The sequence below is a fragment of the Paenarthrobacter sp. 10N417 genome, assembly GCF_056394745.1.
Window position 1 is genome coordinate 1 of record NZ_JBFTIL010000025.1, and the last position, 57671, is coordinate 57671.

The window sequence follows — 57671 nt, forward strand, 5'->3', positions numbered from 1 at the left end:
ACCTGACTTGGCTCACGGCTCGCGGCTTCGGGGTGGGTCGAGGCTCTGACCTGCGGTGATGTTGGCGGAATGCTGCTTTTTCACGCACTAAGGGGTTTTGTTCTAGTGTCACCGGTGTGGTGTTCATCAGGAGGGTGCGGACGGCCTCGGGAGCGACGGCAGTGCAGATCGCCGAGTATGTTCGCGGCCGTCAGCGGATCGTGGAGCACGTCGGCTCGGCGCATACGGAGGCAGAGCTTGGCATGCTGCTCGAGCGCGCCCGTGAGCTGCTGGATAATCCTGCCCAGGGCGTCCTGGATCTCGGTGTTGAGCCCACCCCTGCAGTGAAGGGCCTGGTTGTCCCTGCCGGGCAGGGCTTGTTCGAGGCGGCCGGCGTGGTGACGCCAGCCGGTCGTGATGGTCCGGGACGGGTGGTCGGCACGGACTCGCGGGTCCTGTTCGATGCGTTGGCCGGCGTGTTTACAGCGTTGGGGTTCGATGGCCTCGGCGACGAGGTGTTCCGGGACCTGGTGATCGCCCGGGTCGTGGAACCGACATCTCTGCTGGATGCCGGCAGAATCCTTCGGGACCTGGGCCAGTCCCCGGCCAGCTACGCGACCATGAAACGCACCCTGGGCCGGGCCGCAGCGGGCAAGTACCGCGACCGGATCGCGACCTGGTGCTTCCAGCACGCCAGCACCGACGGGGACATCTCCCTGGTGCTCTACGACGTCACTACGCTCTACTTCGAGGCCGAGAACGAAGACGAACTGCGCAAGGTCGGCTATTCCAAGGAGCGCAGGGTCGACCCCCAGATCGTCGTCGGCCTGCTCGTGGACCGGCGCGGTTTCCCGCTGGAGATCGGCTGCTTCGAAGGCAACAAGGCCGAGACCGCGACCATGATCCCGATCATCAAGCAGTTCCAGGCCCGCCACAGCCTGGCCGACATGGTCGTCGTCGCCGACGCCGGCATGCTCTCCGCCGGCAACCTTCGCGAACTGGACGAGGCGAACCTGCGCTTCATCGTCGGCTCCCGGATGACGAAGGCCCCGACCGACCTGGCCTCGCACTTCCGCTGGCACGGCGACGCGTTCAGCGACGGTCAGCTGATCGACACCATCACCCCCAGAACCGGCCACACCAAGGAGAACAACCCCGACCTGCGCGCCGAGCCCGTCTGGGACCCCGCCATCCACCCCGGCTCGTGGCGGGCCGTGTGGGCCTACTCCCGCAAGAGAGCGGTCCGCGACGCCACCACCCTCACGGCCCAGGAGAACCGGGCCCGCGAGGTCATCGAGGGACAGAAAGCTGCCCGCACCCCGCGGTTCGTGAAGACATCCGGCGGCAAACGCAGCCTCGACGAGGCATCACTGACACGCGCCCGGCAGCTGGCCGGCCTGAAGGGCTACGTCACGAACATCCCCGCAACGGCCATGGCCGCGACGGAAGTCATCGCCTCCTACCACGACCTGTGGCATGTCGAGCAGTCCTTCCGGATGAGCAAGACAGACCTGCGGGCCAGGCCCATGTTTCACCGCACCCGGGACGCGATCGAGGCACACCTGACGATCGTGTTCACCGCGCTGGCAGTATCCAGAACCGTCCAGAACAGGACCGGACTGGCGATCGCCAACGTCGTCAAACAACTCCGGCCCCTGCGCTCAGCGACCATCGCCATCAACGGCACCAAACAGAGATTCGCTCCCGACATTTCCACCGACGAGCAAGCCATCCTCGACGCGATCCACGGTCCAAAAATCACGCACTAAGGAAATGAGCCAAGTCAGGAGAACATCCTCGCACCAGGGCCACGAGCCCTTCAGCTTTAAGGCATCGGAACTTCGGGGCGGTGGCCGGACTACACGACTGCGACCAATTTCCAACCGCCCTCAGCTACCCGGTGGGCCTTGTGACGCGGCTGGCTGATGAAGCGCCAAAAAGGTACTCGAGGAGCTAGTCATGGCAGCCGCACGGCCGGAAACCAACAGGCTCTACCGCACCGTCTGCAGATGGTGGAAGGAGATTGAAGTACTCATCATTACCGGGGCCACGACAGGCAAGGTAGAGGCCAACAACACGGCGATCAAGAACATCAAACGCACTGCCCTGGCTATCGCAATCCTGCCAACTACAAATCGGTTATTCTCTTGAGAAGTGCCGCCCGGACGGCAGCATGACGCTCATCCCAGGGATCTATTTCCCCACGAACCGTGAAGAGCCCCTTTGAAGTGAGGTGTGGGGCCTGCTCTTGTCGTAATGCTCCATGAATTCCGGGTAACAGCTACAGCGTGCGGCTTCTGAAGCAAAGGGCCCGATGTAGGCCCTCCTCTTTGAGGACGATGTGGTTGAGGTGTTCAACTTTGCCGTTCGTTTGGGATCGGTAAGGGCTGGTGCGTTTTTGGCGGATACCGTTGTCCGTCAGGACCGGGGCAGAAGGCCTTTGCACGGGCAGCAAGAGCCGTAGTCGGGGAGCACTCGTTTGATCTTTACGCCCTGGGCGGCGAATGCGGCCATGGCGTTACGCACGAAAGTCGAGGCGATTTTCTTGGGCCTTGTCGGGCAGGATCTCGGAGTGGACGTGGCAGGAATGGTCATCGATGGCGTGGTGAATGGACCTGAAACCACGAAGCAGCCCCCCGCTGCTACCGCTGCCCAGCGCTCTGCTTTACGGACCGTGCAACTGGAACCAGGACGCCCACCGTTATGAGTCCGCGTGGCCCAGCGAAATGATCCACTTCCATGTGAAGAAGATCGGCAGTATCCACAATGGTGGAGGCCATCGAAGCCTAGGCCGGATAGCCGGAGAGGCCAATTCCCCAGCCCGGAATCTCGCCGAAGGAGCCGGCAAGAACGCTGATTGCTGTGGGGGATGGGGCGGTTGCCGAGTGCTTTGTCCGGGTCACGGAGGAGGCTTTGCGAACGTTGCGACGGGACGCCCTAATTCTGCGCGAGGGTGGTTGCGGTTAAATCCAACCGGAAACCACGTTTCAGAAAATTCGGCGTCACGATCTGGCTTACAAGCTCACTGTGTATCTGAACTACAAGTAGGCATGAGGGATCTGCGCCCAAGGGATCTTCCGTGCCATCGATTCCCTAGGACTCACATGCCCGACTCAATTCCCCTGGTCACCATCATCCTCGAGGCTCCCGGAGGTGTTGACCGGGAGTCCGTGATGTACCGGAGACTCATCGCCGCAAGGCTTCGGTATGAAGCGCAGTTCTCCATACTCCAGGTTGATGAACCGCTCACAACGGAGGAAATCACACGGCTTTGCGAAATGGTCGAAACCAAATACGTGGTGTTCATGAGGACGTCGCATCAGCTCGCACCTACCTACATGACCACGATGTTGGATTATCTACGTCCGCGGACGGTCTATCTCGCTGAACCAGTCATGTACATGGGGGTGATCTCCCAGAACGTGGCCGCGACCAAGATCGACGACGCGTATCGCTACGCCCGGGATACTGACGTATTCGGCGTTATTTTCAACACCCGCCGGCTGAGGGACGCGTTGGAAGCAATTGGCGACGTCGACCGCTCGGCCCTGTATCTCAGTTACCGTCTGTACTGGTCCATCGGAACGGTAAAGCCTCTCGCTACAGGCTTCTCAGTCGCATCTGACACCAAAGCGGCCATTGGCCTGCAAATAGTGCAGGACGTCATGCGGCTGGTCCCACTGATCCCAACGGCTTCCAAGGAAGTCCGTCTCCACCTGGTGCGGTATGTTGCGTTGTTCCTTCGGGGGATGCGGGCTGGGAAGGTGACACACGTTGCCTTGGCTAATCTCCGGGACGTGGTCCGGTCCTATCGTCTGGTCGAACTGCTCCGATTCGTTGAACCATTGCAGCCGGTGGAAGCGTCCTGGATTCGCTGGCTGTCTGACCCGGAGTCCGATACCCACCTCTATAAGCAGCTGAGCGACCGTGATTCATATTTGTCTTTCAGGGAGGGCCAGCCCACGGAAGGGTCTCAGCCACCCCTCTATGAATTGCACTTCGGCGGGGACACCGTCGTCATCGAGAAGTCGTATCGGCCGAGAGATCTACGGCCTGGCTATTCACGGGCTGCCAGCTACGACTTCTACAGCCGACCCATCAGTCCGTCGTCAACCTTGCTCTTCTTTGATAGGCCACTACAGGCAGACGACAATGCTGAGCACCTGTATGAATACTTCATGGTGAACCATGAGGAGTTCACGGAGGCGTACTTTGCGTTGAATCCGAAATCGCCGGACTGGGAACGGCTGCAAGCAAAGGGCTTCAAGCTGATCCCGATCTTCACCACCGAGTTCTACGAGAAGTTCCTCATCTCGGACCTGGTGGTTTCGTCCCAGATTTACAACATCAGATACCGCGGCAAGTCCTTCGCGAACTCCCGCTTCGTGTATCTGCAGCACGGCATCCAGCTGAACGACATGACCGACTGGATCCTCTCCAAATACTTCGATGTGTTCGTGGCCACGGGCCAACTCGAAGCCGACTATCTGGGCAAGCTTGCCCCTGTCGAAACCTTGAACTCAGGGCTGCCCCGCTTCGAGGCCCTGACCAGAACGCCACATGAGGCACAGCACCTGCTCTTCATGCCAACGTGGCGATTTAACCTGCACCAAGTGTCCACCGAACAGTTCGCCCAGTCGGAGTACTTCCGTGCGATCGACGCCATCCTCTCGGATCCAGAGCTACTGGCGTTCCTCGAAGAAACTGGTCGGACTCTCCACGTGAAACTCCATCCAAACGTGGAAAAGAGAGCCAGCCAATTTAGGTTCTCCAAGAATGTTGTCAGGACTGATTTGAGCTACCGCGAAGCCATTTCCTCAGCTGAGATGGTCTTCACCGACTACAGCTCGGCCGTGCTTGATGCTGCCTTTATTGGCGCGCCCATTGCCTATTATCACTGGGACTCGGCGGACTTCTTCCATGAGCAACCCTACGAAGGCCGAGTGGACTACCGCGATGATGGCTTGGGCCCGGTCTTTGAGGTGCACGCAGACCTTATCAACCACATCGTTCATGAGCACTATCTCAGGCCTCATGAACTATTCAGTGCCCGTCGCGAACGCTTCTTCCAGGGAGTGGATCCCCAAAGAATCAATGCCAAAATCGTTGAGAGGATGCTGAGTCTCTAAATGAGAAAGATCCGAGCCATCAAACGCACCATCACCGGCATCGCTGTAGATGCCGCCTACTCCGAGGCCGGCACCGGCTTCGCCCGCAAACTGATGGCATCCCCAGCCAACGCACCAGCACGGCGATTCATCAAGGCCAAGGGCATGGAAGGCAGCATTCGTAGGTTGGCGTCCGAAAATCTGCCGCAAGGAACCTACTTTGCAAAACTGACCATTGCAAAGTGGCAAGCGTATAAGGGCAGGGGATTCAAGCTGCTCCAGGACGGCGAAGTGGTCTATGGGAACAAGATAGAACCCCCGGCTCGCGGCTTCCCGCTTGAATATCGCAACATTATCGTCACCTCAAAGGACCCCAAGCGGTTTACCTTGGACATTGACGCACCTTATGAGCTGAAGATCGGTCGTGGTGCATTCACGACTCCGCAGCAGCTGAAATACGATCACCAGTACGGCGTGGAGCAGCACGGGGACACCTACTATTCGCTCCGGGGCAACACCACCAATCCCAAGAAGCTCTTCATAACTTTCCCAGGATTCGGGCCATCAACTTCACGGATCTCGTACGCCGTCAGTTATCTCAAGGCCATTACCGATGCCGACCTGAAGGACACCCTTATGGTGTGTTTTCAGGACCGCTACCTTGCCGCGGGCTCCTACATGATGGTGGACAACGCTGGTCGGCCTTTGTACCACCGGATTCGGCAGGCCATCGAGGACCTGCGGACCCGCTTCAGTATCGACCCAGCACAGATGCTGTTCTTCGGAGCTTCCAAAGGCGGCAGCATAGCCATCGACTATGCAAAAGACTTTCCGGCCGCCCAGCTCCTGCTGGCTGTGCCGCAAATGAATTTGCCGTACTACTTCAACAAGCCGTTCTTTCGAGACAACCTGTTCCGGAACCGCGCATTCCACGATGTACAGCAGCCTGAGGACAGCCTGCGCGAATACTTCGCTGAGGGACGGAGGATCGACTATTTTTACACGAACTCCGATGAACTCAGCAACCACTCACTCATTGAGCTTGTTCGAGACGTCCCCAACCTCACGAAATACCGCATAGACGGTGTCCACTCTGACGTGGCAAGGGCCGCGTTGCCCGCCATGCTGGGGCTTATCCGTGGGTTCCTGGGCGGCCAGCAGCATCGGGACTTTGCTGCCGACGAAGTACGTTCTTTCCCCCAAGAAAACGGCATTCAAGTGCAGGTTCGGGTAGATTCTGCCGGCTCTAAGATTGCCCGCGCCAACTGGTTCATTGAAGGTTGGCTGGGCAAGACCAGGTTCCTGCAGTCGATGTCCGAACATTCCTATGACTTCCTGAAGTTCACTTCGGAAAAGCAGCAGCTCTATCCTGCCTACGATCCGATTCAGCAACTTTCAGCGGTTGTAGCCATCGAGGCCAATGGAACTCAGTGGACTGGCACTCTGCCCGGGCCTTTGATGCAGGATTCGAAGCAGGAAGTCCTGCACTCAATGAGTGCGGCTGCTCTGAGTCTCCACGCGAAGCATCCACAGACGTATGTGGTCCTGGACGGTGACCATTTCGCCCGTTTTCGGTATCGCAGTTATGGAGCAGACATCGACGGCGACACGATGGAAGTCCACTTCGTGAGCGATGCCGAAATCGATGTTTCCGGCGAGACCTTTGACCGTGGCGAGCATAAGGCTTCGCATGTTGCCGTCGTGGAGCCTCTGGATGGCTGGGCCATGGCGGACCTACTTGCCTTGAGATTCGTCATCGCCGCTAAAGCCGAACATCTGTTGATCGTGATTCATGATGCCGACTCGGCTGACGAGGCGGGGGAGACATTTGGAGCAGTGGACTGGAAGCCCGCCACCGTTGTTGCCATTGTGGATGAGGCGCAGGCCTCGCATGATGTGCCCGTAAACGTCGGATAGCGACTCCGTGGCTGGCTCCGGAAGACTGGTTCAACCCCAAATTATTCGCTCCTACGCGGATGTCTCCACCATCACGGACAACGTTGTTCATTTGAATCAGACGCCCGAATCGGAGTTTCTCCGCTCCTCGGTGGAGTTTGCTGGGACGGGAAACGTGCTGTTCGTGGAGGACGGCGTCAAGTTGCGAAATTCAAGGCTTCGGTTTCTAGGCGACGGGGCAGTCATCCACTTACGCCGCTCAGAACGATACTTGCGGCTGATTGCCACTGTTTTTGAAGAATCTGTGTTCTATCTCGGCCCGGATGCATCATTCACGGCGGAGGCCCATTTTCTGCCAACGGAACGCAAACACGTCATCATTGGAAGCGATGGCATGTTTGCATCCCGTGTTGCCCTCCGCACGGCCGATCCACATCTCGTCTTTTCCACGCTGACCCACCAGCGAATCAATCCCAGCGCTTCCATATGGGTTGGTGACCACGTGTGGCTCGGCGAGGACACCTTGCTGCTCAAAGGCGCAAGGGTAGGTTCGGGCAGTATCCTCGCAGCCCGGGCGCTGGTCACCAAAAGCATCCCGTCCAACTCAACGGCAGCCGGGGTCCCGGCCCGCATCGTCGGCAAAGGCATCTTCTGGACGCGTCCTTCAGTGCATGCTTACACGGTTGCACAGACTGAGCGAAGCTCCGTCCATCCACGGGACGATTTCATATACAGGAGTGACCAGAATGTGTTGGACATTGCAGAATTGGAGGGCCAGTTGGACTTAGCGTCCTCTGGGCACGAACGGGCCGCGTGGTGCCACAAGCTGGATCAAATGACGTGGAAGAACAGGTTCTTCATCTGATCAGCACACCAACCCCGCGATTGCCCTCGGGATGGGACGCCTAGTTCCCCAAACCCTTGGCGGTGACATAAGCGGCCAGGTTGTCCTGTCCAATGGCCGTGGCAATCTCCGAAATGGCGGCATTGTCCGCCAACACGATCGACTGGCCGTCCGTCGAAGTGCCGACGCCAAGGTTAGGCAGGGTGAACATCACGGTGTCCTTCTCGCGAAGGTCCTTGAACTGCAATGCCAGCCCACCGATCGTGGCGGCATCAAAGTCCTTGTCAACACTGACATACGGGGAGATCGCATCCACCATGTTGTTAACCTTGACCGGGTTGGTGAGGGTATCCCGGGAGATCGTCTTGCTGATGACGGCCTTGAGGAAAAGCTGCTGGTTCTTGACGCGCGTGTAATCGGAATCAGGGAAGGACTTGCGCTCACGTACGAAGGCCAGCGCCTTCTCGCCGTCGAGCATGTTCTTGCCCGCCTGGAAGGTGACTTTGCCCTTCAGCACGCTGGGGGTGAATCCTTGCTTAATGTTGACTTCCACGCCACCCAAGGCGTCAGTAAGTCCCTTGAAGCCCTCGAAGTCCACCATCGCTACGTGGTCGATGCGCTGCTGAAAGAGCGACTCCACAGTCTGGACAGTCAAAGCAACCCCGCCTTGGGCCATTGCGGCGTTGATTTTCGCCTCGCCATGCCCAGGAATGTTCACCCAAGTGTCACGCATGATGGAAACTGCGAAGACGTTCTTGCGGTCCGCCGGGACGTGGACCCAGATAAGAGTGTCGGTCCGCTGGTCTGTCGGGGCGGAGTCATCCGTGTCCACTGACCTGTCCGCGTTCTTGTCCTTGCCCATGACAAGGATGTTCATGGCACCCGTGACGTTCTTAGTGGGTCGTGTGGCCTCGTCCGGGAAAGCATTCTCGATCTTGGTGGTGCCGTTGTTGAAAGTCTGGGCCAGGTTATAGACGTACAGACCACAGACCACGCCTATGATCACCACTGCTGCCGCGAAGCCGAGGAGGACGTTTCGAGCCGTCTTTTTGGAGCTCTTTTGACGTCGCGGACGCGAGTCTGTCGCAACGGCTTCGGTATCAATGGGGTGCGTCATGTATTCCTAGAGTTGGCAGCAGCAGAGTCGATTCTAACAAATGGACAAACACGCCATGTCCGGAGCTAGCCTTTGGTGCCCCGCGAAGCCTGCTCCGTGTAGACGCGTTGCGAATAGAAGTCGTCGTTTTCCTTGCCCCATTGATTGGTGACATTGACCGTGTAGTACCGACCGGCAGCCAGGGTTGTTTTGCCCACGTTCACGAGGACCATTTCCAGTTCCGGGTTCATGCCGGTCTGCACTCCGTAGGCTGTATTCGTACTTGTGGGCTTCACGGTTTTCACAAGGCGTTGTCCGCCTTTAGTGGTCCACTTCACCTGGGCGTTACCACCTGAAAGATTGAAGCCTGTTATCCGCACTTGGCCGGTGGATGCGTCAAAAGTCGCGTCGGTAATAATGGGCGTTGCAATTCCGGACTCCACTTGGGCCTTGAGGGGAACGCCCGTACCAACGCAGGTGTAATACGAATCCCACATGAAGGAAATGATCTTCTGCGCGTTGGCAAGCTGTTGCAGTTGCCTGTCTATCCTCGCTTTGGAGCTTTGGCCGCGGAGACTGTCACCGCACGGGTTGGAGGCTGTGGCCGGAGCCATGCCCTCCAAGTTTGCCCACAGGACGGCGCCCGTTCCGGAAATGCCCGCAGCAGCTGCCAGGAAGTAGTCCCGAATGGGTGCCACGTACTTGCTGCTCCACGAGCCCTTGCCCACGATGCTCTCGGCATAGCGGTCCACTGCCGAGTTCGCTTCGTTCGACTGAAACGCTCCACCCTTGCCGGTTCCCATGCCGTCTTGGATGGCGATGTTCAGAACCAGCCCGCTGGCCGTCTGGGCAATTCTTCGGATCCCGTTTCGAGCCTCCGTAAGGCTGATACTGAAAGCGCTGACCCGCGCGTCTAGGTACGGGCTTACGATTGCGCCGCGGGTGGGAAAGATCCGATGGATGGCTTGGTTCTGCATCCGGTACAGATCCAGGATGGGATCGAAAGTGTGGCCATCGGTGACGGGCATTTCTGTGCTGTGATAGAAGCCAGCCAGACCCTTAACGTTATTTGCCGCAGCCTGATACTGAAGGAAGCGCTCCGTGAATTGCGTCAAAGCCCCCTGATAGGAAACATCGGGGAGGTACGGCGTATCCGTTCTCTTCACCGGCAGGGGCAGGCCCGCATAGAACTTCATGCCAAGTTTCGTGGCCGCCAAGGCCAGGGAAGCTGCGGGATCCATGCCGCCCGCAGTGCCACCCCCCGCAACCACCACGTCGTACTTCCCGTTCGTAGACGTGCAGCCGCTGCCTTGGGCTGGGAGGACCAACACAACGAATGCCTTGCCTTGGCTGGTGATCCTGCGGTCCTTAGGGCACTTCAATGCTTGGCTGCTCCATACGCTTCCGTCGGAGTACGTGAAATAGCGATTGACCTCCAGGGTTCCTGCAGCAGCCTGGGCGCAGCTCACTCCATCGATGACACACTCCTTGGGAAGCGTTGCCAAGGTAGCCGGCGCGAGAGGCGTTCCAAAAGTGATGACGGTATCGGCGCCTGCTGCCTTCATTTCGCTGAGCTTCTGTAGGTTCCTCGACGTGCTCGGGGTGGCGAAAACGAAATAGCCACCAATCGGGTAGCTTGCCGGTTTCGGCGCCCGGGCAGCCGGAGTTTGCTTCGGGGCCGCTGGGGGCTGTGGATCCTGAGCCGGCCGCTCCGCCTCCATGCTGGGGCTGGGCGCAACCAAAGCCGTTCCTCCGACTCCGGCTACGAGCACAAGTGCCGCGAGGAGGACTTTGATGCGTGGACGGCTTCCGCGAATGAGCGTCATGAATTCCTTGGGGGTCGGCATCAGCAAACGATCCTACGGAATCAAATGACTGTTATCCATACGGTAGACTAAACCGGGCTGCTCTCCTGCTGTTGGYGGCCGCGCCTACCCTCATTCAGGTGGACGCGCTGGAACGGACGCTCATAGCGTTCTGTACGACATATCAACGGGGGGAAAGTTGGGCACCGGAATCAGACGTGTTCAAGCCGCACTTGTGGTCATCTTGCTGGCTATTCTGGGGTTTTTTGGTACCCAGCCGGCCATGGCCACCACGGTAACCAACCCTGGCACAGACACGGAACAGCCGGCGGACCCATCGCCCACGCCTGAGCCTACGTTCCCGGTCATCATCCCGCCCGTCATTCAGCCGTCCTCGCCTCCGGCCACTCTGGAACCTATTCCTACGGAACCTGCCCAGCCCTCCGAAGAGCCAGCTCCCGCACCCGTGGTGCCGCCCGTCGTCGAGCCCGTCGCTCCGCCCGCGGAAGTGCCTGCCGTGAGTCCTCCTGCTACGTCGCCCACTCCTGCTGTCCCCACTGAAGTTGCCATTGAGAACTACTTTGTGGAGCCTGAAGTCCCGGAAGAGACCACAACGGCCACGGCCGAAGCAACGCCCACGCCCACACCGACTCCTACCAAAACCGCCGCCCCGCCCGTTGTCAGCGCGGACATCACCGGCCCCTTGAAGGTGGCCCTGGCCCCTGTCGCGGAGAACAACCCCCTTGTCCAGGGCCTGACGGTCTTGGTGTTGCTGCTGCTGGGCCTTGCGTACTTCCGTGCCTTGCGCTCAAAGGGGATCCGCGGACCCCGCCTCAACGGCAAGTAGTCCATGGATACCTCCCTCCCCAGGGACGCGGCTGCCGTAAATACTGCATTGCCGTTGCGTCTAATGCTTCTCACCCACTCATATTGGCCGGAGCACAGCCCGCCGCAGCGCCGTTGGCTGTCTCTGACCCGGGAATTCCGGAAGGCAGGCTGGGACGTCGACGTCGTTGCTCCCGTCGCGCACTATCCCAATGGCAAGCGGGATCTGCCCCGGCGAAAGGCTGGATTCGCTTTTGCCCACCAGGAAGGCCCGCACGGCGAAAACATCAGGCGCGTGCCGTACCTTCGGCATCTTGGCACGTCGCCGCTGGCGCGTTTCGTTGATCAACTCTTCTCCGCGGTGATGTCCGTTCCCATAGGATTGGGCGGCAAGAAGCCCGACGCGATTCTTGCCACCGCTCCGAGCCTCCCGACGCTGGCTACTGGATACGTGCTTTCCAGGCTTCGCAAGGTGCCTTTCATCGTCGAGATGCGGGATGCGTGGCCGGACTTGGCCCGCGACGCGCGAATCGTGCAAGGCAGCGTCAAGAGCCTGGTGGAGCGCGTGGTCGAGTTTGTCCAGCAGCGGGCGGACCTGGTTGTCACCGTCACCGACGGCTTTGCCGAGACGCTGCGGGACCGCGGCATCAAGAACGTGGTCACCGTGAGCAACGGCCTTGATTTGAACGCCATGCCTTTCCTGGAGCCCCCGGCCTTGGAACGGGACGTCTTTCATGCCGTGTACCTCGGAAATCATGGCAAAAGCCAGCGCCTGGACATCCTCATCCGGGCAAGTGCGCTGCTGGGCGAGGGATTCCACCTCACACTGGTGGGTCACGGGACCAGTCGGCCGCAACTGGTGAAATTGGCCCACGAGCTCAACGCACCCGTGACTTTCTTCCCTTCACTGCAGGGTCAAGCCGTCATGGACAAATACCGTGAGGCCGATACATGCATCGTTTCCCTCCGCGATGATTGGAAGTCGTTCGAGACCACTGTCCCGTCCAAGACCTACGAGGTTCTGGCCATTGGCAGACACGTCACTGCGGTGGTTCGAGGCGAAGCGGAACGCATCATCATTGAAGCCGGCGGAGGCGATGTCGTCGCGGCCAACGCCGAAGCAGTGGCACAGCTGTGGCGCGAGCTTTCCAAGGACCGAAGCCGTCTTGCCTCAGGCAGCAGCGGACGCGAATGGGTCCGGGACAACGCTGACTATGCCCAGCTGGCCCTGCGATACATGGACTCGATAACCTCCTTGGTTAATCCGGAGTCAGCGATCAATCCGGAGTCAGCCGATGCCCGGGGGACTGCATGATCCAACTCCTTAAGAACCTTGCCCTGACTGCAGGAACCGTGTCAGAGCACCTCACTGAGTCGCCCTTTGTCTTGTTCCTCCAGGTTCTTCGCCGGCTGCCGTCCAGGATCGTCAGGCCGCTGGCTCGTTTCGTGGCCAAACTTGCGCCCGATTCCGCCCGTCCCCTCTTCCTGCTGGCCAGCCACGCCGCCGGGGATACCGCAGGGCTCACCCGTCGGTTTGAGCGCGCCATCGCTGCCGGCGTTGCTGGCGACCCTGCCCGCAAGGCTGCAGAAGTGGCCGTCGCTGCCGAGCAACCCGAATGGGCTGCTGTCTTCCTGGAGCTGGCTTCCGGCGCCAGCCAGACTCCAGCGACCGTCGCCAGACGCAAGTGGTACGACGGCGACATGAGTGGCGCCGTCGTCGTCCTCGCTGGCGAGCGGGGCGGCATGGCAAAACAGCGGCAGCGGCTTGAGTCCGAAGTCCGCGTCTTCCAGGGGTGGCGTCCATCGCTGACGGCATCCGCAGTAAAACCGCAACCCCGTAGGGTCCTGCACCTTCTGACGAACTCAGTGCCGCATACCGGCAGCGGCTACGCCCGGCGCAGCCATTCCATCCTGACCGCCCAACAGGACGCCGGTTGGGAAGCCCTCGCTCTAACCCGACTGGGTTACCCCGTGCAGATCGGCGCGTTGACAGCGCGGCAGCATGACGTTGTTGACGGGGTGCGCTACGAACGTCTCCTGCCGCCGCGTATGAAGCCGTCCATGAACGGTCGCTTACAGCAGCAGGCTGAAGGCATTTTGTCCCTCGCCCGCGATTTCAGGCCGGCGGTCCTGCATACCACCACGCACTTCGTCAACGGGCTGGTAGCCCGGGAAGTCGCAAACGCCTTGGATGTCCCGTGGGCCTATGAAGTCCGCGGGCAATTGGCCGACACGTGGGCGTCAACGCGTGGCGAGGAAGCTCGCCGGAGTGAACGGTACAAGCTCTTTACCGAACGGGAAGCCGACGTCATGCAGAGCGCGGACCTTGTGGTCACTCTCGGTGAATCCATGAAAAACAACATCGTGGCCATGGGCATCCCGGACAGCAAAATCCTGATCTGCCCCAATGCCGTGGGCGGCGCTTACCTGGAAGAACCGCTCGATCACCGCGAGGCGCGGCTGGCTCTGGGACTGGACCCGAACGGGCTTTACATCGGGACAGTAAGCAGCCTTGTCGACTACGAGGGCCTTGACGATCTGGTCACAGCATTTGCGCTGCTTGCGCCACGACTGCCACAGTTGAAGCTGGTTTTGGTCGGGGACGGCACCGCTGCGCCCGCGCTTCAGGACCAAGTCCGGCGCTTGGGACTATCTGAACGGACCATCTTCACAGGGCGTGTCCCTTCGGAGCAGGCTCGCCTGTACCACTTGGCGCTGGACATTTTTGTGGTTCCACGCAAGGACCTGGCTGTTACCCGGGCCGTGACGCCGCTCAAACCTGTGGAGGCCCTGGCCTCCGGCCGGCCTGTGGTGGCCAGCAAGCTGGAGGCCTTGCGGGAGATAGTGCACGACGGCGTAAACGGCAGAGTGGCGAACGCTGAAGATCCGGGGGGACTGGCTGAGGTGTTGTACGAATTGCTTGATGATGAAGGTTTACGGAAGCGGCTTGGCGCCGCTGGCAGGCAAGAAGTATTGGCCACGAGGACGTGGCAGGCAAATGCCCAGGCATACATCCGGGCTTATGAAAATTTGGGCGTCTAACAACGTAAGGAGGGTCAGCTGATGTCGGCGAAGAAAGCACTACTGCCCGAGCCAGCACTGGTACAACCACTGGCTGTGGACATGCGCCGCCTGACGCGCGTTGGTGCGCGCCCGGGTTTTCTGGACTACCTGGTTCAGCTGTGGGACTTCCGTGAGTTCATTTTCTACGACGCCCGCGCCAGGGTGCAGAGTGGTACACGACGGGACCGCTTAGGCAGTGCATGGTTGCTGCTCAACCCGATCTTCAATGGCCTGACGTACTACGTTATTTTCGGCATTCTGCTCCAGACCAGCGGCGGCATTGAGAATTACGTTGGCTATCTGGTGATTGGAATCTTCATATTCCAAGGCACATCGGGCGCCATTACAAGCGGTGCCCGATCCATCCACAGCAATAAGTCCGTGGTCCAGGCTTTCAACTTTCCGCGGGCGACTTTGCCGATCGGCATGAACATCCGGGAAATGATGTCCAACGTGCCGCTGATCATTGCGATGCTTTTGATCATCACCCTGATCCCGCCGGTCGAGAAGATCACGTGGCTATGGCTACTGATCATCCCGGCACTTTTGCTTCAGTCAGTCTTCAATCTTGGCGTCGGGCTAATTCTGGCGCGGATCATTTCGCGCGTCCACGATGCCACCCACCTGCTGCCGTTCTTCATGCGCGCGTGGATGTATGGCTCCGCCATCTTCTACTCCTACGAGAAGTTTGTGAAGCACCCGGACATTTTGGCCGTTCTGAAGATGAACCCGTTGTTCAACGTCATCGATATCCTTCGCAATTGCATCCTTTATGCCCAGGCACCCACTTGGCAGTCCTGGGCCACATTGGCCGTCTGGGCCCTGGGAGCACTTCTCGTGGGTATGGTCTTCTTCTGGCAAGGGGAGGAGTCCTATGGTCGGGGCTGAGCAAGTCCTGGATGTTGAAGGCCATCCGTGTGTGGTGGTTGACCGTGCAGCGATGGAATACCGTGTGGTCACAACCGACTCTGAAGCCGTCGCGCAAGAACGCCGGGACACCAGTTTCCTGAGCCGTCTGGGCCGTCGGCCGAACACCGTGACGGTACGTGCGCTTTACGAACTGTCCTTGGTGGTGGAACGCGGCGAGTCTGTGGGAATTATCGGCCGCAACGGCTCCGGCAAGAGCACACTGATGAAACTCATCAGCGGCCAAATGCGCCCCACATCCGGAGCGATTTTCGCTTCAAGCACACCGATCATGCTCGGCGTAAATGCTGCGCTGATGCCTGACTTGTCCGGCCACCAAAATGTAGTCCTTGGCTGCCTTGCCATGGGCATGAGCCGGCAGGAAGTCGAGGCCAAGTTCCACAGCATCGTTGAACTCTGTGGGCTGGAGGATTCCATTTACCTGCCCATGAAGTCATATTCATCGGGGATGGCCTCCAGGCTGCGTTTCGCAATCGCCGCGAGCATCGACCCCGAGATTCTTTTGGTGGACGAAGCCCTGAACACTGGTGACGCCCAGTTTGGTGACCGAAGCAAACGGCGCATGGACCAACTCCGCGAACAGGCTGGTTGTGTCTTCCTGGTCAGCCACTCCCTGGACACCATCACCAAGATGTGCAGCCGGGTCCTCTGGCTGGACAAGGGACACCTGATCATGGATGGCGATCCTGAAGAAACTGTTCGCGCCTACCAGGACTTCACCGGGAATTTGGCCAAGGGAAACAACATCACGGCTGCACGTGTCCGCGATGAAGCGCGCGCCAATCTACAAATGACGGAAGTTCTGACTCGTAGCAAGATGCGCAGGAGCAGGGCGTAATGCGGTACGTATCAGATGTGCGTACGGCAGCATGGCACTTTCGCCAAGGGGGCCTGCCCCAGCTGCGAAAGTGGTATCGGCGGCACAGGACCGCTACAGCGAGCTCTGTTCGCAGTGCTCGGGCCACCGTGCTCCGTGCCAAGGACGGACGCTCTTTGTCCTTCGGCGCCTTTGACTACCCGGCCGTCCCTCCCCGCCGCAGCGATCTCACAGTTGCTGTCATCCTCGACGATTTTTCTGCTCGTTCGTTTTCTTACGAGTGGAACGTACTTTTCCTCGAGAAGGACAACTGGCTCCAACAATTGCAAGAACAGCGCGTGGACTTCGTGTTTGTCGAGTCCGCATGGAACGGCAACTCCGGCTCGTGGCAATACCAGCTCACAGGCAGCAACGGGCCGCGACAAGACTTCCTGGATCTGATGCAGTGGTGCCGCACGCAAGGTATTCCTACCGTCTTCTGGAATAAGGAAGACCCTCCGCACTTTGAGGACTTCCTTCCCGCCGCGCGCGAATTCGACGTCGTCTTCACGTCGGATGAGAACAAGCTTCCGGACTATCGTGCGGCCCTTGGTCACGACCGGATCGGGGTCCTCCCCTTTGCAGCCCAGCCTGCTATCCACAACCCGGTCAGGCCAGCGACCGGCAGGCATTCCCGGGATGTGGCGTTTGCGGGAATGTACTTTGCGCATAAGTATCCGGAACGCCGGGAACAACTGCAGGTCCTTTTGGACGGCGCAATCACCGGTTCGTCCACTTTCAAGAACGGTCTTGAGATCTTCTCCCGTCAGTTGGGCGGAGATCCCGAATATCAGTTCCCTGCACCCTATGACGCTCATGTAGTAGGTTCGCTCAACTATGACCAGATGCTCACCGCGTACAAGGCGTACAAGGTCTTCCTGAACGTCAACTCCGTAGTGGACTCACCGAGCATGTGTGCGCGTCGGATCTTTGAGATTACGGCCTCCGGAACACCGGTAGTAACGACGCCCAGCCCTGCACTGCCACGTTTTTTCCCTGACAACGAAATCCACAGCGTTGCAAGTGCGGCACAGGCAGCGGACGTCATCAAGGCGCTAATACGCAGCCCCGAACTCAATGATCGCGCCGTGCACTTGGCCCAACGACGTATCTGGGCTGAGCATACGTACGCGCACAGGGCTGAGGAAGTTGTACGGCTGGTGCTGCCCGCACGTCAAAAGCCCGTTCAGCCGGAAACCGTAACTGCCCTGGTTTCCACCATTCGGCCACACCAACTGGAGCACATCTTCAAGACAGTCGGCTCCCAGCGGGGAGTGGACGTTGAGCTCGTGTTGCTGACACACGGATTCAAAGCCAGTGCTTCCACCATCCGGAGGCTTAGCAAGAAGTACAACGTGACTCAATTGACGTTGCTTGAAGAGCCGGAATCGCTGAGCCTGGGAGCCTGCCTGAACAGGTGCGTTGCCGAATCCAGTGGTGCGGTACTCACCAAGATGGATGACGACGACTACTACGGTCCTGACTACCTACGGGACCAAGTCAATGCACTGCGGTACTCGGGGGCGGACGTAGTGGGCAAGCTCGCGCACTTCATGTTCATTTCGAGCAGGAATGCTGCTGTGTACCGTTTTGGACACATGGAGCACAGGTTCAGCCACCTGGTCATGGGACCCACCATTATGGCGAAACGATCCGTCTTTGAAGAGCATCCATTCGAGGACAGAAGCCGTGGCGAAGACACTGCCTTCTTGAACGCAGTGACCCAAGCAGGCGGAAAGATCTATTCCTCTGACCGATACAACTACTACCAACTCAGGAGCGGATCGGGACACACCTGGAACGCCTCCGACGACGAGCTCCTCGCCTCAGGAGAAGTCCGGTTCTGGGGTAATCCCACCGAACACGTCACGCTTTAGCTCAGACTCAAGATTTGTAAATAAAAAAGGGGAACATTTTGAACACCATCAAACGGGTAGCAGTAATCGGCCTTGGATACATAGGCCTCCCAACCGCCGCCATCTTGGCCACCAACGGCCTCGAGGTCATCGGCGTAGACGTCAACCAGCGCACGGTTGACGCAGTGAACGCAGGCCAGGTTCCGTTCGTTGAACCGGACCTCGGAGTCCATGTGTCCGGTGCCGTAAGCCAGGGCCACTTGAGCGCGAGTACTTCCACTCCGCAGGCTGACGCCTACATCGTTGCCGTCCCCACACCGTTCAAGGAAGACCGCTCCGCAGACTTGAGCTACATCGAAGCCGCGGCCCGGGCCATTGCACCGCAGCTGCAGGGCGGTGAACTCCTGATCCTTGAGTCCACATCGCCTCCCGGCGCTACAGAGCACATGGCCCAGTACATCTTGAACCTCCGGCCGGACCTCAGCCTTGATGGTTCCGACTCGAAACCTGCCATCCTCGTGGCCCACTGCCCTGAGCGTGTCCTTCCGGGACGCGTCATGATCGAACTCGTCACCAATGACAGGATTGTTGGCGGTATCACTGCCGAGGCCGCGGAGAAGGCGAAAGACCTCTATGCCGTGTTCTGCCAGGGTGAAATCCTGACCACGGACGCCGTCACCGCCGAGATGGCCAAGCTGGTGGAGAATTCCTACCGCGACGTCAACATTGCTTTCGCGAACGAGCTTTCAGTCATCAGCGACAAGCTGGGAATTGACGTCTGGGAACTGATCCGCCTGGCCAACCACCACCCCCGCGTTAACATCCTGCAGCCGGGCCCCGGCGTCGGCGGCCACTGCATCGCTGTCGACCCGTGGTTCATTGTTGCAGCAGCCCCCGAGGAATCCCGCCTGATCCGCACTGCGCGTGAAGTCAACGATGCAAAGCCTGAGTGGGTTTTCCAGAAGGTCGTTTCCGCTTTAGAGACGCTGCCCGCCACGGCAGAGGTTTCAGTTCTCGGACTCGCCTTCAAGGCCAACATCGACGACCTCCGCGAATCACCCGCCATCGAGATCGCAGCACACCTCGCCGACGCTTTGCAGGATCGCCGTATCAACGTTGCTGAACCGCACGTGGAGGAACTCCCCAAGCAGCTGGTCGACCTCAGTAACGTGGAGCTCGTTTCGATCGAAGATTCCATCCAGCGCTCGGATGTAGTAGTCGTTCTGGTTGACCACGATGACGTCAAAGCGGTCGACCCTGAGCTGCTGTCCGGCAAGATTGTCATTGACACGCGCGGTGCGCTGAATCTTGAAACCACGCCAGCGGTTATCGCTGTCTAGGTTCCCAGACCTGTAGGTGCTTGCCGCCTCAGCGAGCAAAGACATGAGAGTTGAGAATGACCCGCGCAAGAAATATTGATCCCAAGGTTCATGCGATCACAGGCTATCCCTCGATTGGCGCATTCCTGAGCGCCCGGGAAATCAAGGGGGGATACCATGTGATCGATCATGGGGGGCTTCCTATTGACGTCCTGGTCCAAAATCGCGGGCACAAGACGACTGCCGTTTTTCTGCACGGCGCCGTACGTCCAGAGTATCGGCTACCCATGATTGCTGGTCTGGGCGTTTCCAGGGAAGTTGATGTCAACCGGATTTTTATTTCTGATCCCAGCTTGATCATCAGCCCTACAATGAACCTTGGCTGGTATGCGGGTAACTCCAAGCAAAGACTGCAGCAGATTCTCCAAGACATCATCGCCAAGATCGTTTCGTCCTTTGGCAGCGAAAAGCTCGTCTTTTTCGGCACATCGGGCGGGGGATTTGCTTCTCTTTACTATTCCTCGCAATTCCCGGGCTCACTTGCAATCGTTGCAAATCCACAGACGGACATTGCTAAATATGAGCCCATCCCCGTTGCTAACTACGCCGAGACCTGTTTTGAGGTCAGCGGAAGTGACGCCATGGAAAGACTTCCGCATAGTGTCACGACTGACCTCGTGAAGGTTTACAGCAAACCCGTAGAGAACACTGTTGCCTACATGCAGAACAGCACCGATAAATTCCATATCGAACGTCACAGGAACCCGTTTGTTGAGAATTTGCACTATAGCAATGCCGTCTTTGAACTCATGGGTGATGACTGGGGCGAAGGACACGCTGCTCCCCCCAAGGCACTCATAACAGATGTTCTAAACGTTGCTGCGAAAGATGACTGGGCGACAGGACTGAAGGGACTTGGCTTTGCCCCGCCGAGTTTCGATGGCCTGGATGCCGCAACACAGCGGGGGCGGCGAGTTCGCGAATAGCCCCTCCCAACTATGCCTGATGACGTCCGGTGTCCCGTTCGAATACCTCTGTGGTAGTCGAACGGGACAGCCCCAGCCGGACGGAGAACGGTGCAAAGAAAACTAAATAATTCCCAAAGAACTTCGATGCACGAAACGACTTCACGGAGCATTGTAGAATGTTAAGACTCAAAAATGACTCACCGCTGACCAGATTCCTTCGAACGCCCCGAGGGATTCTTGGATTGATAATCGGCGCCCTCATCTTCGCTGGTGGCCTTATCTCGTATTTGGAATCCGCGAACTTGGGGATTTTCCTTGTTGTCATCGGATTGGCAGCGGCTGTCCCGGTTCTCTTCGAGGGCACATACACCGTTCGCCGTTCCCTGGTAGCCGTGCGTCAGAACACGCAAAAGACTACTGAGCAAACTCGTGCTATATCCAATATTGCAAAGTCGGCGGATTCGATCGACAAGAGTGTTCGCCTAAATGAAACGGACGTAGCCAAGCTGGTATCCGTTGGCAACCATACTAAACACGTTGCCAACACCGAGTCGTTCACCCATTTGGAGCAGATTCGGGACTGGGTGGCAATGACCCGACATGTACAGAGCCGAAACATTTCGGTTGCCGCGGCGAGCGGAATATTTGAGTCAATCGGTCATCATTTGCCGGCAACGGTGGTGCATATCGGTTCCGGCATCTCAACTGCATGGGTCGCGAACTGCCTGACGCATCTCCAACCACGACCTTCCCTGGCAGCAGGATTGGTGGGGTCCGACGAGGAGATTGCTGCCTTCCGCGCGGTTTTGGGTGCAGCCCAAGAAGACGCGAGCGCAAGTTGTCATCTCTTGCCCGCAAGCCCCGTTCCGGCTGCTTCCCTCTCCGGAGTGACAGCGCACTCGGCTGACATGGTCGTTATCGACTTCGGGGCTATTGCCTCAGCCACGGTGCTAACGGACAACATCCCGGCGTTGTATTTCAATTGGCTCCGGCCTAAAACGCCTCTGGTTATCGTCGACTCGTCCGCGATCGATGTTCGGCCTGCGGTCCAGGCGTTCCTCGAGGCTCATCCTCGACTCTACGTAAAGAACATGTCGAAGTCGTACAACCGCGCAGAATTGATTGGAACGTGAAAGCGATGAACTCGAGCGACGTCCACCTTGGCTTGTTCAACCTGGTGAATAATTCGTTTGGGCTGGAGATTTCCTATGCCCTGCCTGACGCCACCCGGGACCTTCCTTCCGTTGGAGTGGTCCTGGACGAATTCTCGACCCAGTGTTTCGCCCCTGAAGCGCGACTGTGGCCGATCTCTACAAGGGACTATGCAGAGGCGCTGGAGCGACTTCGTCCGGATGTCCTGTTTGTTGAGTCTGCTTGGAGTGGAAATGATGGAGATTGGGCCTATCAGATTACCGGCCCGGGCGGTCCCAAGACGGCATTCTATTCACTGATCCAAGCATGCAGGCAACAAGGAATACCCACCGTCTTCTGGAACAAGGAGGACCCACCCCACTTCGAAGAATTTCTCCCTGCGGCCAAGGAATTCGACGTGATCCTCACGTCCGAAGAGTCCTTGATCAAGGACTACGCGGCAGCGGCTGGTCATGACAACGTGGCAACCCTTCCCTTTGCTGCACAACCGCGTATCCACAAGCCGCTACGTGACTCACAGTCCAATGTGGGAAACGTGGCCTTCGCAGGGCAGTATTTTGCGCACAAGTTCCCGGAACGCCGTGACCAAATGAATCTGTTGTTCCCCCCGTCGGCAGAGCTTGGCTTGTCGATCTACTCACGAGCCCTCGGCGGGGACGCAAACTACGCGTTTCCTGAACCTTACGCACAGTTCGTTGTCGGTTCCCTGCCGTATGCGGCAATGGTGAGGGCATACGGTCACCACAAGGTTTTCCTCAACGTAAATTCCGTGCCGCAGTCGAAGAGCATGTGTGCGCGGCGGATTTTCGAGCTGAGCAGCAGCAAGACAGCTGTTGTCAGCGTTGAATCAGAGGCTATTTCAGGTGCTTACGCGGCTGACGAAGTTTTCACTGTGCGGACGCAGTCCGAGGCAAAGGAAGTTCTTGGGCGTCTCGTCGGCGATCATGACTTCCGGGAACGCGCCACGCACAAGGCCTGGCGTCGTACCCTACAGCAGCACACGTATGCCCAACGGATGCAGCGGATCTATTCCATGGCCGGGCTTGAGTGGAAGATTCCCCACGATGGCGTTACGGCCGTGCTTGTGGCGTCCTCCGTGTCGTCCTTGGACCGCCTCATCGCCCAGGCAAAAGAACAGACGATCGAGTTGGAAAATGTTGTGGTTGTCTGCCGCGTCGGACCTGACGACAGTGAAATTCGTTCAGCATTGAAGCGCAGAGGCATGTCTGAAACCACCACCATCCTGCGAACCCTTCAGGACATCGAGAGTTTTCAGCTGGATTCCCCGTTCGTAACCGTGTTCTCTGAGGCCTTTGACTATGCGCCTAACTACGTCAGCGACCTGCGTCTCTATACACTTCACGACGCCGAGTCCCGAGTTACAGGTAAGGCCGTCACGGCCACTGCCAAGAAGCCAGACAGTGCATACATTGGCGATAGCTGGCTTGAAGATACGGAAGGCTTCCGCGTTCTCTCAGGCGCATGGATTTCGCCGATGTCAGCTGATTGGAAGCCCCTCCTCGTGCACGAATCTTTGACTCCTGGTGCGGTATTTGAGTCTTCAGAGCTGGTGACGATTTCTGATCGGTTCAATGTACGAGAGGCATCCGCCAGTTCAGATCCGTCCTGGACGGTTTAGGGAAACATCATGAAAATTGCTTTGTTTGATGGCATAGTCGAAACGCACGTAGCTAGCTCCCTTGAGCGCGCCCTTGTGGCTGCCGGCCATACGGTTCTGAACACAGGGAAGGTCGGCCACGGGTACAAGTTTGCGACCGGCCCTGCCCAGTTGCACGTCCTGAACTCAACGTTGGATAAGGTCATCGATTTTCGTCCTGACGTGATTTTCGTGTTCAGGCCGGCCAGCCTTCCGATGCCGCTGCTCGAGCGGGCTAAACGCACCGGCGCACGTCTGGTGGCTTGGCTTTCTGATGACCCGGTCCTTTGGGATCTCTCCTATGGGCCAGTTGTGGAAAGCTACGACGTAGTACTCCACTGTGGTACGGCCAGGGTCTTGGATTTCTACGAGTCCATGTTTGGGCGTCCCACGGGCATCAACTTCCCGTTCTGGACAGACCAAACTGCGTTCCCTTACGTGTTTGGCTCGCAGCCACGGGAATCAGATGCAATGTTCCTGGGCAACGTCCACGACGAAGTTCGCCGGACCAGGTATTTCGACTTAGGTTCACTTACCTCAAGTATCCGGATTCATGGCAACGTCGGACGCGACTACTACCGAATCGGCGGTGGGTTCCTGGACAGCGACGAGGAAGTGGTCGAAGCCGGTGCCAGAACTGGGCTCGCGATCAATATTCCGCAGTACTTCCGGGACCATCAAGGTCTCGAAACCTGGTTTGACGGTTTGGACAAGTTGGGTTTCTTCCAGTATCCGAGTCGCGTAATCCAATACGCTGCAATGGGAATTCCGATCGTCTCCGTTGTCCCGGACGCCGAGGACCTGGCCTCCTTCCCTGAGATCGTCTGCGTCGATTCGATCACGCAACTGGACAGCACCATTCAGTCTTTGCTTGCGTCTTCTTCACTGGAAGAACTGAGCCGTTCAACGCACGATCGCTTCCTCAGGAACTACTCCGCAGCGGCTCGCGTCATGGCGTTGGAATCGGTACTGTCTGATGATTCGTGGCAGGATCTGGATGCCACTGAACGCAGTCTCTGGTTCACCCAATTTGATGCTGTGGATGCCGGTCGCGAGCGAGCCGAACCAATTCGTTCCACCGAAGTTGCCGTTCCGCAGGAGCGCATTGAGGTGAAGGCCACGACGAACGCCCGCTCAATTGCCGTGCTCGGCGTGGGATTCCGAAGAGTTACTTCCACTTCATCGGTGGCCATGAGAGCGCTGCAAACGTTGGGACACAACGTAGTAGCCCTTGACCTTGCCCAATATAAGAGTGTCCTTGTACCCGACCCCAACAACGAGTTCAAATTTGTGGTCAACGCCGCTAAGTTCATTCAGTCCGTCAAGGAGCTTCCTGAACTGCTTGTTATTTCGGGGCTGGATTGCGGGATCACTCAGGCGGGTAGGGATGAGTTACTCGCGGCTGGCGTTCGGCTTGCGGTAATTGGTGCTGAACATGCCAAAGGCGGTGAGAAGGTTAAGCGCTTGGCTTCCAGGGTGGACTACTTTGGCGTCTTGAACGAAACTGTGGCCGCTGGACTCGTCAGTGACGGCTTCGAATCCGTGGAGCACCTGCCGTATCTGGTAGATCATTCGTTCCGGATTGCTACGGAACGGGTTCGCGAACGTCAGCAGCGCGTTGTAGTTGCCGGAAAGCGGAGACTTCATTTCAACAAACAAGCCGCAGCCTTCCGGGACTTGGCCGACTGGCCTTCGCTGGAGCTGTTCATTGAGGAATCACCTTCGGAATTCAACGACCTTGGGCTGCTGGCGGCTGCCTTGAAGTCCACCGTTGTTGTGGCCCCGTTCGATGCCAGCATTCCAGGTCCGCTGCCGTCTGAAGCCTTGCCGTTTGCCATGGCTTCAGGTTCTCTGGTGGTGGTGCCCCGCGGAGTCGGCACAATGAACATATGTCCAGCAGGGATCGCCTCAGTGTCCGTTCGGGAGAGGGGCGAACTGGCCATGAAGCTCGCCAGATTGGCCTCCTCGAATGCAAGTACAACGAGAATTCTGGCTGCAGCACGTACAGCGGTCCTGGGGCCGCTCAATGCTGAAATGAGATTTGAAGGATTGCTGGAGCGCATCTTTGCCAGCGAAGCAACCAGTTCCAGCGTTCAGCAAATTGTTAGCGACGTCGATATTGTCGAGCCAGAGGTCAGTTGGATGCTGGGACATGACCGGAGGTCCGTGCTGGTAACCCACGAACGGATCAAGGGCAAGGGCACAGATCTGATAGCAACGGTGGCGCACAGCGTTAGCGAAGAGTCAGCTGGGTTGTACAAACTGACGGTAAGTGTGGGCGGATCTGTCGCCTACACAGAGGTCTTGAAGACCTCGCCCGTTACACGCAATCTGCGGGTCCACGTCCCCAAGAACCAGAACACCCCGGAGGTGTCGTTCGCTATCCTTCCAGCTTCCAAGTCTCTGAAGGTCCGCCCCGCTTCATTCCCCTCCGCCGAGATCAGCAGCTTGGAGTGGGTTGGTTCTCTGGAAAACGTAAATTCCTTGGTGACTGTTTCCACGTCCCCATGGGGTGCTGGGAGCGGTATTTCCGCCCGATAGTAAGTCACTTGATGACAGAACGAGGCCTTCTGCCCACGGGCAGAAGGCCTCGTTTGTCTACAGCGGAACTCTAGCCGCGATCTGAATAGAAGGCGTCGTTCTTGGCGCCTGCGCCGTTTACGACATCGATCATGTAGTACTTGCCAACGCCCAGGGAGGTGCTGCCGAGCGTGGCTGTGACTGACTCGAGTCGTGGATTGATGCCAAGTTGCCTGCCGTAGTCGGGGTTGTAGGCGGAAGCGCTAACGGTCTTTTCGTAGGTCCGGCCTGACGTGTCAGTCCATTTCACGTAGACGATTCCTCCACTTAGATTCTGCCCGGTGACCAGGACGTCCCCATTGCCATAGAAGATCGAATCAGTGATTACTGGAGTCATGTTGCCGGCCTTCAACCGTTCAGCCAGAGGAGACCAAGCACCGGTGCACGTGTAATAGCCGTCCCACATGTAGGAGATAACTCTCGTGGGCGAGTTTCCCAACTGTTGAAGTTGCCTGTCTACTCTTGACTTGGTGGTTTGACCCCGCGAGTTGCTTTCGCAGGGATTCTGGGACGTTAAAGGCGCCATACCCTCGAGATTCGCCCACAGTTCAGCTCCTGTGCCATCAATGCCCTCCGCGGCGGCTGCAAAATAGTCGCGGACAGGGGCTTGATACTTACTTCCCCACGTCCCGGTGCCGACAATTGATGCATTGAACTGATCTACCGGGTTGTTCGCTTCGTTTCCGAAGAATGCACCCGATTTCCCCGTGCCCATCCCATCTTGAATAGCAATTGCAAGCTTATTGTTGCCGGCCGTCATACCGATCTTTTCGGCCCCATCGCGGACTTGAGTGAGCGTGAGGCCCCCGGTCTTCCTTCCATCCAGGTAAGGACTTACCACTCCACTGCGCCCGGGGTGTATCCGGGCAATGGCTTGGTTCTGGATCTTGTAGAGGTTCAGGATGGGATCAAACGTCGTGCCGCTGGTGACTGGCATCTCGTATGAAAGGTAGAAACCGGCCAGTCCGGCCACATTTGCGACCTTGGCCTGGTAGCGCAGAAAGCGATCAGTGAACTGGGTAAAAGCCGGAAGATATGTAACATCAGGAAGGTATCCGTAGTCTGTACGCGCCACCGGCATCGGCAGCCCTGCGTAGTACTTCATTCCCAAGGAGGTGGCCGTCTTTGCCAGCGAGACGTTGACGCCAACAGTTCCCGCTGCGGTTGCGCCACTAATGACGACGACATCATAGAGTCCATTAGGGGACGTGCAGCTACTGCCCTGGTTTGGCAGGACGAGTACTGTGAACGGCTTTCCATTGCCCGTGAGGGAGATATCGCGAGGACAGACGTGTGAGGGCGTACCCCATTGCGAGCTGTCTGAATATGTGAAGTATCGATTGACCTTTACACCGGCTGCTGCTGCCTCCGCGCAGTTTGTCCCGTTGACTTTGCAGTCGGCGGGGATATCCGTCAATGTGGCGGGCTTTATGCGCGATCCAAATGTTATGACAGTATCGCCGCCGACTGCTTTGATGTCTGAGAGTTTCTGCGAGTTGACCGAATCGCTGCTACTCCCAAAAATGAAGTAGCCACTAATGGGGTAAACAGGTGGTGCAGCCGCTTGGGCTGTCGATGCGTGCAGGAAACCTAGTACTAAGACAAATGCGGCCAGAAGGCTGGCCGTTATATGTCTGGCATTGGCCGTAGGTGGGACGGACGTCTCTGACCTGAACTTTGCCACAGCGGATCCTTGGGCTCGTRGGATGAGACCATGGACCTATGGCAAAAGGATGGCGTGCGGGCACGCCAAACTCAATGACTTGACGACAACTTTCAAGCACCAAAAAGAATTGTAAATTGTGCTAACAGTTCGTGACTGAACTGTTGCAGGTGCCGTCCGTACTAAACCGAAACTGTCACACCAAATTCGTCGATCCGCTGTCCGACTCCCAGAAGTTCTGCAATAGCAGCGACTGTGCGTTCTGACGCTCGACCGTCACCGTACGGGTTGACGGCGTTGGCCATGGCATCGAAATGATCGGAGTCGTTCAGAAGACGATCAACCTGGGCGACGATTCGTTCCTCGTCAGTACCAATGAGAGTGACAGTGCCAGCCTCAACGGCTTCAGGACGTTCCGTGTTTTCACGCATCACCAGAACGGGCTTGCCGAGGCTGGGGGCTTCTTCCTGGACTCCACCGGAGTCGGTGAGGACGATGTGTGCCAGGGACAGCATTCGAGTGAACTCCCCGTAGGCCAGCGGCTCCGTGACCACCACATTCGGCTTTCCCTCGAGGGCGGGCAGCACTGCTTCCCTGACAACCGGGTTCTTGTGGGCGGGCAGGACGATGACGAGGTCCGGCTCGGCGTCTGCAATACGGGCCAACGCGCGGCCCACGCCGCGCATAGCATCACCCTGGTTTTCGCGGCGGTGTGTGGTGACAAGGAGAATCTTGCGACCACTGGCTGCCAGTTCCTCAAGCTTCGGATCCGTGAACGGAATCTTCTTGTCCACTGTGGTGAAGAGTGCGTCGATCACCGAGTTGCCGGTGACGACGATATCGTCAGCAGATACGCCTTCGGCAAGGAGGTTCGCCCGGCTGGTGGTAGTGGGCGCAAGATGCAGCGTCGTGATTTGGCTGGTGATCTTGCGGTTGGCTTCCTCGGGGAACGGCGAAAGGAGATTGCCGCTGCGGAGGCCTGCCTCGACGTGGATTACGGGGATGCCATGGTAAAACGCCGCGATTGCGCCAGCAGTAGATGTGGTGGTGTCACCTTGAACGATGACGGCGTCCGGCTTGTTTGTCGCGAAAAGCTTGTCGAGCCCGGTCATGGTGCGCGTCATGATGTCAGTGAGCGACTGACCGGGCTGGAGGATATCGAGATCGTGGTCAGGAGTAATGCCGAAAAGGTCGTTGACCTGGTCGAGCATTTCGCGGTGCTGGCCCGTGACGGTAACGATGCAGTCGAACTCTTCGGATTCGTGCAAAGCGTGAACAATGGGCGCCATTTTGATGGCTTCCGGACGAGTACCGAAAATGGGCATGATACTGGGCACGTTTTTCCCCCAAGAGAGCGATCTTGCGACAGACAGAGACTTCAACATCCTATCGGAGCTCGCCCTTGAGCCAGAATCGACACTCTAGCGGGGTTGTGAAAGCTAGCCCGCTAGAAGCAGGACTGCCAGCAGTGTCGGCACGGCCAGAACAACCAGGACGACAAGAACCAGCGCCACCCGACGCTTGAACTGTTGCTGCTCGGAGCTCTTGGTGGGGACTATGGGGATTGGTGCTGATGAAGGCCGCGGATGGTCGGTTATGGGCGCAGGTTGCGTGCGGACAGGAGCCGACGGGAGCTGAAACCCAAAGCGACGGCGCCTGAAGTGACGGCCCGCTGGAAGCGGGCCTGCGGGTGTTGGACTCACCTTGTGCACCTTCCATGGACGGTCGCTCGGCGACGTGTTTTCTGACAGTTCTTCCCTCTACCTTAGTGAGAAGAACACTCCGGCTGCATCCACACGTCGATGAGTCCACCTGTTTCGACCACGAATCTATCCAGCCAGGCTCCGGCCGAAAGGTCTGGATGGGAGCCGACCATTTGGATCTCCACAGAGGTGCACTGCCGCATCAAAGTACCTGCCCGCAACAGGTGATAGTCGGACGTCACCACGGTGACGGACTTCCACCCGTTCTGCCTAATCAGCTCCGCAAGGCCTCTGGCTTCGCCCCGGGTATTCAGCGGTGAGGGACGGAAGCAAATCAAATCAGGGTCATCGTCTTCATGGCACAAAGCGTCACCCTCAACGTTGCCGGAAAGGCCCGTCGTCGAGACCACCAAAACGGGAATGTTCAAACTTTCCTGGAGTTCCTGAGCCACTGGAAGTCGTTCCTTGCTTAACCCTCCCAAAACGACGATTGCGTCGGTGTGGTGAGGGATGGCCCGTGGAGGGCTGTAAAAGAACTGAAAAGCGGCGATCAGCCACAGCAGGGCGATCACCAAAACCGAAACAGCAACCCGCACAGCGGCGCGCGTGAGCGAGGCAGTTTTGAGGGGCACGGGGACAGTCTATGGTCCCCGAATGTGCGTTCCATACGAGGTGCCTGCGGCCCGGGCAGTTACCGCGTATCAACGTCCTCAAACACAAGGAAAGTCTGCGTGTCCAGGATGCCGTCCATGGACTGCAATTGGTCGAAGATCACACGCCGGAGGTGGATGTTGTCCGTGGCGCGGACCAGCAGGATGACGTCAAAGTCGCCGCCCACCAGGGCGATGTGGTGGACCTCGGGAATCGCCCGCAAGCGCTCCTTCAGTTCTCGCCAGGAGTGTTGCTGAACCTTCAGCGTCACATAGGCAGATGACCGTAGGCCTGCCTTGATGGGGTCCACCAATGCCGTGAACTTGGTCAGAACCCCTTCGCCGGTCAGCCGGGCAATGCGTGAGTAGGCGTGCGCCCGGCTGATGTGCACGTTTTCGGCCACTTGTGTAATGGACATCCGGCCGTCAGTTGTGAGCTCGCGGATGATGTCCCGGTCAACATCATCCAGGGGCACGGCAGTCTGCTCTGCCTCGGTCTCGCTCACGTGGTCTCCAATTCGTCTACAGGACTGCTCGTTACCCAGCTCACATTTGCAATTCGTCTTTCAGAATAGCCACTTCCTGCATGCTCTTCCATGATTTGAACGAAAGCTGGATACGAAACAGCTCTCCGGAACATACTGGAAGCACATAGTGGCTAGAGAAGGACGGACCAATGACGATCCACGCAGACCACACTGCGCCGGAAACGGCAGTAGAGGACCAAGCTGCTGACGTCCAGAGAAAATTCGGCATCAGCGTAGAGGACTACATGCTGCCCGCCCGGCACCAGATTCAGATGGTGAATCCGGATGGCACCCTTCGCTCCCACGAAGAGCAAGGCACCGAACCCGGCCACGAGTACCCAACGCCGAACGACGCTGAACTGATGGCCGCGTACGAGCAGCTCGTCGTCGGACGTCGCGTTAACGATCAGAACTCCGCGCTCGTCCGGCAGGGCCGCATGGCTGTCTATCCCTCGAGCCACGGACAGGAAGCCTGCCAGGTGGCGGCTGCCATGTGCCTCAGGGAAGGTGACTGGCTCTTCCCGACCTACCGTGACGCCGTCGCGGTGATGACACGTGGTGTGGATCCTGTCGAAGCGATGACGATCTTCCGCGGTGACTGGCACGGTGGCTACGATCCCAAGAAGCATCACGTCGGGATCCAGTGCACCCCGCTGACCACGCAGCTGCTGCACGCCGTCGGCGTCGCGCATGCCGCCAAACTCCGCGCTGAGGACACCGTGGTGATGGCGATGTGCGGTGATGGCGCCACGAGTGAGGGTGACTTCCACGAGGCCTTGAACTTTGCGGCCGTCTTCCACCTGCCGGTCATCTTCTTCGTGCAGAACAACAAATACGCGATTTCCGTTCCGCTCAGCCACCAATCGGTGGCGCCGTCGCTGGCCCACAAGGCTGTTGGCTATGGCATGGCCGGTGAGCGAGTGGACGGCAACGACCTCGTCGCGCTTCTCGCTGTGATGGACCGCGCCGTTAAGCTGGCCCGCGAAGGCTCAGGGCCCCTCCTGATCGAGGCCCACACTTACCGCATGCAGGCGCACACGAACGCCGACGATGCCACGCGCTACCGCCCGGACAGCGAGGTGGCCGAATGGCAAGCGAAGGATCCGCTGACCCGCATGAAGTCCTATCTAACCGACAAGGGACTCCTGGACGACGCCGCTAACGACCGCATTGCCGAACATGCAGAAGCGGTCGCCACCCATTTGCGCGAAGGCCTCGGTGAAGACGTGCCAGTACAGCCGCTGGACCTCTTTAAGTACGTGTTCTCCAAGCCCACCCCGCAGCTGAAAGAGCAGTCTGAACTGCTCGCCAGCGAACTCGCCCGAGAGGAGAGCGCAAAATGACCGTCACCACCAATGTCAACGGCAACGTCAGCGCCGCCACCGCCAGCGCCGCCGCGTCCGCTGCCGCTACCGCTGAGGCGAGCGGCCCTCAGTCCATCACCATGGCCAAGGCCCTCAACACGGCAATGGCCGATGCCATGCGTGCCGATTCCTCGGTCCTGGTCTTCGGCGAAGATGTCGGCATCCTGGGCGGCGTCTTCCGCATCACCGACGGACTCATGGCCGAATTCGGCGAGCAGCGCTGCTTCGATACCCCGCTGGCAGAATCCGGCATCGTCGGCATGGCTGTGGGCATGGCTATCAATGGCATGCGGCCTGTCATCGAGATGCAGTTTGATGCCTTCGCCTATCCGGCGTTCGAACAGATCGTCAGCCACGTGGCCAAGATGCACAACCGAACCAAGGGCAAGCTGAAGATGCCACTGGTCATCCGTGTTCCATACGCCGGCGGCATCGGGGGAGTGGAGCACCACTGCGACTCGTCCGAGTCCTACTACGCACATACCGCTGGCCTGAAGGTCTACACCCCAGCCACGGTCGCAGACGGTTACCGGATGCTACGCGAAGCCATCGACTCCGATGACCCTGTCATGTTCATGGAGCCCAAGAAGCTCTACTGGTCCAAGGACCAGGTGGACCTGGACGCGCTACGAGCAGAGCACGACGCCGGCACTTCCACCGAGGGCCGCGCGGCTGTTGCTCGTCCCGGCACTGACGCAACGCTGATCGCGTATGGTCCCTCCGTTCCCACTGCGCTCGCAGCGGCGGCCGCTGCGGCCGAAGAAGGCCGCTCGCTGGAGGTCATCGATGTCCGTACCCTCGTCCCCTTCGACGACGAAACCGTCTGCGCCTCCGTGCGTAAGACGGGACGCGCCGTCGTGATCGCCGAAGCACATGGCTTCGCCTCCGTGTCGTCCGAGATTGTGGCGCGTGTCCAGGAGCGTGCGTTCCACTACCTCGCTGCACCGATCCGCCGCGTGACCGGCTTCGATGTCCCGTTCCCGTCTCCCAAGTTGGAGCACTACTACCTGCCAAGCGTCGACCGTATTCTCGACGCCGTCGACGACCTTCAATGGGAGGACTGACCATGAGCTCAGATATGCAGGTATTTCGACTGCCGGACCTGGGGGAGGGCCTTACTGAGGCTGAACTCGTGAACTGGCTCGTCGCTGTGGGTGACGAAATCAAGGTCGATCAGCCGATCGCTGAAGTCGAAACCGCCAAGTCCATGGTGGAGGTTCCCTCGCCTTATGCCGGCACTGTGGCCGAGCTTCACGGTGAGGCCGGCCAAACGCTCGACGTCGGCAAACCGCTGATCTCGATCGCCCGTTCAGGCGCTGCTCCCGTTGCGCCGGAAACTCCCTCCTCTGCCGAAGACGCGGTCTCGACCGGGATCGTGGCCTCGCCCGAGGTTGACGCGGCCGCCGAGACGTACCGCACCGAGGAGAAAGCTGGCTCCGGCAACGTACTCATCGGATACGGCACTCCAGGTGGCGTGACCGGAGGCCGCACCCGTCCGCGGAAGGCGAGCGTCGCCGTCGTCGATCGCGAAACGGACACGCGAGCCGAAGCCCCGGTTGCTTCCGAGCCGTCTGTTGCCGGAACCCGCATCCCCGGAAAGCTCAGCGCTGTCATCTCCCCGCTCGTAAGGAAGATGGCCAGGGACCACGGTGTTTCCCTTGAGAACATCGAGGGCTCGGGTGCCAGTGGGCTGATCATGCGCCGGGATGTTGAGGCTGCTATTTCAGCTCCGGAAGCTCCTGCCGTTCCTGTTCGTGAGATGGCTCCGGCCTCGGCTGCCGCCGTTGCTCAGGGCGACCTCGACTCCCGTACCGGCCTGGCTGTCTCGGCCCGGACTCCGGTCCGTGGAGTTCGCAAGGCGGTTGCCGCGAACATGACCAAGAGCCGCACGGAGATCCCTGAGGCGACGGTCTGGGTGGATGTGGATGCAACCGCTTTGCTTGAGATGCGGGCTGAACTGAAGAAGCGCGCTCTGCACGACACACCCGGTCTGCTGGCCTTTATTGCTCGTTTTGTCACTGCTGGGTTAAAAAAGTACCCGGCCCTGAACACCCGCTTTGAAGTCGGGGAAGACGGCTCCCAGGAGATCGTCGGTTTTGACGGAATCAACCTAGGTTTCGCAGCGCAGACGGATCGCGGACTCGTCGTCCCGTCCGTTAGGAATGCACACCAATTGAGCGCCCGCGAGCTGGATGCCGAGATCCGCCGTCTGACCGCCGTGGCGCGTGACGGCAAGGCAACCCCAACCGAGCTCGGCTCAGGCACCTTCACCCTGAACAACTATGGTGTGTTCGGCGTAGATGGCTCGGCCGCGATCATCAATTACCCAGAGGTTGCGATGCTCGGCGTGGGTCGCATCATCGACAGGCCGTGGGTAGTCAACGGCGAACTTGCCGTCCGCAAGGTTACCGAGTTGACCCTCGCCTTCGACCACCGCGTGTGCGACGGCGAGACTGCCGCCGGCTTCCTCAGGTACGTGGCTGACGCCATCGAGAACCCTGGCGGAGCGCTCGCGGATATGTAGATGGATGGGGCCGTTGCTCGGTAGCAACGGCCCCATCTGTGCGTGCAGTTACTTCACGGCCGCCGTGATCGCGTCTCGCATGTGGTGGTAGACCGTGTCTACGTAGTGATACGGCGCGAGGCCCCACTGATGTCCTGCCGCGGCCTTGACGACGTCCTGGCCGATCGACAGCACGTTGCACCCTCGGTCGCGGAGATGATCAAAGTAGCGCTGGTACAGCTTGTTCCATGTGGAGGAGAAGTAGCCTCGGTACTGAAGGGCGTCCTGACCGTTGTCGGCCGACTCAGACCATTCAGGTGACAAAACAATGAGCGGCTTCCCGGTTGCCTCGATCTTTTCCAGGACCGTATCTGCGGCTTTGACCCAAAGCTCAAAATGCTCGTCCGAAGCGAACGGGATAAGACGCGGTTTCGTGCTCTGCTGTTGCAGCAGTTTGCTCTCCTCGAGTTCCCAAGTCTGGGTTACATATGTCCCATTTCCTAGCTCATAGACGCCAAGTCTTTCATCGACCAGGTCGAGAACGAAGATGTCGGTCTTCTGTCCGTCCGCCTCAATGGCGCTGAAGAGGGAAGACCGGATGTCGTTGCGGACGCACTCATTCTGGAATTTGGATTTCAACGCGCTTTCGCCCCGAAGTACAGCTCTGGGCGACGCGGCGCTGATCATGCCCTGACGAGCGACATAGCCGACGATTGTCCAGTCATCGCCGAGGAAGGGCTTTGTGTCCCGAGAGACACAGCTCCCGTAGATGAAGATACCTGGCAAGACAAACCCCCGTGAGGTAGAGAAGAAACTCCACAAGCCTAACAAGTCTGGCCCGGCCCAAAAGAGCGCCAGATTAGCCTCTGGGAGCGTGCAGCGCAAGTCACACGGTTCGTGGACCCTCGTTATGTTCGGGTATCTTGTCCTGATGGGGAAAATGGAAAACCTTGACGAGAAGCGAGCCTACGCGTTCGATTTGGGCTTTGGATTCTGCGAGCTCTGTGGCGACGCGTACTTTCTTAACGGTCAAAATGAAGGGCCCGACCACCCCTGTCCTACCAGGCCCCGAATCATTGACCCCTCAAAGCACATGGTCACAAACTACAAGAGCGTCCAAGCGTTCCTTAATGTGACCAAGATCCCGCCTGGATACCAGATCATCGTGGAAAACGGTCTTCCCATCGATGTCAACTGCCAAAACCGTGGTTTCGATACCACCGTGGTCTTCTTCCAAGGCGCCATCGATCCGAAATGGACGCTTCCCGCTTTCGGCGGCATGGGCGTCTCGTCCGACGCTCACGTGAATCGAATCTTTATCTCGGACCCAAGCCTTGTCCTGACTGACCGGCTGAACCTCGGATGGTTCGTCGGCAATTCACGCATGAACATCCAGAAGAACCTGCTGGAAATCATCAAGCACATCGTGGGCACGTGGGGAGAGCAGCGACTGGTCTTCTACGGCGCATCAGGCGGCGGCTTTGCATCACTGTTCTTCTCTGCACATTTCCCCGGCTCGCTGGCACTTGTTTCGAATCCTCAGACAAACGTTGCCAAGTACGAGTTGCCGGCCGTTGAGCGTTTTGCGGAAGTTTGCTACGGCGTCAAGGGGGAGGACCCCATGTCTCAACTCCCCGACGACGTCACCACCAATCTTGTTGAGCTCTATCGAGAGCCACGAGGCAACGTTGTTGCCTACATGCAGAACAGCACGGATTTCTCTCACGTTGAGGATCACATGAATCCTTTTCTGGAGGCATCGCACCCAGGCAATGAAATCCATGTCCTTCTGGGGGAATGGGGAAACGGGCATGTCGCGCCGCCTAAGCCCATCCACGTCGAGGCGCTAACGGTCGCCGCAAGCCCCGATTGGCAATCCGGACTCGCAGCCATGGGGTTTGAGCGTGCCCAGCTAGCGGCTCAGGATTACTAGCAGCAAACCTGACGCATAGTCCTGCTCTTTGTAGGGCAAATCCTCGACAAATCCTCACAAAAGACTTGGCTAAAAAGACAGCCAACTCTGCGTACAATTTTCTGTGGGGGTCAGCTGGTGGTCTCCAGTTGCCCGCGACGGGCCTTACCGTGCTTAGTCGCCGTTCTAGGATGCCCAACCATGGTAAAAAACTCCCCAATGAGATCCTTGAGGACCATCGGGTTCGCGCTGGCCACACTCCTCATTACCGGGGGAATGGCCGTACAGCCGGCAGTAGCGGGAGATAACGACATCATCCCCAGCACCCCGCAATCACTCCCACCGGCACCTGACGTGGCAACGGACCAGTTCATCGTCGGGCTACGCGACAACTCCAAAGCGGCTGCGGCTACGGCTGCCGTGGAGCAGGCTGCAGGTCGCGCGGCAACGAAGCTCGGAGTCGCTGCCAAGAGCTCGCACCAGAACGCTGCCGGTGGGCAAGTCATCAAACTCGCTAAGGCACTTTCAGGGACAAAAGCCGAGCAATTCCTGCAATCCCTTCGTGCGGATCCCAACGTTGCCTACGCGGAGCCCGATGCGATTATGCAGGTCGCGGCTGATCCGAACGATGCCTACTACCCCATGCAGTGGGACCTTTCCGAAGATTTTGCGGGTATTCGGCCTTCCGGGGCGTGGCAATACAACCATGGAGAAGGCGTAGTCGTTGCAGTTGTCGACACCGGGATCACCAGCCATGTGGATCTCGATGCCAATGTACTGCCGGGCTACGACATGATGTCCGATGCCACCGATGCCCGGGATGGGAGTGGCAGGGACGCGGATCCTACAGACCCCGGAGATTGGTCCACAGCAAATCAATGCGGGGTGGGCAGCCCGCAGATAAATTCTTCCTGGCATGGAACCCACGTGGCAGGCACAATCGCTGCCATCGGCAACAATACTTCCGGCGTAACCGGTGTCGCCCCGAAGGCAAAAATCCTTCCGGTGCGGGCGTTAGGTGCCTGTGGTGGGTATTCATCGGATATCGCAGATGGAATCATTTGGGCCGCAGGCGGAGTTGTTACCGGGGCTCCCATCAATCCCAACCCCGCGCGCGTCATCAACCTCAGTCTCGGTGGCATCAGGGCGTGTTCTGCTACCTACCAAAACGCTATCAATTTCGCCTACAACGCTGGGGCGGCGGTCATCGTTGCTGCCGGAAATTCCAATCGCCCGGCGGCTGATTCCAGCCCGGCCAATTGCCAGAATGTCATCACCGTTGCCGCCAGCGACAGGACAGGCGCAAAGGCGCCGTACTCCAACTATGGGAGCGTCATTGATGTAACTGCTCCCGGTGGCGACATGACTTCCTCGGCCGCGAACGGCATCTTGTCCACCTACAACTCCGGGACGACCACGCAGGGAGCGCCCGGTTATGCGTACATGCAGGGAACGTCCATGGCGGCCCCGCACGTGGCAGGCCTCGCGGCGCTCCTTTTTTCGGCAGAGGGCATTCTTCTCACCCCGGAGCACGTGGAACAGCAACTGAAGGACTCGTCGCGGCCACTTCCTGCTGGCTGTCCGGCCGGATGTGGCGCCGGTTTGGTTGATGCCACGGCAGCGCTCGCTACATTTGGTGGGCACCTTCCGGTGATCCCTGCGCCAGTAGTCTTCACAGACCGGGACGGCACCTCGAACGATACCTACACGATTCCCATCTCGGCCGGCGTTGAATATTTGGTAGGTGGAAAGGTTCTTGCCCCTGGCACATACGCGGGCAGCGGAGCAGTGACTGTTACTGCCAGGGTTCTTGCAGATAATGCGTTGGCTCCGGCAGCAGTGGTTGAGTGGAAGTTCACCTTCAAGAACTCCGTTCAAAAAATCACCGATTTCGACGGGGACGGCAAGAGCGATGTCCTTGCGAGGGACAGCGGTGGAATTTTGTGGCTGTACCCAGGCAACGGTTCCGGGGGCTGGCTCACCGCCCGCAAGATCGGTTCAGGCTGGAATGCCATGACATCCCTTGAATCACCCGGTGACTTTAACGGGGACGGCAAGATGGACGTCATTGCGCGGGACGCGAACGGCGTTTTGTGGTTGTATCCGGGTAATGGTTCGGGTGGTTGGTTTGCTGCCCGCCAGATTGGTTCCGGCTGGAATGCGATGGCCGCGATCGAGGCACCTGGCGACTTCAATGGGGACGGCAAAGCCGATGTGATCGCCCGCGATGCCAATGGTGTTTTGTGGCTTTATCCGGGTAACGGTTCCGGTGGTTGGCTTGCCGCCCGCCAGATTGGTTCCGGCTGGAACGTCATGACCGCTATTGAGGGCCCTGGTGATTTCAACGGGGATGGAAATGCCGATGTGATTGCCCGTGATGCCAACGGGGTTTTGTGGCTGTACCCGGGCAACGGTTCAGGTGGGTGGCTTCCTGCCCGGCAGATTGGTTCCGGCTGGAACGTCATGACAGCTATTGAGGGTCCGGGCGATTTCAACGGGGACGGCACGATTGATGTCATCGCCCGCAACGGGTCCGGGGTTTTGTGGCTGTACCCCGGCGACGGTTCAGGTGGTTGGCTTGCTGCCCGCCAGATTGGTTCCGGCTGGAACGTCATGACGGCCATCCTGTAATCCGCCCGAGTTCACCTGGCACCGGGTCATTCCGGCTTCTCCCAGCTGTGCATGGGTAGAATCGAGGCCTGAACATCGCCGGATTGCACTGGATACGGAGAACTCATTGTCAGCTTGGCACGAACTTGGCACGGACAACTACGTCTTGGAGACCGAGGGGTCCTTACTCAACACCGGGCTCGTGGTGGGCAGTGAGCTCGCCATGGTCATCGACACCGGATGTGGCCCGCGCCGAGGCCGCGAGATCCTCGCTGCTGTCCGCGAAAAGACCCAGCTTCCCCTGGTGGTAGTGAACACCCACGCCCATTACGACCACTTCTTCGGTAACGCTGTTTTTGCCGACGACGGCGTGACAGAGTTCTGGGCGCACGGCAACTGTGCGGCAACCATTGAGCGGGACGCCGACAACCAGCGTCGCTTCGTCGCCACCAACGAACCGGAGATGGCCGCGGGGGAGGGTGACGCCGTCGACATCGTTGTTCCGAACGCGATCGTGGGCGACCAGCCTGTTTTGGTGGACCTTGGCGGAATTACGGCAACACTGTTCTATCTGGGCCGCGCCCACACCGACGGTGACCTTCTGGTGGGGACCAACTCAACGCTTTTCGTGGGCGACCTCGTGGAGCACGGCGCACATCCTTCCTTTGAGGACTCGTATCCCGAGGAATGGGCGGACGTCCTCCGGCACATCTCCGCTCTGCGTCACCGCTACGAATACCTGGTCCCAGGCCACGGAAAGCCTGCGAGCGACGAATTCGTCAAGACCATGGCCGACACCATGAGCACTGCAGTGCGGCAGGCAACCCAGTCCATCCGCGATATGCCCAACGATGCCACCAAGGCCATCCCGGTGCTGCCTTATGGACCGGAGCAATCGCGCTGGTTCATCAAACGGCTCCAGGAAACCAATGCCCAGCACGGAAGGGCTGCTGGCGGATCCCTGGCAACTCCCGACTTTGGACCCGAAAAGACCGGCTTCTACCCTTCTTCATAAATGAAGGTTGCTTATAAATTTGTCATCTTGATTACTGTCTCCCCATGGACTATTGGGCAACACCAGTCCTAGGATGAAGTCGACCATCGGTTTGCGGCTACCTGGGGGGTGTCGAGATGAAGGCCATTCGCGTAATTCCGCGCGCTACTCAGATTCTCCGCTCCGTCATGATCGCTGGCGCCGGTACCGCAATTTGGATGGCATTGTCCGCGACCGCCGCCAACGCCGATTCCGGGATCACTGATAACCACTCGCTGTTGGGCGGAGTGACGTCTTCGGTGTCGTCAACTGTTTCATCAGCCGACAGCGTCAGCAAGCAAGCCGACAAGACGCTCAATGCCGCAACGGGTGCGGTCAAGAAGGTGGCCGCGTCCGTTGCAACTGCCGGTACCCCAAAGCATTCCGCGCCCGCCGTCACTATCCCGGTGCCGAACGTACCTCTTCCGGCTCCCGCGAAAGCCGTTGTCCCGGCGAAACCGATAACCGTGCACGTTCCCGCTGTAACCCCAGCGGTTGAGCAGATCGCGGACTCCACGGACAAAGTCATAGCCGCAGTCCCAGTGGTTAATCGGGTAGTTCCCAGCGACACGGTCGGCAGCGTTGTGGACACGGTAGTCAAACCAGCCACGGGCACTATTGACGACACCGTCGAGGCGGTTGTTCCTCCGGTAAATAATGTCCTGAAACCCGTTGGCCTGGACCCTGTGACGGACGTGACCAACCCTGTTGTGGCCCCAATCGTTGAGGTTATTGACACGATCCTGCCGCCTGTAGGCAGCGTCTTGCCTCCGGTCGTTGGACCCGGAAGCCTGCTTCCCCCGCTCTTGGGCGGCGACGGCGCCATGCTGCCCGCGACGCCGGGTGCTGGAGCTGCGCTGCCACCCGCCGTCGGGACCTCAACAGTGACTCCCGCCGCAGACGGTTTGGCCACGGGATCCGCTGGCCTGCCCCTCGGGACACCCCCGCCCGCCCTCAATACCGACGTTTCATTGATCTTTGTTCTGGCGCGAGGTTTTGCCCCTGCTTCGCCAGGTGCCGTAACCGGCGCCTCTGTCATCGTCGAACCTGAGGCTCCAGCCGAGCTGCCTGCCGACCCGGATGCGGCACCCCTTGGTGTCATCGGCGCGGGCTCGGGTACCTCACAAAACGGGCCACCAAGCCCTGCCGCAGCCTTCCTGCAGGGTGCGCTAATCGTTCCTGCAGACTCACTTTCTGGTCCAGCAGCGGCCAGCAATGAAGATCATCCAAAGCCGGTTTCTTTCGATCCCGGCTCATCTCCTGACTAGTTCCCCAGCCCAGCCGCGCCTTTACATGCGGCCGATGGTTAGTCGGACGATCCGTCATCGGACGTCTTTGGGAACACGACCTTCAGGAGAAGATCACAATGAACTCGACAATTCGCAGGTGCCTGATCGGCACGTGCTTTGCCGGAGGCTTGATAGCCCTCGGCGCGACCGCGGCCAACGCGGCAGATACGACCAGTGGAAAGGACGGAACGCTTTCCGGTACACAGGTGGTGGCACCGGTGACAGCGCCAGTCAACACAGGCGCGACGTCACTAGCCCTCGTGGGAGATTCATCCTCCACCACAAAGGCACCCGCAGCCGCTCCGGCTACGAGGACGGCGCCAGCTGCCAGCACCAACGGTTCCAACGGCGTTGGCTCCGGGACACAGGTAGTCGCGCCCGTAACAGCGCCCATAAACCTGGGCTCGTCATCAGTGGGTCTGCTGGGGGGCTCCACTGCGACGGGCCCAGCCAAACCTGCCGCGCCAACTGCACCAAGCAGTTCGACGACGGCGGCTGGCACCAACGGTTCCGGTGGCACAGCCTCCGGTACCCAAGTAGTTGCACCGGTGACGGTCCCCGTAACTGTGGGATCGACGTCGACGGGTGTCCTGGGGGACTCATCGGCCACGACAACACCAGCAGCAACATCAGGTTCTGCGCCGGCCCAAGCGCCGGCGCAGGCAACAACGTCGGGGGGAGAAGGCATCGCATCCGGCGCTCAGGTAGTGGCTCCGATATTGGTCCCTGTTAACATCGGAGCCACTGCCGCGGGTGTGGCTGGAGATTCATCAGCTACTTCCGGCGCACCCTCGAATACAGGCAGCGCACCTGCTGTCGCTACTCCCGCTGCTACCACCAGCGGTTCGGATGGCGTAGCTTCCGGGACTCAGGTAGTTGCTCCGGTTACCGCTCCGGTGACCGTTGGTTCGACGTCGGCTAGTGTGCTGGGTGATTCTTCGGCCAGCTCAGCTGGTACTTCCGGCGGGACCGCTCCGGCGGGGACGTCGGCTGCTACGACCTCCGGATCAAAGGGCCTTGGCTCCGGGACTCAGGTGGTTGCTCCGATTACAGCTCCTGTGACTGTTGGTTCGACGTCGGCTGGTGTGCTGGGCGATTCGTCGGCCAACACTGCCGGTACTTCCGGCGGGACTGCACCGGCGGGGACCACGGGTGCTACGACGAACGGTTCGGATGGCGTTGCTTCCGGCACCCAGGTGGTTGCTCCGATTACCGCTCCGGTGACTGTTGGTTCGACATCGGCTGGTGTGCTGGGCGATTCTTCGGCCAGGAACACTGGTACCTCGTCCGGTAATTCCGGCGCCGGTACGACGTCAGGATCCAGCACGAACGGTTCTGATGGCGTTGCTTCCGGGACTCAGGTAGTTGCTCCGATTACAGCTCCTGTGACTATTGGTTCGACGTCGGCTGGTGTGCTGGGCGATTCGTCGGCTGGCACTGCCGGTACCTCCGGCGGGACTGCTCCGGCGGGAACGTCGGGCGCTACCACTAATGGATCGGGCGGCGTCGCTTCCGGGACCCAGGTTGTTGTTCCAATCACCGTTCCGGTCACGGTCGACTCGACATCGCTTGGCATCGGTGGCGCCGCTGTCGGAGCCATCACGCCTCCCGTTGTGAATCCTCCGGTGGTGAATCCTCCGGTAGTGAATCCTCCGGTTGTGAATCCGCCGGTCGTCAACCCTCCCGTTGTGAATCCTCCCGTTGTGAATCCTCCGGTAGTGAACCCTCCCGTCGTCAACCCGCCGGAGGTTAGCCAGCCTGCTGGTGGTGGAGGACTCGGCATTGACACCGGCACCAACAATCCGGGGACCGAAATTGGGGGTCCCGGATTTGGCAACGCTGGCGTCGGAACCACCGGCGTAGGGGCCGCTCAACTAGGTGGCAGCGTGATGACCGCAGGCGGCACTCAAGGTCTGCTGACAGCAGGCCTTGCGACCGGCGTCGGGAGTTCCAACTCTCTGGCCACTACGGGATTGGACGGCAGCTTCACCCTTTGGGCAGTCGGCCTTCTTCTCACGGGCTTGGCGCTTTCAGCAGCCGGACGTCGGAAGGCAACGGTTAACCGCATCTAGTCACCTGGACGAGGCCTAGTCTCGCGAGCAGTTGTTGCGGTTCCGGACTTCCGGAACTGCGACAACTGCGAGGCGGCTGGGTTGGAGTCCTAGGATGAAGGGGATGACAACCACCCAAGAAGACCAAAACTTCAGCCTTCGCAGCATTGCATTACCGGCCTTCGGGCCTGCGCTGTTGTTCTGTATCGGCGAGGGGGCGGTTCTTCCGGTGATCGCGCTCTCGGCGCGTGATCTTGGAGCATCGGTTGCAGTCTCGGCGTTGATCGTGACGCTAATCGGCTTGGGATCCTGGCTCTTCAATATCCCGGCATCGCTCATCACCATAAGGTTCGGGGAACGCTGGGCAATTGTTGGGGCGGGTGCCGTAGGAGCCCTTGCCCTCGGCGCGGCAGCTTTCGCTCCACAGATGGAGCACGGGATCTGGCTGCTGGCAGCAGCTATGACCTTGGTGGGTATGTCGGCGAGCGTTTTCAACCTGGCCCGCCAGAAGTACCTCACCGAGGCAGTCCCCGTGGTGTTCCGCGCCCGTGCGTTGTCCACATTGGGCGGCGTTACGAGGATCGGCATCTTCATCGGCCCGTTCATCGGTGCCGGCGTGATGCAGTTCGCCGGAATCAGCGGGGCGTACTGGGTTGGTTTTGTCGGGATGATGGCGGCCGCCGCTCTATCGCTCACCATCCCGGATCTCGTGGTTCCCAATACGTCCGACGGCGGACCAGTCATCCCAGCGTCAACGCTGCGCGAAGTAGCTGCTTCGCATGCTGGTGTGTTCCTGTCTGTGGGCTTCGGAATTCTGCTGCTCAGCGCGCTGCGTGCTTCGCGCCAAGTGGTCATCCCGCTATGGGCCGACCATTTGGGCATGGATGCCACGCAAGCATCGCTGATCTACGGCCTCTCCGGCGCGATCGACATGTTGGTCTTCTATCCGGCTGGGAAGCTGATGGATCGCAAGGGACGGCAGTGGGTAGCGGTTCCTTCCACGGTGATCATGGGGACGGCGTTGATCCTCATTCCGTTCACTGGTGGGTTCGTTCCCTTGCTGTTAGCTGCCCTGCTGATTGGCTTTGGCAACGGAATCAGTTCCGGGCTCATTATGACGTTGGGTGCCGACTTCTCACCTGACAACGGAAGGAGCCACTTCCTTGGCATCTGGCGCTTCATTGCTGATTCGGGTGCCACGGGTGGGCCGGTGCTGTTGTCCGCCCTGACTGCTGCCATTTCGCTCGCCGCTGGCGTCTGGGCCACCGGCGTCCTGGGGTTCGCAGCGGCAGCGGTGTTCGCCGTCGCCATCCCTCGACTGAAACATCGGCGGAACTACTAGCCACGCCCTCTTCAGTCGGACTTAGAAGCCATGTGCTCCACGGCGATGGGTGGTTAGTTACGGATGGCTCGAACCATGTTGTTGCGTTTCTCGTGCGTCAGTTCTACCAGCCCGAGTTTTTCGAGCAGCGGCGGGAGGTACATCCCAAAGCGGCCGCGGTATCCTTTGCGGAGCCCGTACCACCCGGATACAGGGTTGGCCGGGTCCCGTCCCCATGCCTCGACGCTCCCGTCCGGCGCTGGTTTGCTCTCATCGGCCGCACCGAGGGGCACCCAGTCCTGCTGTTCACGGAGCCAGCTGGACAGATCCTCGATGGCCCGCAGGTGATACTTCAGGGTCGTCGACCCTACTTGGCAGACAAGTGCTGGCGGGTCCGACTCCGGATCGCGGTACATGGAGTACTCCGACGAGCCCGGTGCCGTGAGCAGCACCCATGGGTCTTCTTTCGTTCCTTCAGCACTCATGACAGATCCTTTCCCGCATCTCCGGTTTCAGCGTAGCGCCGGAGCGAACGTCCCCGAAATATCTCTGCTGCGCCGTATCCCAGGCCAAGGACAATCATGCTGCCCAGCCACGCCGTCGACAGGAAGATCAGGACCATCCAGTTCCTGTCCTCGACAGGTTTAAGCGACTGCCCCGCGACGACTACCTGTTCCCCTGCGGAGCGTGCCACCACCGCCATCCGCAGACCGCGCTCCGGCTGCCAGGTCACAGCATCGGATCCGGTCCGTCTTGCCGCGTCGAGCACTCCGTCAGGAAGGACGGGAATGGACCCATGAAGGACGGCAGTGCCGGACATCGGTTTGTTGTTCGCCCCGTAGACAATGACGAAGACACCGCTGTCAGGATTCAATTCCAGCGGCAGCGTACTCGGCGCCGGGGAACCAATGGCTTCAACCCGTGCCGCAGCAGCAGCCGTCGGCGCATCATTCGCTGCCCGCCGGCCCAATTGCTGCAGCGTGACATAGGCACTTCCGAAGATCAGAGTGACGATGATGGCTGCGGCCAGCCAACCGATGACGCGTTGCATTCCTTCATCATGGGCTCAATCCGGCCGGGACACACTTCTTAACGAGTTCTTAATTGCCCTCGCGGAGGATTGGAAGAACGATACGTCCTGCCGAAGGGTCCCATGTTCCCGCAATCCACACCTGGCTCCGTACCAGTCCAGCGGCTGCCCGCGCCCAAACACTGGCTGGCCGTTGGGCTTATTTTGGTGGCAGTCGTCATCGCCGTCGGGCTGACGGTCCAAATCGTGCCAGGCTTCACGTCGGCTGAGCTGGCTGTGGATCAGAACTTCAGCCGCAACCATAACCCTGTCCTGACCGGTTTAGCCCTGGCCTTGAATCTGCTGTTCGAGCCTGTGGTGGGAGCGCTGGTGGTGCTCGCCACAAGTCTGTATCTCCTGCTGATTCGACGTTCCCCCCAAAAAGCTGTGATGTTTGCCCTCACGGTGGGTTCGGGATGGTTGAGCTGCCAGCTGTTCAAGGTGGTCATCGGCAGGATCCGGCCAGACCCGGCACTCTTGTTGGACCCGCTGGCGCCGGAGCCGGTATCCAACAGCTTTCCCAGCGGCCACACCTGTTTGGCCGTCGCCCTGGTCTTGGGAGCGTATTTCCTGGCCCGGGGTAGCCGCGCGGAGAAGCCGGTTCTCTGGACAGGAATGATCCTCGCAGCGATCGTCGCCTGGTCCCGTGTCTACATCGGCGCGCACTATCCACTGGATGTCATGGCATCGTTTCCGGCAACCATTGGCGTCGTCGTGTTGATGGCTGGTCTCTGGAACCGTCAAGCACCCTCGATCGTGGCCCGGCTCCAGTCCTCCTGGTCATCCCGTTCCGACGCGAGTCCCCATCGAAAGAAGCCTTAATGGAAGCCCTCGCTCTCGCATCGACACTGAGCCCCGCCGAACTGCTGCCAATCCTGGATCCTGCCAGTCTGCTGCAGGGTTTGGGCCCTGCAACGCTGGCAGTCGTGGCCCTGATCATCTTTATCGAGTCCGGGGTCCTGTTCCCCTTCCTGCCGGGCGACTCGCTGCTCTTCACGGCCGGGCTGCTGCACCAGCAACTGAATCTGACACTGCCCGTACTAATCACCGTCGTGAGCGTGGCGGCGATCGTAGGCGACCAAGTGGGCTACCTGCTTGGTCGCCGGTTCGGACGCCGATGGTTCTCGGATGATGCCCGCATACTGAAGACTGCGCACCTGAGAAAAACAGAAGAGTTCTTCCGGCGCCGTGGTGGCCCGGCACTGGTCCTGGCGCGCTTTCTACCCGTGGTGCGGACCTTCGCCCCGCTCAGCGCCGGAATTGCCCGCTACAACTACAAGTCCTTCGCCCTCTGGAACATCACCGGGGCAATCCTCTGGGCCGCCTCGGTGACGCTGCTCGGTTCCTGGCTGGGCCGGTTTGACTTCGTGGCCAAGAACATTGACGTCATAGCAATCGTCATGGTCCTCGTGTCCGTGCTGCCGTGGGGCATCGAATTCCTCAAGCACAAGCGGGCCCGTACGTCCGAAAAGGACCAGCACGCAACAATGGATTCGTGATCACTGCAACCAAGCCATCCCTGCTCCTGGTGGAAGACGACGTCGTCCTCGGGCCGCTCATCGCCGAGCTCCTCGAGCCGGACTACCAGGTTCACGTCGCCGTCGACGGCCATGAAGGCCTGCATTGGGGACTCTCCCGGATCTGGGACGTGATGGTGGTCGACCGGGGCCTGCCCGGCATGGACGGCGTCGCGCTGATTGCCGCGCTCAGGTCCAAGGGGATCGCCACCCCTATCCTCATACTCACCGCCCTCGGCGCAACGGAGGAGAAGGTCAGGGGACTCGACGCCGGCGCGAATGACTACATGACCAAGCCCTTCGACATCTCGGAACTGGGGGCCCGGCTAAGGGCGTTGACCCGCAGCTACCAACAAGAGTTCAAGACCTTAAGTATTGGAGACTGGGAACTGGACACTTCTTCCAGGTCCATCCGCTCCATTCACGGATTCCTCGCCTCATTGACCGCCAAGGAGAGTGAATTGTTGGCCACAATGGCCGCGCAACCGGACCACGTGTTCACACGGGAAGAGCTCATCAATGCCACCTTGAGCCAAGGTGAACTGCCCGGAGTGATCGACACCTACGTCCACCACCTGCGCAGGAAGATCTCCAGATCAGTCATCCGTACCGTCCACGGGGTGGGTTACCAGATCGGCGAAGCGAATGACTAAACATCCTGCTCCTTTGGACCAGGACCAGGCAGTCCTGCGTAGGGCCTCCATGAGAATCGCTCTTCGCATCAGTGCCGCCTGCGCCGTTCTGGTTCTCTGCCTCCTGGCGGCCTCTACGCTCTACCTGCTTAACCAGTCCGGCAGCCCGGAACCGACTGAACCCGGCGCCGTGTACGCCTATCTTGATACCAACGATCTGATCAAAGCCATGATCATCGCAGGGGTCGCCGGCATCCTTCTGGCCGGGGGCATTGGCTGGCTCAGTGCCCGAAGCGCGATCCGTCCGCTGGGCGAAGCGCTGGCAATGCAGCGGCGTTTCGTCCAAGACGCGAGCCATGAGATGCGCACACCCTTGGCCATCCTGGACGCCAGAATTCAACTGGCACAGCGTGGCACAACAGTGGATTCACCCTTTGGGCAGGCGTTGGCGCGGATCCGTGCTGATACATCCGCGCTGACCGCGATTGTCAATGAGCTGCTGGATTCCGCCACCGGAACAGGACAGGAACCGGACATTGCCCTGACCAACGTCGCCCGTGTTGCCCAGGATGTTGTGGACAGTATTCACCAGTTGGCCGTTGGCCGAGGCATCACCCTGGATTGTTCCAGCATGGGGCAACCGCAGGCGCTCATTGATCCTCAAAGATTGCACCGCGCAATCCTGGGTCTGGCCGAGAACGCACTCGTCCATACGCCAGCCGGAGGCCACATAATGGTCGCCACCAAGGTGGCCGGCGGCCAGGCCATGATCACCGTGAGCGATACGGGCCCAGGCATCACCGGCATTGACCGGGCCCGGATCTTTGACCGTTTTGCTCGAACAACCCATCTTGGCCTGGGCCAGCAGCAGCGCAGTTTCGGAATCGGGTTGTCCCTTGTCCGCGAGATCGCCGCCGCCGCAGGAGGCTCTGCGGACGTGGCCTCCACGGGCCCGGACGGTACCTCCATGAGGATCACACTGCCCTTGGCAACGACAAAGCCAGGACTCCCACGGGAAGGTACAGCCCAAAGCTCGGTCCGCCGTTGGCCTTCACGACGCCGGTAATCGAATCACCGGTCCAGCGGCGCCGGACGCACCCGAACAGCGGCACGGGAAGCGATGACTGAAACGGCGGTGAAGGCACCGGCCGCCATGATTCCGGCCAGGACCACAATCTGGAACCTCCCGGCTTCAAGGGGTGAAACGCCGCCGAAGATCGCCCCGACGAAAGCACCTGGAAGAGTTACCAGCCCCGTGGTCTTCGTTTGGTCAATGGAGGGAATCAACGCTGAATAGACGGCGCGACGGGCCAACTCCAACGTTGACCGGCGAGGTGTTGCACCCAGGGCCAACCACCCTTCCACTTCCTCCCAATGATCAGTGACGGCCTCCGAGAAACGGCGACCCGCCAGAGTCGCCGTGGTCATGGCGTTGCCGATGATGATGCCACCCATCGCCAATGCATAACGTGGAGTCAGCTCAACCGCGCCAGTCGCGAAGATGATGCCGAGCGTCACGGCGACGCCCAGACCCATGGATCCCCCAACGAGGCCAAGGGTTTTCCAACTCCACCCGATACGCCGGGCAGCAGTCGTCGCAGCCACAGCGAACATGACCAGCAGTGCCAGCGCCACGAAGCCGGGACTTGAGATGACACCGCTGAGGATGACGCTGATAGCCGCCAACTGAATCGTCCCCCGCACGATCGCCAACGCTGGCGCCCACCTGTAAGGCACTTTATAGGCGGTCAGCACTGCCGCGGTCAGGATCACGAGGAGGCCGACACCCAGCAAGGTCGGCCCCAAGGCCTCGATCGTCGTCATCCGGTCAGCCTATCGAGGACATGCAAAATGCTGCCCGGATTGCTCTGTCACGGCGTCGACCCGGGCTACACCGGACAGCTCAGGAATTTTCCATTGCCGGAGAGCTTCAAACGACGTAGCTCGCCCGTGGCTGTGGTCCCAGTGTTTTGCAACGCCGTCACCTGAACGTCGACTTCAGGGTTGTGGCCGTCAAGGATGGCGGCGGCGAAGATAGGACTACTAGGTGTCAAATTCAATGTCGCAGACGGAGGCAGCACCGGAATGGAGACGTAGACGCTGCTGGTGCTCATCTTGCCGCCGACGGTCATCACTGTGGGGGAACTCAGCCCGGCGGTGCTTATCCGGACAGTACTTGTGGTGATCTGCGTGCAGGTCAACGTCAATACGACAGGCGCGCTGGGAGTTGGGGTTGGTGTGGGGGTCGGCGTGGGCGTTGGCGTTGAAACGGCGGCTCGAACCGTCATGGTTGCGTTGGAGCTCTGCTCCCACAACCCGAATGCGGACGTTCCGCCGATGCCCACCAATACGGTCAGGCAGAAAAGGCCAACCGCCCAGGCTTTGGCCGAGGGGCCAGTTCCCTGCTTCACGCAGACTGCCTTTCCTTTCGCGAGCTCCGTGCTTCCCGGAGCATGGTGAACCCACCGTAACCGATCAAGCCCGCCGCGCCCACAGCCAGCCACAGTGAGCGGTCGCTGTTGCCCAAGGCGTTCGCGACGAACCCCACGAACGGCACCGCGTACAGCAACTTACCGCGCACCTGGATCTCACGAACGGGCTCGGGATCCGCGACGTCGTTGTTGTCGCCTTTGGTGGTAACTGTCTTCTCGCCCGTCTGCAGGAACCCGAAACCAATGATCCTGTGCGTGATCACACCAGGCTTGCCCGACTCGATCTGGTACGTAATCACGTCGGCGAGCTTCAGTTCGTCAAAGTCGGCTGCCTGCGAAACGAGGAACGTGCCCGGTGCGTACTTTGGTGCCATGGAGTTGGTCAGCACGGAATACGTTTGCGAGCCGGTCACCTTCGGCACCATGATCAGCACCGTGACGGCCAGGAGCGCAAGCGAAAGAAGTACGACGCCGAGTACCCGGCCGATGCGGCCAAGTAACCGGCCGCTGGAAGAACCTTCTGCGGAAAGCGGCCCGGTTTCCTTCAGTTCCCTGTTTTCGGGTTCGGCAAGGATAGGCGCGTCGGCGAGAGGTTCACCAAATGCACCGGTGCTGGACGATTCGGTGTCAACCGTTGTTTCCAGCACCAGCTCATCAAGGCTATTGCGATCAACGAGGCTACTAGGCGCAACCATTGGGAACCCCACATTTCTGACGAGCGAATAGCGGAAGAGTAATCGAGACGGAGTTTCCTTCGACGCTGGAAGGTGCGGCAGCGTCCAAGGTCACCTTGAAGCAGAGTGTGGCGGTGGCACCTTTGGCGATTGCCGGCGTCGTAAATCCTGCCCCGGTCAAAGGCTGATAGCCACTGGCCGATGAGCATGCGGTGCTCGATGCAGCGCTGGCGGCACTCACAGTGAGATAGCCGGCCAAGGCGCCGCCGGATACGTTGCTGATGGTAGGTGCCGTAGCGGTGACGGTGATGTCGAAGACTCCTCCGGCGTCACTGGCGTTTCCGATTCCTATGGACGTGTAAACGGAGCCGCCGCGGACCAAGTCCGCCAAAGGCGCCTGTGCCGTGGTCAGTGCCAACGTTGTCGCTTGGTCGTTGACGGTCATGGGCACCGAGGACGCGGAAGGGTTCCCTGTCAGGTTGACGGTAAAACTGGATGCTTTGACCGTGCCCGGCTGGGCAACAGCGGTAGCGGACCAGAGTGCGTACGTACCTTGAACGGCCATGAGCCCCAGGAGCACGGCAGCGACCATAAGGCCAGCCGTCTTGATGCTGCTGGGGATTCTCATCGACACTCCTGTGAAGTTGTTGCGGGGTAGGACTACTGGAGGCCGGACTGCTGGACCTGTGTCAGGGTGAAGGTTACGTTGCCCAGGTTCCTGCTTGCGTTGACGTCCGCGCGGGCTGAGGTGCTGGACTTGAATTCGAAGGTGATGCTCGCCGTTACATGCTGCGAAGTGGTGAGCGGGTTGGCGATGACGTCCCCGTCAGCGTCCGTCAGCTTGGGCGAGGTAACCGTGACGTTGGAGGGATCGAATCCTGCGCCTGCGCCGGTGTTGGCGGCAACGAGGTTGGCTGCCATCTTGTCGCCGGTGAGGGTGACGTCCAGATCCTGTGTGTAGGTCAGGAGATCGCCGGGAACTACCAGGTACGTGGCGAGGTTGACCGGGTTGCCTGCGCGGTCGGTCCAAACGCCGGTTGCGGCCTGGACGTTCAAGTTGCCAGCCACGATGGTGCCTGCTGCTGCGGAATCCGAAGCATTCCACCAAGCAAGTGTTCCTCCGCCACCCAGGAGCAGTGATCCACCGAGTGCGATTGCCGCTGCGCCTTTGAGCATTGTCTTGTTTTTCATAGTGAGACCTTCTTTCGTATCGTCATGGCTTTCTGCCCTGCGATTACTTTCGCGGTCTCAGATCAAGGGTCCATGCGGCGCTGGCTCAAGGTTGGATCAAGTTTTTCCGGGTTTGAAACCGAAGATGTTGCAGCCCCGAAATAATCCGTAAAGGTGTTTGTAATCTCGTAAAAATATGCTTGACGCACTGAGGGAATCTGCCCAGTGTGGGAATGTACTCAACCATTGAAGGGGCGGCGCTGATTACGATGCACATCAAGGAATTCTGGAATCAACTTTCACCGGAAACGCAGCAATGGCTTATCGATAATCCGGGAAGCATGATCATCCCGCGCACCCAAACGGCCATCCTGAACAATGAGACGGGAGAGAATAGCCCTGTCGACGGGCACGGAGGCACGCTGCTCACGGAAGAGGACCGGGACTTCATCCGCGCCCAGGCCAGGCGCATCGAGCCGAAGTAAGCTGCCGCCGTCGAGCCTTAACGCCCTGGTGCTTTAGCGCTTCCTGGCCGCCAGGCCGAACAGCCACGTCCCGCCCAGGGCGGAAAGGTATCCGGCAACCACAATGAATGCAGTCCCGGCCCAGAAGTAGTCAACGGTGCTGTCCGGGCTGAGTCCCGGCATTACCTGGAGCAGAGAGTAGCCGGCGACGATAGCTGCCACGAGCAAGGCAACGGCAGTCAACCATACCCATAGCCGTGATGCTGCCCAATGCTCGCCGTAGCCCTTCCAAACATTCCAGCCGCTGCCGCTGCGAAGGATCAGCCAGCCAGCCGGCAGCATGACGGCGCCCACCACCAAGAAGGCGGCTACGACGTCAGACGGCCGATGCCATTGGTTGATGAGCGTTGACACGCCGGTGGCCACGGCGAAGGTGCTGCCGAGGAAGCCTGCCAGGGGTCGCCAGCGGGGCGAGACCATGAGGAATACCGCCGCAGCAGCAGACGCCGCCAACGTTGTGTGGCCCGACGGCAGTGAGTTCAGTTCAAGTGTTTGGACGCCGCGATCGGGCCTGTCCGGGATAAACAACTTCAATACCTGCGTGGCCAGGTTGGCGGCAATGCAAGCGGCCACGGCAATTCCGGCGGCAGTCCAACGGCGACGCGCCACAGTCACGAAGAGCACCACGATGATAGCGATCGCCAGTGACAGGATGGGCAGCATATCCAGGAATTTGGTGGACGCCCTGCCCGCAGATCCGCTGAGTTCGGTGGCCTCAACCAATGCCGATTCGTCGATGAACTGACCCATAGTGGTCCGCACGAAGAAGTAGTACGTGAGGACCAAGCCCAGAATGCTGGCCATGGTAGCCAAGGCGAAAAGCAGCCCTGTACCGACGCCGGGCTTGCGACCTTGTGCTGACCGGCCAGAGGACATGGCTATGGGGCGGGACTGCTGGGAACTCATTGAATCAAGACTGCCACAGTTCGCTGGAAGGCTCATGTGAACGTGCTTCCCGCGAGGCGTCCATATCAAATAAGGTGCCTTATGGTCAAGGGTAGATGAGCCTATTCTTAACGTATGGAACCTACTACAGGCCTGATGCTGGCTTTGCTGGCTGTGATTGTCTGGCTGGGGATCACCATTGTGCCGCTGGTGCTGTTGGCTCCGTCGCATTCCCAAGAGGAAGATGGGGCCTCGACCCATCGGAAGGGTCGGCGTGACGGCCGCAGGAGGGCGTTTTCGGGAGCACGGCCGGTCTTCTCACACTCATCCGCGAGCACTCGATCGCTGCGGCATCCTCGCATCCAGCACTGAAACCTCGTCCAGCACTGAAACGCCAGCCGGCGGTGAGTCCTCAGCTGGCCGCGCGTCGCCGTCCGGCCGCGGGTCCCCAGCCGGCCACGGGCCGGAAGAAGTAAAGTGGCGCCGCCTTTGGCGGTCACGCAGCCACCGCTCTACGCTGCCCATGGCGCGCGTCGCCGTAGCCCAGTAGGCCACACCCACCAGCAATGACGCCGCGAGGGCCAACCCTTTGTGGGTCTGTTCAAAGAGCGGATACACCAGCCAGTGCGTGACGTAGATATACAGTGATGCGCTGGCCAGCAGAGCCGTGATGCGGTGTAGGCCGCGCGGCACGGGCAAGGTAGGAATCCAGAGAAGGATGAGGAAACCTACCAGGATGGTCGCGCTGCGGTGTTCGTTGCTGAAGGACCCGGGGATCGTGAGTAGGGCGAAAGCGGTCATCGCAGCGCGTTGCCACCACATCCGCGATACAGCCGCAGCCCATCCGAAGGCGAACAACCATAAGACAGGCCCTTGGCCGGGGTAGGGCAGCTCGATGATGTCGAAGCGCTGCAGGAGGTCGATGGCGGCCAAGGCGAGTGGAAATGCCCATGGCCATCTGCGTGCCGCGCGGTCCACGGCGGGGATAGCCAGCAGGAGAGCCAGTCCGATGAGGATGTGAACCAGCACTTCAACGAACCAGAAGCGGGACATATCCGTCCACCCTTGGGGACCAACGATCGAGTTCAACAAGAACACGTTGTGCCAGCCGTAGTCGTCAGTCACGGCAAAAGCGATGCCGATGACCAGGACGCTGGGTACGACGATCCGCACGACAGCACGCAACTGCCGCCGGAGCCGTTCCCGCCGCGATCCCGTTAGTTGGAAGCGGGCAAAGTTATAGCCTGCCACTGCCATCAGCACGTGGGCGGTGCCTTCCCAGGAGAAGAACTTGATGTGCGTGGCCACGATGAAAATGATGGCCACCGCCCGCAGCACGATCCCTGTCTCCATGCGCGCTGACAGTTTTCCCCGCCAGTTCCTTAGAAGACCAGTGGCCTGCGCATCTTCATGGGCTGGAGGGGCTGCGGCTTCCGGTGCCGGGACAAGCTCGCAAATGGGCATGAGGTGCCACCCTTGCGGGATGCGGCCAAGGGCCCGCTCAAGCCGGACCGACGCCGCCACGTAGGAGAGCGAATCTCCACCGAGGGAAACGAAGCTGTCAGTCTCCGTGATGTCGGGGCGTTCCAGGACTTCTGCAAAGATCTCGAGCACAGTCTCTGTCCCCGGTTTTTCTGTCCTGGCGTGGGTCTCCGGCTGCTCTGGCTCAGTCTGCGCAGACAAAGCGAGGATGGCCGGGTAGTCAGGCTTCCCATTACCGAGCCGTGGAATGTCGGGCACGGCATGCAGTTCAACGGCCGCACGAGGGACGCCCAGGTCCTGCGCAAGGCTCTTGGCCACCAAGGCTAGATCGTGGTGGCCTTCCACTGCTACAACCACTACGTCGTCTGAACCAGTGGCAGCGGCGGTCAGGGCCAGATCTGCAAGGAGTCGCTCAACACGTCCCAGGTCAACGCGGAGCCCAACGATCTTCACGAAGCGGCTGCGCCTGCCCACAATCTCATAGAGATCATTAGGTCCCAGCCGGGCAAGGTCACCGGTGCGGAGCTCGGTGATTTCCCGGCCAAGGGCCAGGTCTTCGGGCTTCTCGGCGTATCCCAGCATGACGTTTGGCCCGGTGTAGACGAGCTCCCAGTCATCCAGGCCCGGCACTGGTTCGAGCCGGAATTCTCCTCCGGGAATCGCGACGCCAATGGCATGCGGGTGCTCCCCCGCCAGATCCGGTGGCAAGTACGCCATGCGGGCTGTGGCCTCGGTCTGCCCGTACATGACGAAAAGGTCCCAACCGCGCTCGCGGCCCAACTCTGCATAGGATCGAACGCGTGCGGGAGCCAGGCGACCTCCAGCCTGGGTGATGTAGCGCAGGCTCGGAACATCCATGTGCTCGAATCCCACACGGTCCAGAAGCTCGAAAGTGTAGGGGACGGCAGCGAACGAGGTCACGCCCTCGGTACGGACCATGTCCCAAAAACATGGGTCAACTACGGAGAGGTCCGTCAACGCCAAAGATGCGCCCACCAGCAAATGGCTGTTCACCACGCTCATCCCGTAGCAGTAGGAGAGGGGAAGTGTTGTGGCGGCTGTATCGCTGGGGCGCAGGTGCAGGTATTGTGCGATGGCCTCTGCGTTCGCCTCGATGGAAGCCGCGGAAAGGCGAACGAGTTTCGGCGAGCCTGTGGAGCCTGACGTGCTCACCAAAAGTGCGAGATCCGGGTGCAGTTGGTGTGCTGTCTGGTGGCGGCGGACGTCCAGGACGGGCTCGCCGTTGGAGGACCGGGCAATGATGTCTGGATCGTAGGCGGCGATGAGTGTTTCGGCTGCTTTTCCGCCACCGGCGGGCAGGATCAGCAGCGGATGGCCCGATGCCAGGGCCGCGAGATACACCGTTAGAGAGGGCAAAGTGTTGTCAGCTTCAAGGGCAACCAGGCGGCGCTCAGGGCCGAGTTGGCGCGCCATGTCCTCTACACGCGCGGCAAGGTCGCGGTAGCTGATGGAGTGCTCGCCTGTGCTGATGGCGGTGTGGTCGCCGAACGACGCCAGGTTGGTGGCGAACGAGATTCGGGCAACATCCGGTTGGGTAGTCACGAAAGACTATGTAACAAGGTAAACCTAACCTAACTCAACTGGATAATGCCTTGGCGAAGAATCATGACGCTGCTCCGGGCCTCCGGTTAGGGCCGGGCGGTGGGGTGAGGTTGGTGCAACATTCCCGTGACGATTGACACGTGTTAGGTAGCAGGAATAGGCTACCTGACACGTGTTAGGGAAGGAAATCTACATGCCGGGAACCAACGGGGCTTTGCGACAATTCACACGCAGAACAGCCCTCACAGCCCTCGGTGCCGGGATAGTCGGAGCAACAGCGGCGTCGTGGCCGCGATTGACCGGGACAGATATTCCTGGCCGGGGAGACAACAGCCTCAGTATCGCCATCATGGGCACCGCCGCAGACGCCGCCGCCCGGCAGAAGGTCATCGACGCCTTCGCCAAGGTCCACCCCGAGATCAAGGTCAAGGTCCAAGCCATCCAGGCCGTGGACTGGAAGGACTTCTTCACCAAGATTCTCACGATGGTCGCTGCAGGCACACCGCCGGACGTTGTGTACGTGGCCACTGAAGGTGCCCAGCTCTTCGCCGAGAAACTGGCCCATCCGCTGGACGAGTACCTGCGCCGCGACGCCGACCACATGAAGGAGTACTTCGAAGACGTCCACCCCAGCCTGGTGGAAGCCTTCATGTACAAAGGCAGCCTGTTCCAGCTCCCCATCGACTGGAACGCCGCCAACATGTACTACAACACCGCGTCACTCCGTCAGGCCGGCTTGGAACGCCCCGCCGACGACTGGACGCACATGGACTTCCGCAGCACCCTCGCTGCGATGAAGAAGGCCAAGCCGCAGGACTTCACGCCGTACTACTGGACCAACCGCCTCTTCGGTGGAGTGGTGCCGTGGCTCTACGCCAACGAGACCAGCTTCCTCAAGGAAACCAAGTCCACCGGCGGCGAATGGCTCTGGGACGGTTTCTACGCCAACGATCCCTCGCGCAGCCTCCGCTCCGGCGGCTACCAGTGGCTCGAACCCAACGCGGACGACCCCCGCGTCTTCGAATCCTTCGACTACCTCCGCGGCCTGGTCAAGGACGGACTTGGTGTCCGGCCAGAGGAAGGTGGCGGTGGCGCACTGATCGGTCTCTTCGCCTCCAACAGGATCGGTACGACGCCGGCGGGCGGCTATTGGGTACAAGGCCTCC

General features: G+C 59.7%; 46 protein-coding genes and 1 pseudogene (1 of these 47 running past the window's edge). 31 read left to right on the top strand and 16 right to left on the bottom strand.

Going from position 1 to position 57671, the window contains the following annotated elements; translation table 11 throughout:
- The first annotated feature begins 116 nt into the window (after positions 1 to 116).
- From AC1DCM_RS22920 to AC1DCM_RS22940, 5 genes and pseudogenes are all read left to right on the top strand, one after another.
- Positions 117 to 1748, top strand: coding sequence for an IS1634 family transposase (locus AC1DCM_RS22920; protein WP_477519827.1), 1632 nt, complete (start codon positions 117 to 119; stop codon positions 1746 to 1748).
- Between the two features lie 160 nt (positions 1749 to 1908).
- Positions 1909 to 2156 (top strand): annotated as a pseudogene (locus AC1DCM_RS22925) (transposase); the annotation flags it as partial.
- Positions 2157 to 3083: 927 nt separating this feature from the next.
- Entirely contained in the window at positions 3084 to 5108 is a 2025-nt protein-coding gene (locus AC1DCM_RS22930) for a CDP-glycerol glycerophosphotransferase family protein (RefSeq protein WP_477519828.1), read from the top strand.
- Complete coding sequence (locus tag AC1DCM_RS22935; protein ID WP_477519829.1) at positions 5109 to 7004, top strand: hypothetical protein; 1896 nt, start codon at positions 5109 to 5111, stop codon at positions 7002 to 7004.
- A 7-nt stretch (positions 7005 to 7011) separates the two neighbouring features.
- Positions 7012 to 7848 carry an acyltransferase gene (locus AC1DCM_RS22940; protein WP_477519830.1) on the top strand — a complete coding sequence of 279 codons (837 nt, stop codon included), beginning with the start codon at positions 7012 to 7014 and terminating at the stop codon, positions 7846 to 7848.
- A 40-nt stretch (positions 7849 to 7888) separates the two neighbouring features.
- Here AC1DCM_RS22940 and AC1DCM_RS22945 read toward each other — a convergent pair whose 3' ends face one another.
- Together AC1DCM_RS22945 and AC1DCM_RS22950 are read right to left on the bottom strand one after the other, a co-directional pair.
- Positions 7889 to 8944, bottom strand: coding sequence for an LCP family protein (locus tag AC1DCM_RS22945; protein WP_477519831.1), 1056 nt, complete (start codon positions 8942 to 8944; stop codon positions 7889 to 7891).
- Between the two features lie 65 nt (positions 8945 to 9009).
- On the bottom strand, positions 9010 to 10770 hold the full coding sequence (locus AC1DCM_RS22950) for a DUF4434 domain-containing protein (protein ID WP_477519832.1): 1761 nt from the start codon (positions 10768 to 10770) through the stop codon (positions 9010 to 9012).
- A gap of 193 nt (positions 10771 to 10963) precedes the next feature.
- Here AC1DCM_RS22950 and AC1DCM_RS22955 point away from each other — a divergent pair, with 193 nt between their 5' ends.
- The 11 genes from AC1DCM_RS22955 to AC1DCM_RS23005 all read left to right on the top strand — a co-directional run bounded on the left by AC1DCM_RS22955 (position 10964) and on the right by AC1DCM_RS23005 (position 25892).
- Positions 10964 to 11575, top strand: a complete 612-nt coding sequence (locus tag AC1DCM_RS22955) for a hypothetical protein (RefSeq protein ID WP_477519833.1) — start codon at positions 10964 to 10966, stop codon at positions 11573 to 11575.
- A 3-nt stretch (positions 11576 to 11578) separates the two neighbouring features.
- Positions 11579 to 12868, top strand: coding sequence for a glycosyltransferase family 4 protein (locus AC1DCM_RS22960; protein WP_477519834.1), 1290 nt, complete (start codon positions 11579 to 11581; stop codon positions 12866 to 12868).
- A complete protein-coding gene (locus tag AC1DCM_RS22965) occupies positions 12865 to 14595 on the top strand; it encodes a glycosyltransferase family 4 protein (RefSeq protein ID WP_477519835.1) in 1731 nt (576 codons plus the stop codon). Before AC1DCM_RS22960 ends, AC1DCM_RS22965 begins: the two co-directional genes overlap by 4 nt.
- Before the next feature lie 21 nt (positions 14596 to 14616).
- The gene (locus tag AC1DCM_RS22970; protein WP_477519836.1) at positions 14617 to 15504 is read left to right on the top strand and encodes an ABC transporter permease; all 888 of its coding nucleotides are present in this window, start codon (positions 14617 to 14619) and stop codon (positions 15502 to 15504) included.
- Entirely contained in the window at positions 15491 to 16381 is an 891-nt protein-coding gene (locus tag AC1DCM_RS22975) for an ABC transporter ATP-binding protein (protein WP_477519837.1), read from the top strand. Before AC1DCM_RS22970 ends, AC1DCM_RS22975 begins: the two co-directional genes overlap by 14 nt.
- A complete protein-coding gene (locus tag AC1DCM_RS22980; protein ID WP_477519838.1) occupies positions 16381 to 18276 on the top strand; it encodes a glycosyltransferase family protein in 1896 nt (631 codons plus the stop codon). The genes AC1DCM_RS22975 and AC1DCM_RS22980 overlap by 1 nt, the downstream gene beginning before the upstream one ends.
- Before the next feature lie 38 nt (positions 18277 to 18314).
- Positions 18315 to 19595, top strand: a complete 1281-nt coding sequence (wecC, locus tag AC1DCM_RS22985; RefSeq protein ID WP_477519839.1) for a UDP-N-acetyl-D-mannosamine dehydrogenase — start codon at positions 18315 to 18317, stop codon at positions 19593 to 19595.
- 56 nt (positions 19596 to 19651) lie between these two features.
- Positions 19652 to 20560 carry a hypothetical protein gene (locus tag AC1DCM_RS22990; RefSeq protein ID WP_477519840.1) on the top strand — a complete coding sequence of 303 codons (909 nt, stop codon included), beginning with the start codon at positions 19652 to 19654 and terminating at the stop codon, positions 20558 to 20560.
- Between the two features lie 224 nt (positions 20561 to 20784).
- Positions 20785 to 21675 carry a hypothetical protein gene (locus tag AC1DCM_RS22995; protein WP_477519841.1) on the top strand — a complete coding sequence of 297 codons (891 nt, stop codon included), beginning with the start codon at positions 20785 to 20787 and terminating at the stop codon, positions 21673 to 21675.
- A 5-nt stretch (positions 21676 to 21680) separates the two neighbouring features.
- Complete coding sequence (locus AC1DCM_RS23000; RefSeq protein ID WP_477519876.1) at positions 21681 to 23333, top strand: CgeB family protein; 1653 nt, start codon at positions 21681 to 21683, stop codon at positions 23331 to 23333.
- Positions 23334 to 23342: 9 nt separating this feature from the next.
- A complete protein-coding gene (locus AC1DCM_RS23005) occupies positions 23343 to 25892 on the top strand; it encodes a CgeB family protein (protein WP_477519842.1) in 2550 nt (849 codons plus the stop codon).
- A 70-nt stretch (positions 25893 to 25962) separates the two neighbouring features.
- On the opposite strand, the gene AC1DCM_RS23010 is transcribed toward AC1DCM_RS23005, so the two are convergent.
- The 4 genes from AC1DCM_RS23010 to AC1DCM_RS23025 all read right to left on the bottom strand — a co-directional run bounded on the left by AC1DCM_RS23010 (position 25963) and on the right by AC1DCM_RS23025 (position 30453).
- Positions 25963 to 27615 carry a hypothetical protein gene (locus tag AC1DCM_RS23010; RefSeq protein ID WP_477519843.1) on the bottom strand — a complete coding sequence of 551 codons (1653 nt, stop codon included), beginning with the start codon at positions 27613 to 27615 and terminating at the stop codon, positions 25963 to 25965.
- A gap of 161 nt (positions 27616 to 27776) precedes the next feature.
- On the bottom strand, positions 27777 to 28931 hold the full coding sequence (gene wecB / locus AC1DCM_RS23015; protein WP_477519844.1) for a non-hydrolyzing UDP-N-acetylglucosamine 2-epimerase: 1155 nt from the start codon (positions 28929 to 28931) through the stop codon (positions 27777 to 27779).
- Between the two features lie 428 nt (positions 28932 to 29359).
- Positions 29360 to 29929: a YdcF family protein gene (locus AC1DCM_RS23020; RefSeq protein WP_477519845.1), complete on the bottom strand. Its 570-nt coding sequence runs from the start codon at positions 29927 to 29929 to the stop codon at positions 29360 to 29362.
- Between the two features lie 59 nt (positions 29930 to 29988).
- Positions 29989 to 30453 carry an Lrp/AsnC family transcriptional regulator gene (locus tag AC1DCM_RS23025; RefSeq protein ID WP_442016540.1) on the bottom strand — a complete coding sequence of 155 codons (465 nt, stop codon included), beginning with the start codon at positions 30451 to 30453 and terminating at the stop codon, positions 29989 to 29991.
- Positions 30454 to 30623: 170 nt separating this feature from the next.
- On the opposite strand from AC1DCM_RS23025, the gene pdhA reads away from it, so the two are divergent.
- Genes pdhA through AC1DCM_RS23040 form a run of 3 tightly spaced genes read left to right on the top strand, consistent with a single transcriptional unit; the run spans position 30624 to position 34362 of the window.
- Positions 30624 to 31817 carry a pyruvate dehydrogenase (acetyl-transferring) E1 component subunit alpha gene (gene pdhA, locus AC1DCM_RS23030; RefSeq protein ID WP_477519846.1) on the top strand — a complete coding sequence of 398 codons (1194 nt, stop codon included), beginning with the start codon at positions 30624 to 30626 and terminating at the stop codon, positions 31815 to 31817.
- Positions 31814 to 32902, top strand: a complete 1089-nt coding sequence (locus AC1DCM_RS23035) for an alpha-ketoacid dehydrogenase subunit beta (protein WP_442004587.1) — start codon at positions 31814 to 31816, stop codon at positions 32900 to 32902. The genes pdhA and AC1DCM_RS23035 overlap by 4 nt, the downstream gene beginning before the upstream one ends.
- Before the next feature lie 2 nt (positions 32903 to 32904).
- Positions 32905 to 34362, top strand: a complete 1458-nt coding sequence (locus tag AC1DCM_RS23040) for a dihydrolipoamide acetyltransferase family protein (protein ID WP_477519847.1) — start codon at positions 32905 to 32907, stop codon at positions 34360 to 34362.
- A gap of 48 nt (positions 34363 to 34410) precedes the next feature.
- On the opposite strand, the gene AC1DCM_RS23045 is transcribed toward AC1DCM_RS23040, so the two are convergent.
- Entirely contained in the window at positions 34411 to 35226 is an 816-nt protein-coding gene (locus AC1DCM_RS23045) for a DUF6270 domain-containing protein (protein ID WP_477519848.1), read from the bottom strand.
- 208 nt (positions 35227 to 35434) lie between these two features.
- Here AC1DCM_RS23045 and AC1DCM_RS23050 point away from each other — a divergent pair, with 208 nt between their 5' ends.
- The 6 genes from AC1DCM_RS23050 (at position 35435) to AC1DCM_RS23075 (ending at position 44578) form a co-directional block, all read left to right on the top strand.
- On the top strand, positions 35435 to 36274 hold the full coding sequence (locus AC1DCM_RS23050; protein ID WP_477519849.1) for a hypothetical protein: 840 nt from the start codon (positions 35435 to 35437) through the stop codon (positions 36272 to 36274).
- 180 nt (positions 36275 to 36454) lie between these two features.
- Positions 36455 to 38884, top strand: a complete 2430-nt coding sequence (locus tag AC1DCM_RS23055; protein ID WP_477519850.1) for a S8 family serine peptidase — start codon at positions 36455 to 36457, stop codon at positions 38882 to 38884.
- Between the two features lie 106 nt (positions 38885 to 38990).
- Positions 38991 to 39878, top strand: coding sequence for an MBL fold metallo-hydrolase (locus tag AC1DCM_RS23060; protein ID WP_477519851.1), 888 nt, complete (start codon positions 38991 to 38993; stop codon positions 39876 to 39878).
- A 116-nt stretch (positions 39879 to 39994) separates the two neighbouring features.
- Entirely contained in the window at positions 39995 to 41164 is a 1170-nt protein-coding gene (locus tag AC1DCM_RS23065) for a hypothetical protein (protein WP_477519852.1), read from the top strand.
- Positions 41165 to 41262: 98 nt separating this feature from the next.
- Positions 41263 to 43257 carry a beta strand repeat-containing protein gene (locus AC1DCM_RS23070; RefSeq protein WP_477519853.1) on the top strand — a complete coding sequence of 665 codons (1995 nt, stop codon included), beginning with the start codon at positions 41263 to 41265 and terminating at the stop codon, positions 43255 to 43257.
- Between the two features lie 103 nt (positions 43258 to 43360).
- Complete coding sequence (locus AC1DCM_RS23075) at positions 43361 to 44578, top strand: MFS transporter (protein WP_477519854.1); 1218 nt, start codon at positions 43361 to 43363, stop codon at positions 44576 to 44578.
- 53 nt (positions 44579 to 44631) lie between these two features.
- Here AC1DCM_RS23075 and AC1DCM_RS23080 read toward each other — a convergent pair whose 3' ends face one another.
- Positions 44632 to 45042, bottom strand: a complete 411-nt coding sequence (locus AC1DCM_RS23080) for a DUF6855 family protein (protein ID WP_477519855.1) — start codon at positions 45040 to 45042, stop codon at positions 44632 to 44634.
- Positions 45039 to 45608, bottom strand: coding sequence for a hypothetical protein (locus AC1DCM_RS23085; RefSeq protein ID WP_477519856.1), 570 nt, complete (start codon positions 45606 to 45608; stop codon positions 45039 to 45041). The genes AC1DCM_RS23080 and AC1DCM_RS23085 overlap by 4 nt, the downstream gene beginning before the upstream one ends.
- Positions 45609 to 45710: 102 nt before the next feature.
- Here AC1DCM_RS23085 and AC1DCM_RS23090 point away from each other — a divergent pair, with 102 nt between their 5' ends.
- Genes AC1DCM_RS23090 through AC1DCM_RS23105 form a run of 4 tightly spaced genes read left to right on the top strand, consistent with a single transcriptional unit; the run spans position 45711 to position 48841 of the window.
- Complete coding sequence (locus tag AC1DCM_RS23090) at positions 45711 to 46448, top strand: phosphatase PAP2 family protein (protein ID WP_477519857.1); 738 nt, start codon at positions 45711 to 45713, stop codon at positions 46446 to 46448.
- On the top strand, positions 46448 to 47125 hold the full coding sequence (locus AC1DCM_RS23095) for a DedA family protein (RefSeq protein ID WP_477519858.1): 678 nt from the start codon (positions 46448 to 46450) through the stop codon (positions 47123 to 47125). The genes AC1DCM_RS23090 and AC1DCM_RS23095 overlap by 1 nt, the downstream gene beginning before the upstream one ends.
- Positions 47122 to 47796, top strand: a complete 675-nt coding sequence (locus tag AC1DCM_RS23100) for a response regulator transcription factor (RefSeq protein WP_477519859.1) — start codon at positions 47122 to 47124, stop codon at positions 47794 to 47796. Before AC1DCM_RS23095 ends, AC1DCM_RS23100 begins: the two co-directional genes overlap by 4 nt.
- Positions 47789 to 48841 carry a sensor histidine kinase gene (locus AC1DCM_RS23105; RefSeq protein ID WP_477519860.1) on the top strand — a complete coding sequence of 351 codons (1053 nt, stop codon included), beginning with the start codon at positions 47789 to 47791 and terminating at the stop codon, positions 48839 to 48841. The genes AC1DCM_RS23100 and AC1DCM_RS23105 overlap by 8 nt, the downstream gene beginning before the upstream one ends.
- A gap of 5 nt (positions 48842 to 48846) precedes the next feature.
- Here the strand turns inward: AC1DCM_RS23105 and AC1DCM_RS23110 are convergent, their stop codons facing one another.
- The 5 genes from AC1DCM_RS23110 to AC1DCM_RS23130 form a co-directional block, all read right to left on the bottom strand.
- Positions 48847 to 49599, bottom strand: a complete 753-nt coding sequence (locus AC1DCM_RS23110) for an ABC transporter permease (protein WP_477519861.1) — start codon at positions 49597 to 49599, stop codon at positions 48847 to 48849.
- A gap of 65 nt (positions 49600 to 49664) precedes the next feature.
- A complete protein-coding gene (locus tag AC1DCM_RS23115; RefSeq protein ID WP_477519862.1) occupies positions 49665 to 50186 on the bottom strand; it encodes a hypothetical protein in 522 nt (173 codons plus the stop codon).
- On the bottom strand, positions 50183 to 50902 hold the full coding sequence (locus AC1DCM_RS23120; protein WP_477519863.1) for a signal peptidase I: 720 nt from the start codon (positions 50900 to 50902) through the stop codon (positions 50183 to 50185). Before AC1DCM_RS23120 ends, AC1DCM_RS23115 begins: the two co-directional genes overlap by 4 nt.
- The gene (locus AC1DCM_RS23125; protein ID WP_477519864.1) at positions 50889 to 51509 is read right to left on the bottom strand and encodes a SipW-dependent-type signal peptide-containing protein; all 621 of its coding nucleotides are present in this window, start codon (positions 51507 to 51509) and stop codon (positions 50889 to 50891) included. The genes AC1DCM_RS23120 and AC1DCM_RS23125 overlap by 14 nt, the downstream gene beginning before the upstream one ends.
- 32 nt (positions 51510 to 51541) lie before the next feature.
- Positions 51542 to 52072, bottom strand: coding sequence for an alternate-type signal peptide domain-containing protein (locus tag AC1DCM_RS23130; RefSeq protein WP_477519865.1), 531 nt, complete (start codon positions 52070 to 52072; stop codon positions 51542 to 51544).
- Between the two features lie 212 nt (positions 52073 to 52284).
- On the opposite strand from AC1DCM_RS23130, the gene AC1DCM_RS23135 reads away from it, so the two are divergent.
- Entirely contained in the window at positions 52285 to 52536 is a 252-nt protein-coding gene (locus tag AC1DCM_RS23135; protein ID WP_477519877.1) for a hypothetical protein, read from the top strand.
- Positions 52537 to 52569: 33 nt separating this feature from the next.
- On the opposite strand, the gene AC1DCM_RS23140 is transcribed toward AC1DCM_RS23135, so the two are convergent.
- Positions 52570 to 53481 (bottom strand): phosphatase PAP2 family protein, encoded by a 912-nt coding sequence (locus tag AC1DCM_RS23140; RefSeq protein WP_477519866.1) that lies wholly within the window; start codon positions 53479 to 53481, stop codon positions 52570 to 52572.
- A 303-nt stretch (positions 53482 to 53784) separates the two neighbouring features.
- Positions 53785 to 56505 (bottom strand): AMP-binding protein, encoded by a 2721-nt coding sequence (locus AC1DCM_RS23145; protein ID WP_477519867.1) that lies wholly within the window; start codon positions 56503 to 56505, stop codon positions 53785 to 53787.
- Positions 56506 to 56698: 193 nt separating this feature from the next.
- Between AC1DCM_RS23145 and AC1DCM_RS23150 the strand changes: the two genes are divergently transcribed.
- Positions 56699 to 57671 carry the 5' portion of an extracellular solute-binding protein gene (locus AC1DCM_RS23150; RefSeq protein ID WP_442016517.1) on the top strand. 446 nt of this gene lie beyond the right edge of the window, so the window shows 973 of its 1419 coding nt (coding positions 1-973); it begins with the start codon at positions 56699 to 56701; its stop codon lies off the right edge, out of view.

Coding starts and splice junctions, on each gene's coding strand:
- AC1DCM_RS22960 (WP_477519834.1), top strand. CDS start 11,579: ATGGATACCTCCCTCCCCAGGGACGCGGCTGCCGTAAATACTGCATTG.
- AC1DCM_RS23035 (WP_442004587.1), top strand. CDS start 31,814: ATGACCGTCACCACCAATGTCAACGGCAACGTCAGCGCCGCCACCGCC.
- AC1DCM_RS23080 (WP_477519855.1), bottom strand. CDS start 45,042: ATGAGTGCTGAAGGAACGAAAGAAGACCCATGGGTGCTGCTCACGGCA.
- AC1DCM_RS23065 (WP_477519852.1), top strand. CDS start 39,995: ATGAAGGCCATTCGCGTAATTCCGCGCGCTACTCAGATTCTCCGCTCC.
- AC1DCM_RS23110 (WP_477519861.1), bottom strand. CDS start 49,599: ATGACGACGATCGAGGCCTTGGGGCCGACCTTGCTGGGTGTCGGCCTC.
- AC1DCM_RS23055 (WP_477519850.1), top strand. CDS start 36,455: ATGGTAAAAAACTCCCCAATGAGATCCTTGAGGACCATCGGGTTCGCG.
- AC1DCM_RS23125 (WP_477519864.1), bottom strand. CDS start 51,509: ATGAGAATCCCCAGCAGCATCAAGACGGCTGGCCTTATGGTCGCTGCC.
- AC1DCM_RS22950 (WP_477519832.1), bottom strand. CDS start 10,770: ATGCCGACCCCCAAGGAATTCATGACGCTCATTCGCGGAAGCCGTCCA.
- AC1DCM_RS23085 (WP_477519856.1), bottom strand. CDS start 45,608: ATGCAACGCGTCATCGGTTGGCTGGCCGCAGCCATCATCGTCACTCTG.
- pdhA (WP_477519846.1), top strand. CDS start 30,624: ATGACGATCCACGCAGACCACACTGCGCCGGAAACGGCAGTAGAGGAC.
- AC1DCM_RS23120 (WP_477519863.1), bottom strand. CDS start 50,902: ATGGTTGCGCCTAGTAGCCTCGTTGATCGCAATAGCCTTGATGAGCTG.
- AC1DCM_RS23050 (WP_477519849.1), top strand. CDS start 35,435: ATGGTCACAAACTACAAGAGCGTCCAAGCGTTCCTTAATGTGACCAAG.
- AC1DCM_RS22935 (WP_477519829.1), top strand. CDS start 5,109: ATGAGAAAGATCCGAGCCATCAAACGCACCATCACCGGCATCGCTGTA.
- AC1DCM_RS23095 (WP_477519858.1), top strand. CDS start 46,448: ATGGAAGCCCTCGCTCTCGCATCGACACTGAGCCCCGCCGAACTGCTG.
- AC1DCM_RS23005 (WP_477519842.1), top strand. CDS start 23,343: ATGAAAATTGCTTTGTTTGATGGCATAGTCGAAACGCACGTAGCTAGC.
- AC1DCM_RS22945 (WP_477519831.1), bottom strand. CDS start 8,944: ATGACGCACCCCATTGATACCGAAGCCGTTGCGACAGACTCGCGTCCG.
- AC1DCM_RS22965 (WP_477519835.1), top strand. CDS start 12,865: ATGATCCAACTCCTTAAGAACCTTGCCCTGACTGCAGGAACCGTGTCA.
- AC1DCM_RS23070 (WP_477519853.1), top strand. CDS start 41,263: ATGAACTCGACAATTCGCAGGTGCCTGATCGGCACGTGCTTTGCCGGA.
- AC1DCM_RS23075 (WP_477519854.1), top strand. CDS start 43,361: ATGACAACCACCCAAGAAGACCAAAACTTCAGCCTTCGCAGCATTGCA.
- AC1DCM_RS23040 (WP_477519847.1), top strand. CDS start 32,905: ATGAGCTCAGATATGCAGGTATTTCGACTGCCGGACCTGGGGGAGGGC.
- AC1DCM_RS22980 (WP_477519838.1), top strand. CDS start 16,381: ATGCGGTACGTATCAGATGTGCGTACGGCAGCATGGCACTTTCGCCAA.
- AC1DCM_RS23090 (WP_477519857.1), top strand. CDS start 45,711: ATGTTCCCGCAATCCACACCTGGCTCCGTACCAGTCCAGCGGCTGCCC.
- AC1DCM_RS22990 (WP_477519840.1), top strand. CDS start 19,652: ATGACCCGCGCAAGAAATATTGATCCCAAGGTTCATGCGATCACAGGC.
- AC1DCM_RS23000 (WP_477519876.1), top strand. CDS start 21,681: ATGAACTCGAGCGACGTCCACCTTGGCTTGTTCAACCTGGTGAATAAT.
- AC1DCM_RS23140 (WP_477519866.1), bottom strand. CDS start 53,481: ATGAGTTCCCAGCAGTCCCGCCCCATAGCCATGTCCTCTGGCCGGTCA.
- AC1DCM_RS22930 (WP_477519828.1), top strand. CDS start 3,084: ATGCCCGACTCAATTCCCCTGGTCACCATCATCCTCGAGGCTCCCGGA.
- AC1DCM_RS23135 (WP_477519877.1), top strand. CDS start 52,285: ATGTACTCAACCATTGAAGGGGCGGCGCTGATTACGATGCACATCAAG.
- AC1DCM_RS23130 (WP_477519865.1), bottom strand. CDS start 52,072: ATGAAAAACAAGACAATGCTCAAAGGCGCAGCGGCAATCGCACTCGGT.
- AC1DCM_RS22975 (WP_477519837.1), top strand. CDS start 15,491: ATGGTCGGGGCTGAGCAAGTCCTGGATGTTGAAGGCCATCCGTGTGTG.
- AC1DCM_RS23105 (WP_477519860.1), top strand. CDS start 47,789: ATGACTAAACATCCTGCTCCTTTGGACCAGGACCAGGCAGTCCTGCGT.
- AC1DCM_RS22970 (WP_477519836.1), top strand. CDS start 14,617: ATGTCGGCGAAGAAAGCACTACTGCCCGAGCCAGCACTGGTACAACCA.